The 57671-nt window shown below is 55.4% G+C and carries 53 protein-coding genes and 1 tRNA gene (2 of these 54 running past the window's edge); 31 read left to right on the forward strand and 23 right to left on the reverse strand.

Translation table 11 applies throughout. The features are described from left to right. The 3 genes in view from ACWWD9_RS03250 to ACWWD9_RS03260 are tightly spaced (at most 2 nt apart) and all read right to left on the reverse strand, a layout consistent with a single transcriptional unit that may run on beyond the window. On the reverse strand, nt 1-338 hold the 5' end (the start) of the coding sequence (locus ACWWD9_RS03250; RefSeq protein WP_455867713.1) for a hypothetical protein. It extends 421 nt beyond the left edge of the window; the window shows 338 of its 759 coding nt (coding positions 1-338); it begins with the start codon at nt 336-338; its stop codon lies beyond the left edge, outside the window. 2 nt (nt 339-340) lie between these two features. Then, nucleotides 341-754: a protoporphyrinogen oxidase HemJ gene (gene hemJ / locus ACWWD9_RS03255; protein WP_455867714.1), complete on the reverse strand. Its 414-nt coding sequence runs from the start codon at nt 752-754 to the stop codon at nt 341-343. Nucleotides 755-756: 2 nt separating this feature from the next. Then, nucleotides 757-1272, reverse strand: a complete 516-nt coding sequence (locus ACWWD9_RS03260; RefSeq protein ID WP_013442986.1) for a peroxiredoxin family protein — start codon at nt 1270-1272, stop codon at nt 757-759. Nucleotides 1273-1471: 199 nt separating this feature from the next. Between ACWWD9_RS03260 and ACWWD9_RS03265 the strand changes: the two genes are divergently transcribed. Next, entirely contained in the window at nt 1472-5284 is a 3813-nt protein-coding gene (locus ACWWD9_RS03265) for a DUF3683 domain-containing protein (RefSeq protein WP_455867715.1), read from the forward strand. Nucleotides 5285-5424: 140 nt separating this feature from the next. After that, nucleotides 5425-5805, forward strand: a complete 381-nt coding sequence (locus tag ACWWD9_RS03270) for a hypothetical protein (RefSeq protein WP_455867716.1) — start codon at nt 5425-5427, stop codon at nt 5803-5805. A 33-nt stretch (nt 5806-5838) separates the two neighbouring features. Here the strand turns inward: ACWWD9_RS03270 and phoR are convergent, their stop codons facing one another. After that, on the reverse strand, nt 5839-7173 hold the full coding sequence (gene phoR, locus ACWWD9_RS03275; RefSeq protein ID WP_455867717.1) for a phosphate regulon sensor histidine kinase PhoR: 1335 nt from the start codon (nt 7171-7173) through the stop codon (nt 5839-5841). An 88-nt stretch (nt 7174-7261) separates the two neighbouring features. Next, the gene (gene phoB, locus ACWWD9_RS03280; RefSeq protein WP_013442982.1) at nt 7262-7948 is read right to left on the reverse strand and encodes a phosphate regulon transcriptional regulator PhoB; all 687 of its coding nucleotides are present in this window, start codon (nt 7946-7948) and stop codon (nt 7262-7264) included. Between the two features lie 184 nt (nt 7949-8132). Here phoB and ACWWD9_RS03285 point away from each other — a divergent pair, with 184 nt between their 5' ends. From ACWWD9_RS03285 to ACWWD9_RS03300, 4 genes are all read left to right on the forward strand, one after another. Then, nucleotides 8133-9800, forward strand: a complete 1668-nt coding sequence (locus ACWWD9_RS03285; RefSeq protein ID WP_455867718.1) for an OFA family MFS transporter — start codon at nt 8133-8135, stop codon at nt 9798-9800. Between the two features lie 213 nt (nt 9801-10013). Beyond that, entirely contained in the window at nt 10014-10463 is a 450-nt protein-coding gene (gene ribH, locus ACWWD9_RS03290; protein WP_013442980.1) for a 6,7-dimethyl-8-ribityllumazine synthase, read from the forward strand. Then, complete coding sequence (nusB, locus tag ACWWD9_RS03295) at nt 10460-10936, forward strand: transcription antitermination factor NusB (protein ID WP_455867719.1); 477 nt, start codon at nt 10460-10462, stop codon at nt 10934-10936. The genes ribH and nusB overlap by 4 nt, the downstream gene beginning before the upstream one ends. A 166-nt stretch (nt 10937-11102) precedes the next feature. Further along, nucleotides 11103-11801 (forward strand): FHA domain-containing protein, encoded by a 699-nt coding sequence (locus ACWWD9_RS03300; protein ID WP_455867720.1) that lies wholly within the window; start codon nt 11103-11105, stop codon nt 11799-11801. Nucleotides 11802-11825: 24 nt separating this feature from the next. On the opposite strand, the gene ACWWD9_RS03305 is transcribed toward ACWWD9_RS03300, so the two are convergent. The 5 genes from ACWWD9_RS03305 to ACWWD9_RS03325 are packed head-to-tail and all read right to left on the reverse strand — an operon-like array spanning nt 11826 to nt 16212. Then, nucleotides 11826-12581 carry a UDP-2,3-diacylglucosamine diphosphatase gene (locus ACWWD9_RS03305; RefSeq protein WP_455867721.1) on the reverse strand — a complete coding sequence of 252 codons (756 nt, stop codon included), beginning with the start codon at nt 12579-12581 and terminating at the stop codon, nt 11826-11828. A gap of 18 nt (nt 12582-12599) precedes the next feature. Beyond that, the gene (locus ACWWD9_RS03310) at nt 12600-13091 is read right to left on the reverse strand and encodes a peptidylprolyl isomerase (protein WP_013442976.1); all 492 of its coding nucleotides are present in this window, start codon (nt 13089-13091) and stop codon (nt 12600-12602) included. Continuing rightward, entirely contained in the window at nt 13084-13752 is a 669-nt protein-coding gene (locus tag ACWWD9_RS03315; protein ID WP_455867722.1) for a peptidylprolyl isomerase, read from the reverse strand. The genes ACWWD9_RS03310 and ACWWD9_RS03315 overlap by 8 nt, the downstream gene beginning before the upstream one ends. A gap of 22 nt (nt 13753-13774) precedes the next feature. After that, complete coding sequence (locus tag ACWWD9_RS03320; RefSeq protein ID WP_455867723.1) at nt 13775-14989, reverse strand: L,D-transpeptidase Cds6 family protein; 1215 nt, start codon at nt 14987-14989, stop codon at nt 13775-13777. A 20-nt stretch (nt 14990-15009) separates the two neighbouring features. Then, the gene (locus ACWWD9_RS03325; protein ID WP_455867724.1) at nt 15010-16212 is read right to left on the reverse strand and encodes a tetratricopeptide repeat protein; all 1203 of its coding nucleotides are present in this window, start codon (nt 16210-16212) and stop codon (nt 15010-15012) included. A 142-nt stretch (nt 16213-16354) separates the two neighbouring features. Here ACWWD9_RS03325 and cysS point away from each other — a divergent pair, with 142 nt between their 5' ends. The 11 genes from cysS to ACWWD9_RS03380 all read left to right on the forward strand — a co-directional run bounded on the left by cysS (nt 16355) and on the right by ACWWD9_RS03380 (nt 29847). Next, nucleotides 16355-17725 carry a cysteine--tRNA ligase gene (cysS, locus tag ACWWD9_RS03330; RefSeq protein ID WP_455867725.1) on the forward strand — a complete coding sequence of 457 codons (1371 nt, stop codon included), beginning with the start codon at nt 16355-16357 and terminating at the stop codon, nt 17723-17725. A gap of 42 nt (nt 17726-17767) precedes the next feature. Further along, complete coding sequence (locus ACWWD9_RS03335) at nt 17768-18055, forward strand: hypothetical protein (RefSeq protein WP_013442971.1); 288 nt, start codon at nt 17768-17770, stop codon at nt 18053-18055. A gap of 232 nt (nt 18056-18287) precedes the next feature. Further along, nucleotides 18288-19541 carry a TolC family protein gene (locus tag ACWWD9_RS03340; RefSeq protein WP_083801084.1) on the forward strand — a complete coding sequence of 418 codons (1254 nt, stop codon included), beginning with the start codon at nt 18288-18290 and terminating at the stop codon, nt 19539-19541. Next, nucleotides 19541-20710, forward strand: coding sequence for an efflux RND transporter periplasmic adaptor subunit (locus ACWWD9_RS03345; RefSeq protein ID WP_455867726.1), 1170 nt, complete (start codon nt 19541-19543; stop codon nt 20708-20710). The genes ACWWD9_RS03340 and ACWWD9_RS03345 overlap by 1 nt, the downstream gene beginning before the upstream one ends. A 3-nt stretch (nt 20711-20713) precedes the next feature. Further along, nucleotides 20714-23809 (forward strand): efflux RND transporter permease subunit, encoded by a 3096-nt coding sequence (locus ACWWD9_RS03350; RefSeq protein ID WP_455867727.1) that lies wholly within the window; start codon nt 20714-20716, stop codon nt 23807-23809. Between the two features lie 10 nt (nt 23810-23819). Next, nucleotides 23820-24152 (forward strand): P-II family nitrogen regulator, encoded by a 333-nt coding sequence (locus ACWWD9_RS03355; RefSeq protein WP_013442967.1) that lies wholly within the window; start codon nt 23820-23822, stop codon nt 24150-24152. 182 nt (nt 24153-24334) lie between these two features. Beyond that, nucleotides 24335-27436 carry an efflux RND transporter permease subunit gene (locus tag ACWWD9_RS03360; RefSeq protein ID WP_159355146.1) on the forward strand — a complete coding sequence of 1034 codons (3102 nt, stop codon included), beginning with the start codon at nt 24335-24337 and terminating at the stop codon, nt 27434-27436. A 35-nt stretch (nt 27437-27471) separates the two neighbouring features. Further along, nucleotides 27472-27807: a P-II family nitrogen regulator gene (locus tag ACWWD9_RS03365; protein WP_013442965.1), complete on the forward strand. Its 336-nt coding sequence runs from the start codon at nt 27472-27474 to the stop codon at nt 27805-27807. Between the two features lie 163 nt (nt 27808-27970). Beyond that, nucleotides 27971-28990 (forward strand): quinone-dependent dihydroorotate dehydrogenase, encoded by a 1020-nt coding sequence (locus ACWWD9_RS03370; RefSeq protein WP_455867728.1) that lies wholly within the window; start codon nt 27971-27973, stop codon nt 28988-28990. A gap of 15 nt (nt 28991-29005) precedes the next feature. Next, nucleotides 29006-29209 (forward strand): YgaP family membrane protein, encoded by a 204-nt coding sequence (locus tag ACWWD9_RS03375; RefSeq protein WP_013442963.1) that lies wholly within the window; start codon nt 29006-29008, stop codon nt 29207-29209. Further along, complete coding sequence (locus tag ACWWD9_RS03380) at nt 29209-29847, forward strand: glutathione S-transferase (protein ID WP_455867729.1); 639 nt, start codon at nt 29209-29211, stop codon at nt 29845-29847. The genes ACWWD9_RS03375 and ACWWD9_RS03380 overlap by 1 nt, the downstream gene beginning before the upstream one ends. Nucleotides 29848-29949: 102 nt before the next feature. Here ACWWD9_RS03380 and clpA read toward each other — a convergent pair whose 3' ends face one another. From clpA to tgt, 7 genes are all read right to left on the reverse strand, one after another. Next, nucleotides 29950-32235, reverse strand: coding sequence for an ATP-dependent Clp protease ATP-binding subunit ClpA (gene clpA / locus ACWWD9_RS03385; RefSeq protein ID WP_455867730.1), 2286 nt, complete (start codon nt 32233-32235; stop codon nt 29950-29952). An 11-nt stretch (nt 32236-32246) separates the two neighbouring features. Further along, nucleotides 32247-32558 carry an ATP-dependent Clp protease adapter ClpS gene (gene clpS / locus ACWWD9_RS03390; RefSeq protein ID WP_015830794.1) on the reverse strand — a complete coding sequence of 104 codons (312 nt, stop codon included), beginning with the start codon at nt 32556-32558 and terminating at the stop codon, nt 32247-32249. Between the two features lie 140 nt (nt 32559-32698). Next, entirely contained in the window at nt 32699-33937 is a 1239-nt protein-coding gene (locus ACWWD9_RS03395) for an HlyC/CorC family transporter (RefSeq protein WP_015830793.1), read from the reverse strand. Nucleotides 33938-34055: 118 nt separating this feature from the next. Next, nucleotides 34056-34994, reverse strand: a complete 939-nt coding sequence (gene secF, locus ACWWD9_RS03400) for a protein translocase subunit SecF (protein WP_455867731.1) — start codon at nt 34992-34994, stop codon at nt 34056-34058. 38 nt (nt 34995-35032) lie between these two features. Next, nucleotides 35033-36862 (reverse strand): protein translocase subunit SecD, encoded by a 1830-nt coding sequence (gene secD, locus ACWWD9_RS03405; RefSeq protein ID WP_015830791.1) that lies wholly within the window; start codon nt 36860-36862, stop codon nt 35033-35035. Between the two features lie 110 nt (nt 36863-36972). Continuing rightward, nucleotides 36973-37290 carry a preprotein translocase subunit YajC gene (gene yajC / locus ACWWD9_RS03410; protein WP_013442956.1) on the reverse strand — a complete coding sequence of 106 codons (318 nt, stop codon included), beginning with the start codon at nt 37288-37290 and terminating at the stop codon, nt 36973-36975. 142 nt (nt 37291-37432) lie between these two features. Next, nucleotides 37433-38563 carry a tRNA guanosine(34) transglycosylase Tgt gene (tgt, locus tag ACWWD9_RS03415; protein WP_455868129.1) on the reverse strand — a complete coding sequence of 377 codons (1131 nt, stop codon included), beginning with the start codon at nt 38561-38563 and terminating at the stop codon, nt 37433-37435. 96 nt (nt 38564-38659) lie between these two features. Between tgt and pssA the strand changes: the two genes are divergently transcribed. After that, complete coding sequence (gene pssA / locus ACWWD9_RS03420; RefSeq protein WP_013442954.1) at nt 38660-39460, forward strand: CDP-diacylglycerol--serine O-phosphatidyltransferase; 801 nt, start codon at nt 38660-38662, stop codon at nt 39458-39460. A gap of 74 nt (nt 39461-39534) precedes the next feature. Then, nucleotides 39535-41088, forward strand: a complete 1554-nt coding sequence (locus ACWWD9_RS03425; RefSeq protein WP_015830788.1) for a 2-isopropylmalate synthase — start codon at nt 39535-39537, stop codon at nt 41086-41088. A 71-nt stretch (nt 41089-41159) separates the two neighbouring features. Here ACWWD9_RS03425 and ACWWD9_RS03430 read toward each other — a convergent pair whose 3' ends face one another. Then, nucleotides 41160-41825 carry an energy-coupling factor ABC transporter permease gene (locus tag ACWWD9_RS03430; protein WP_013442952.1) on the reverse strand — a complete coding sequence of 222 codons (666 nt, stop codon included), beginning with the start codon at nt 41823-41825 and terminating at the stop codon, nt 41160-41162. Between the two features lie 111 nt (nt 41826-41936). Between ACWWD9_RS03430 and ACWWD9_RS03435 the strand changes: the two genes are divergently transcribed. Continuing rightward, nucleotides 41937-42605 (forward strand): histidinol-phosphatase, encoded by a 669-nt coding sequence (locus ACWWD9_RS03435; protein ID WP_455867732.1) that lies wholly within the window; start codon nt 41937-41939, stop codon nt 42603-42605. Between the two features lie 54 nt (nt 42606-42659). Here the strand turns inward: ACWWD9_RS03435 and ACWWD9_RS03440 are convergent, their stop codons facing one another. Then, entirely contained in the window at nt 42660-43466 is an 807-nt protein-coding gene (locus ACWWD9_RS03440) for a cytochrome C assembly family protein (protein ID WP_015830786.1), read from the reverse strand. Nucleotides 43467-43569: 103 nt separating this feature from the next. On the opposite strand from ACWWD9_RS03440, the gene ffh reads away from it, so the two are divergent. The 7 genes from ffh (at nt 43570) to ACWWD9_RS03475 (ending at nt 49252) form a co-directional block, all read left to right on the forward strand. After that, nucleotides 43570-44922, forward strand: coding sequence for a signal recognition particle protein (gene ffh / locus ACWWD9_RS03445; protein ID WP_455867733.1), 1353 nt, complete (start codon nt 43570-43572; stop codon nt 44920-44922). Nucleotides 44923-45048: 126 nt separating this feature from the next. Continuing rightward, nucleotides 45049-45124 (forward strand) — tRNA-Lys (locus ACWWD9_RS03450). 219 nt (nt 45125-45343) lie between these two features. Beyond that, nucleotides 45344-45880, forward strand: coding sequence for a YaeQ family protein (locus tag ACWWD9_RS03455; RefSeq protein WP_013442947.1), 537 nt, complete (start codon nt 45344-45346; stop codon nt 45878-45880). A 126-nt stretch (nt 45881-46006) separates the two neighbouring features. Continuing rightward, a complete protein-coding gene (locus ACWWD9_RS03460; RefSeq protein ID WP_013442946.1) occupies nt 46007-46315 on the forward strand; it encodes a BON domain-containing protein in 309 nt (102 codons plus the stop codon). A 210-nt stretch (nt 46316-46525) separates the two neighbouring features. After that, nucleotides 46526-47158, forward strand: a complete 633-nt coding sequence (locus ACWWD9_RS03465; protein WP_455867734.1) for a phosphatase PAP2 family protein — start codon at nt 46526-46528, stop codon at nt 47156-47158. A gap of 57 nt (nt 47159-47215) precedes the next feature. After that, nucleotides 47216-47995, forward strand: a complete 780-nt coding sequence (locus ACWWD9_RS03470; RefSeq protein WP_455867735.1) for a TIGR01458 family HAD-type hydrolase — start codon at nt 47216-47218, stop codon at nt 47993-47995. Between the two features lie 222 nt (nt 47996-48217). After that, on the forward strand, nt 48218-49252 hold the full coding sequence (locus tag ACWWD9_RS03475) for a DUF481 domain-containing protein (protein ID WP_013442943.1): 1035 nt from the start codon (nt 48218-48220) through the stop codon (nt 49250-49252). A gap of 3 nt (nt 49253-49255) precedes the next feature. Here ACWWD9_RS03475 and ACWWD9_RS03480 read toward each other — a convergent pair whose 3' ends face one another. Next, nucleotides 49256-49492, reverse strand: a complete 237-nt coding sequence (locus ACWWD9_RS03480; protein WP_013442942.1) for a hypothetical protein — start codon at nt 49490-49492, stop codon at nt 49256-49258. 567 nt (nt 49493-50059) lie between these two features. Here ACWWD9_RS03480 and ppsA point away from each other — a divergent pair. Further along, the gene (gene ppsA, locus ACWWD9_RS03485; RefSeq protein ID WP_013442941.1) at nt 50060-52429 is read left to right on the forward strand and encodes a phosphoenolpyruvate synthase; all 2370 of its coding nucleotides are present in this window, start codon (nt 50060-50062) and stop codon (nt 52427-52429) included. Between the two features lie 133 nt (nt 52430-52562). Continuing rightward, on the forward strand, nt 52563-53384 hold the full coding sequence (gene ppsR / locus ACWWD9_RS03490) for a posphoenolpyruvate synthetase regulatory kinase/phosphorylase PpsR (protein ID WP_013442940.1): 822 nt from the start codon (nt 52563-52565) through the stop codon (nt 53382-53384). Between the two features lie 102 nt (nt 53385-53486). Here ppsR and ACWWD9_RS03495 read toward each other — a convergent pair whose 3' ends face one another. After that, nucleotides 53487-54215, reverse strand: coding sequence for a nitroreductase family protein (locus ACWWD9_RS03495; RefSeq protein ID WP_455867736.1), 729 nt, complete (start codon nt 54213-54215; stop codon nt 53487-53489). Nucleotides 54216-54296: 81 nt separating this feature from the next. On the opposite strand from ACWWD9_RS03495, the gene ACWWD9_RS03500 reads away from it, so the two are divergent. Beyond that, on the forward strand, nt 54297-54917 hold the full coding sequence (locus ACWWD9_RS03500; RefSeq protein WP_455867737.1) for a TetR family transcriptional regulator: 621 nt from the start codon (nt 54297-54299) through the stop codon (nt 54915-54917). Nucleotides 54918-55000: 83 nt separating this feature from the next. On the opposite strand, the gene ACWWD9_RS03505 is transcribed toward ACWWD9_RS03500, so the two are convergent. Together ACWWD9_RS03505 and ACWWD9_RS03510 are read right to left on the reverse strand one after the other, a co-directional pair. Further along, a complete protein-coding gene (locus ACWWD9_RS03505) occupies nt 55001-55825 on the reverse strand; it encodes a ferritin-like domain-containing protein (RefSeq protein ID WP_455867738.1) in 825 nt (274 codons plus the stop codon). A gap of 78 nt (nt 55826-55903) precedes the next feature. Beyond that, nucleotides 55904-57079, reverse strand: a complete 1176-nt coding sequence (locus ACWWD9_RS03510; RefSeq protein ID WP_455868130.1) for an HPP family protein — start codon at nt 57077-57079, stop codon at nt 55904-55906. Nucleotides 57080-57253: 174 nt separating this feature from the next. Between ACWWD9_RS03510 and ACWWD9_RS03515 the strand changes: the two genes are divergently transcribed. Then, on the forward strand, nt 57254-57671 hold the start of the coding sequence (locus ACWWD9_RS03515; RefSeq protein WP_455867739.1) for a PQQ-dependent sugar dehydrogenase. The gene runs 815 nt beyond the window's last position; the window shows 418 of its 1233 coding nt (coding positions 1-418); its start codon is at nt 57254-57256; its stop codon lies beyond the right edge, outside the window.

Genomic DNA, 57671 nt, shown 5'->3' on the forward strand with positions numbered 1-57671 from the left:
TGAGCTTGTAACATGGCATCGGCTGCAATACGGGCGTGGTGCAACGCGCGTGAGGTGGGGGAGGCCAATTCCGTTTCAAGTGCTTGCTGCATCATGAAGTAAAGTTGCTGCGCCAGCAGGTCCGGCATTTCTATCGCCATGGCTTGCGTCTGGATTTGCATGAAGCGCAGCATGGCGCTATCTGCGGCAATGTCTGCTTCGCCAGGCAGTGTTATCGGATTGCTGACGGCTTCTGCCAGAAGATCAAACGCATTCAGCAGGCGCTGGCCAGGGTTGCTCGAGGATTTTTGTATCCTGGCGATGAGCAGCTCCGAGTTGAATAATGGATGGGCTGACATGGCTAGAAGGGTTTCACCTCAACCAGGATGACAATGGCAATTAGCGCCAGCACCGGAGCTTCGTTAAGCCAGCGGTAAAACACATGGCCGTGCTGATTGCGGTCGTGGGCGAAGTCACGCACGAGCTTGCCGCAATACAGGTGGTAGAGCACCAGCAATACCACCAGCGATACCTTGGCATGCAGCCAGCCGCCACTGAATCCATAGCCCAGCCACAGCCACAGTCCAAAGGCGATGGTCAGCACCGCGCCGGGGGTCATGATGCCGTAAAACAGCTTGCGCTCCATGATTTTGAAACGGGCGTTGCTGGTCTCGTCGCTGGACATGGCGTGATAAACGAACAGCCGTGGCAAATAAAACAGCCCTGCGAACCAGGTCACCATGAATATGATGTGCCACGCCTTGATCCAGAGCATGGCTAGCCTTTTGTACCCAGTTGTTGATCCAGCAGTTGATGCAGGGATTTGAAATCAAGCTCGCCTATGGCTTTGCGGATGATTTTGCCGTCTTTGTCCAGCACGAAGGTGGTAGGCGTGACGCGTACTTCGTTGAATTGCATGCTCATGTCACCGCTGTCGTCATGGGTGACTTTAAATGGCAGAGAGTTTTTGGCGGTGTAATTTTTGACCTGATCGATAGGATCATAGGGCATGGCGATCGCCACGACCTCAAAGCCACGCTCATGATATTGATGCCAGGTCTGTATCAGTGCTGGCATTTCCGCAATACAGCCGGGGCAATCCGTCGCCCAGAAATTGACCAGCACCACTTTGCCACGCAGATCCTGCATGCTGGAGGTTTTGCCATCCAGGGTGGTAAAGCTGATATTCGGCGCAGTGGGCTTGCTGGCCAGCGTATAGGCAAGAAAGCCCAGCAGCAGGACCAGCAACAAGGGAAATAGCAGTTTGCGAGGGGAGTTAAATAAGGATTTCATCTTTAAATATGAGCGATCTGCGATGCACGCGTTATTGTCGTGGGTTTGCTGGAGCTTGTCATCAGGAATCTGCGCCTGTAAATGGACGACTGTATGAATTTTGCATCACGCATAAGCTTAATACCTGACAAATTCAGTCTGCTAATAAACTGCAATGTTGCCCATGGTATAATTGCGCTTTTGGTTACCTTCCAAATTCATGACCACCCGCTTACGCGAAATCCCGTATAACTACACCTCGTTTTCAGACCGCGAAATCGTTATCAGATTCCTCGGTGAAGATATCTGGAACGTTCTCAACGAATTGCGCGGCGAACGGAAAACCGGCCGCTCCGCACGCATGCTGTTTGAGGTGCTGGGCGACCTCTGGGTTGTTTCCCGCAATCCTTATCTGCAGGATGATCTGCTTGCGAACAAAAAACGTCGCCAAGCCCTGATCAGCGCATTGCATCACCGCATCAAGGCCATTGACGAGCGTAGCCAGGGCAATCCCCTGGTGTTGCGTCTGATTGCCGCGGCGCGCAAAGCGGTGGATGTGTTTGAGCAGGATTTCAAGCAAACTGAAAGTCTGCGTAAAAAAGCCTTGTCCCGACTGGGCAAGATCACGCGCAAGGACAATATCCAGTTTGACGGGCTGGCACGCGTTTCGCACGTGACCGATGCTACCGACTGGCGTGTTGAATACCCGTTTGTGGTGCTGACACCTGACACCGAGCAAGAAATGGCAGCGCTGGTGCGTGCCTGTATCGAACTCGGCCTGACGATCATCCCGCGTGGCGGTGGTACTGGTTATACCGGCGGCGCTGTGCCGCTGACACCATTGTCGGCCGTGATCAATACCGAAAAACTGGATACCTTGGGTGCCGTTGAAATGCGCACCCTGCCAGGCGTAGGTCGCCAGGTGCCGACCATCCATTGCGGCGCTGGTGTTGTGACGCGCCGCGTGATGGAGGCCGCTACGGCCGCCGGGCTTGAATTTGCCTGCGATCCTACCTCGGCTGATGCGTCTTGTATCGGCGGTAACGTTGCCATGAATGCCGGTGGCAAGAAAGCCGTGCTCTGGGGCACGGCGCTGGATAACCTCGCCTCATGGCGCATGGTGACGCCCGATGCCAACTGGCTCGAGGTGGAGCGTCTGGACCATAACCTGGGCAAGATTCATGACATTCCGGTCGCGCGTTTCCGCATTACGCGCTTTGCCGAGGATGGCAAAACCATGCTCGCCGAACCGGAAATTCTGGAAATTCCTGGCCCCAGCTTCCGCAAGACCGGACTGGGCAAGGACGTGACGGACAAATTCCTCTCCGGCTTGCCTGGCATACAGAAAGAAGGCTGCGATGGTCTGATTACCTCGGCTACCTTCATTCTGCATCGCATGCCCAAGCATGTGCGCACCATCTGCCTCGAGTTCTTCGGCCATGTGGCGCTCGGTGTGCCTGCGATTGTCGAGATCAAGGATTACCTGGATGCGCACCCCAATACCCTGCTGGCAGGTCTGGAGCATCTGGACGAACGTTATCTCAAGGCCGTGGGCTATGCCACCAAGGCGACCCGCAATGAGCGCCCCAAGATGGTGTTGCTGGCTGATATTGCCAGTGACGATGAAAATGGCGTAGGTGAAGCCGCATCGCATATCGTGCGGCTGGCCAATGCGCGCGGCGGTGAGGGCTTTATCGCAGTCTCGGGTGAAGCGCGCAAGAAATTCTGGCTGGATCGCGGTCGTACGGCGGCGATTGCCAAACATACTAATGCCTTCAAGATCAATGAAGATGTGGTGATTCCATTGCCACGCCTGGGCGATTATTCGGACGGCATCGAGCGCATCAATATCGAGTTGTCGATCAAGAACAAGCTCAAACTGGCCGATGCACTGGAAACCTTCCTGCAAGGCGATCTGCCCTTGTATCAGGACGACGATACGCAGGCCGATCCTGAAATGCTGGTTGCCAAGCGTGCCCAGTCTCTGGCGCTGGTGGACAAGGTGCGTACGCACTGGCGCACTATCCTGGAAAACCTGGATGCGCCGGTCAGCATTCTGGGTAGCGAATACGCGGACATTGCCACTGAAAACGTCTTCCGCGCCGTGCAGGAGCATCAGGTACGCGTCTCCTGGAAGCGCGAACTGAAGAAGCCGCTGCACCAGATATTCACCGGCCGTGAATATCAGAAGATCCTGGAGCGGGCGGATGAAATCCACAAGCAGGTGCTCAAGGGCCGCGTGTTCGTGGCGCTGCACATGCATGCGGGCGACGGCAACGTCCATACCAATATTCCAGTCAATTCCGACGACTATGAAATGATGCATGCCGCGCACGAAGCCGTGGCGCGCATCATGAAGCTGGCCGAAAGCCTGGATGGCGTGATTTCCGGCGAGCACGGCATTGGCATTACCAAGATGGCGTTCCTGGACCAGAAAACCATTTCGACCTTTGCTGATTACAAGCAGAAGGTGGATCCGGAAGGGCGCTTTAACAAAGGCAAGCTGATGGCAGGCTCTGGCCTGGATGGGGCTTACACGCCATCGTTTGGGTTGCTGGAGCAGGAATCCATCATCATGGAGCAATCGGCGATCGGCGATATTGCCGACTCGATCAGCGATTGCTTGCGTTGCGGCAAGTGCAAACCGGTATGTACCACACACGTGCCCCGCGCCAATTTGCTGTATTCGCCACGCAACAAGATCCTCGGTACCTCGTTGCTGATTGAGGCGTTCCTCTATGAGGAGCAGACGCGCCGTGGTATTTCGATCAAGCACTTTGACGAGTTCAACGATGTGGCCGACCATTGCACGGTATGCCATAAATGCCTGAACCCTTGCCCGGTCGATATCGATTTTGGCGATGTGTCGATTGCAATGCGCAACTTCCTGCGCGAGCAGGGCAAGAAGCATTTCAATGCCGGCACTACCGTGTCCATGGCCTTCCTTAACGTCAAGGATCCGGCCACCATCAAGCTGATGCGCACGGCCATGATAGGCTGGGGTTACAAGCTGCAGCGGCTGGGACATCAGGTGTTCAAGAAGCTGGGGCTGATTGGCAACATCAAGAAGAAACCACCCGCTACCCTGGGTAAGCCCGAGATCAAGGCGCAGGTGATTCACTTCATCAATCGCCCCATGCCCAAGGCCATGCCGACCAAGACATCGCGTGCCTTGCTGGGTCTGGAAGATGATACGATAGTGCCGATCATCCGCAATCCGCAGAAGACGACTGAAGAATCGGATGCCGTGTTCTACTTCCCGGGTTGTGGTTCGGAGCGCTTGTTCTCACAGGTCGGTCTTGCTACCCAGGCCATGCTGTATGAAACCGGTGCTACCACCGTGCTGCCGCCTGGCTATCTGTGCTGCGGATACCCGCAGACATCCAGCGGCAACCACGACAAGGGGCAGCAAATCACGGCAGAAAACCGCGTGCAGTTCCATCGCATTGCCAATACGCTGAACTATCTGGATATCAAGACCGTGATCGTCTCGTGCGGCACGTGTATGGATCAGCTGCAGAAATACGAGTTCGAGAAGATATTCCCGGGCTGCCGCTTGCTGGATATTCACGAATATCTGATGGAAAAAGGCCTGAAGCTGGAAGGCGTGACGGGTACGCGCTATATGTACCATGATCCTTGCCATAGCCCGATGAAGACCTATCAGCCGCTCAAGGTGACCAATGCTCTGATGGGGCAAGATGTCGCGCTGAATGATCGCTGCTGCGGCGAGTCTGGCACCTTTGCCGTGTCGCGTCCTGATATCGCGACCCAGGTCAAAATGCGCAAGCAGGAAGAGCTGGAAAAAGGCATGGCCAAGCTGGGCTTGACCCCTGGTGCGCCCGAGCAGGATGTGAAGATACTGACTTCATGCCCATCGTGCCTGCAAGGTCTCGCGCGTTATGGCGAAGATACCGGGGTGCAGGCGGATTACATCGTGGTGGAAATGGCCAAGCACTTGCTGGGCGAAAACTGGATGCAGGATTTCGTGCATAAGGCCAATAATGGCGGGATTGAAAAAGTCCTGCTGTAACAAGGTCTGCGGTCGTTGATATGAAAAGCGCAAGGCTATGCCTTGCGCTTTTTTATTGTAGTTATGCGGGAAAGTTTAGGGTTTACAGGGCGCTTTGCCAGCGTATAGTAGCTTGAACTGATACAGGTGAAGGAGTTGCAATGACCAGGTTTGCCCCATTTTTACTGGCCAGCATGGTGTTCATCCCTGTTGGTCAATCGATGGCGGAAGAGAGCACGCTGGGTGCTATTCCTGCATTATCCAATAGTAATAATGCATCCTCCGGTGTGGCTGTCAGCCCGCCTGCCCAACTGAATACCCGCTCGCGCCTGTCACCTGTGATTGTGTTGCCACCCGAGAGTCTGGAGCCACGTACACTGGTGGTGCCATTGCCAAGTGAGGGTGGCCCGCCGGTTGTGATGCGCAAGAACAGTATTGAGGTGGTGCCGAGTTTGCAGCCTGCCTTGCCCAAGTCCAAGGCCAGTCCGGATGCAGGGAATGTCACCGGCAACAGAAAACCTTTGCCGCCTGTCGTGGATTAAGCTGCGCTCGGGCGATGCCCGTTTTGGAGCAGGTCAGGCGGTGCGGGCTGCTTGATTTGATGGGGTGCTGGTTTTGTGCACCAGGCGTGCCTTGGGGAATACGGCGCTGAAGGTACTGCCTTTGCCGAATTCGCTTTCGATATCCAATCTGGCCTGATGGCGCGTCAGGATATGCTTGACGATGGAAAGTCCCAGGCCCGTGCCCCCGGTCTCGCGTGAGCGGCTGCGGTCTACCCGGTAAAAGCGTTCAGTCAGCCGGTCGATGTGCTGTTGTTCAATCCCCAGCCCGGTGTCCTTGACGCTGAATACGCCATCGGTGCCACGCGTCTTCCAGCTGATATGAATGCTGCCCCCCGTTGGCGTATAGCGAATGGCATTGCTCACCAGATTGCCCAGAGCACTGTGCAGCTCTTCCAGCGCACCTGTCAGGTTCAGCGTAGTGTCCGCCTCCAGCGTGATGGTATGGCGATCATTGCTGAGCCCACGCGCTTCGTTCATCACCATGCTTAGCAGGGCATTGATATCAATTTCGGTGTCTTGCGGGATGGTGGGGCTATTTTCCAGTTGCGACAAGGTCAGCAGGTCTTCCACCAGCCTGCGCATGCGGCCTGTCTGCTCCTGCATCATGTCAAAGTAGCTGCGCGTGCTATCGGGTACCGCGCCATCCATGTCGCTCAGTGTTTCCAGAAAGCCGCCTACTACCGTCAAAGGTGTGCGCAACTCATGGGAGACATTCGCAATAAAATCGCGCCGCATGTGCTCGACCTTTTCCAGCTGGCTGATATCGCGACTGATCAACAGTTTCTGGTTAATGCCGAAGGGGATGATCTGCAATTCAAGGGTGGTATCGGCGAGTCGCCAGGACTTGAGTTTGATCGGGTCGGTGTAGTTGTGTGAATCGAGGTAGCTGATGAAGTCACTGCTACGCACCAGATAACTGATAGGCTGGCCTACGTCCTGCTTCATGGACAGGCCAAGGTGCCGTTCCGCAGGCGGGTTACACCACTCGATCAGGTCGTGGCCATTCAACAGCACCACGCCATCTGGCAGGGCGCTGGCGGCATGACGAAAGCGATCAAGCGCCGAGCTCAGCTGGGTCTGGCTGCGGCTGTAACGACGCTGCTGATGGTAGATGGCGGCGAATACATCTTCCCAGATGCCAGTGCCCAGCGGCATGGTGGCGAGATCGGGTTTGTTGAACCACTGCAGGAGTTTGTGTATCCAGTAAAGGTGGGTGGCGAGGTAAAGCACGACGCCCACGCCAAATACCAGTAATGCTGCAATTTCATCGACGACAGCCCACACCACCAGGCTGACGGTCACTAACAAAAAGCCGAGCCAGAAAGCTCTCCAACGAATATCGTGCACGCGGCTACCATTCCACAAATTAATAAATCACTTGCTGGAGCATTCGGCAGCCCCGACAAGTGCGACGTTGGCAAAGCGTTATTATGAGCTAGTGCGCCGAGAAACGATAGCCAACACCGCGCACGGTCTGGATCAGGTCTTCGTGGCCGGAGTCGGCCAGTGCCAGGCGCAGACGGCGGATATGTACGTCTACGGTGCGGTCTTCGACAAATACGCGATCACCCCAAACGCGGTCCAGTACCTGGCTGCGCGAGTGCACGCGCTCAGGGTTGGACATGAGGTAATGCAGCAGGCGGAATTCCGTCGGGCCAAGGTCCAGCGTGGTGCCGTTGCCGGTGACGCGGTGCGTTACCGGGTCCAGACGCAAGCCGCCAACTTCGATCGGGTCATCCGTCATCTGCGGTGCACGGCGACGTAACACGGCCTTGATACGGGCATTCAGCTCACGCGGGCTGAAGGGCTTGGTAACATAGTCATCAGCGCCCACTTCCAGGCCTTTTACCTTGTCGGCTTCTTCGCCGCGTGCCGTCAGCATGATGATGGGGATAGCCTTGGTGAATTCATCCGACTTTAACTTGCGTGCAAACTCAATGCCGCTCATGCCCGGTAGCATCCAGTCCAGTATGATCAGATCAGGCAGTGCTTCGCGAATCAGCATTTGGGCTTGCTCAACGCTGAGCGCGCGAATCGGGTTGTGACCGGCCTGGGTCAGATTAAGGGCAAGAAGCTCCTGAATGGCAGGTTCATCTTCAACAATCAATATGTTAGCGGGCATTTCATTTATCCTTGGCTTTTGCAGTGCTGCTTACTATATGACGTTAATATGACAGATTGATGACACTTGATAAACCCGAATTTTAATGCAGATTGCCAACCCTGTTTTTTTATATGATGATCTTGGCTGTCAGGTATTTGTTACTCATTAATCTTTGAAATAATAAAAAATCAGGGAGTCGGAGATGGCTGGATTTCTTTCTAAGGAACGTATTATTACCGGCGGTAATTTTAACCGCTGGCTTATTCCACCCGCGGCGCTGGCGGTACATCTATGTATCGGCATGGCCTATGGTTTTTCCGTTTTCTGGAAGCCATTGGGCAATGCCCTGGTAGGTGAAGATGGCAAACCGCTGGCTGCCTGTGCTGCCGGCGCTGTGACGGTAGCGGACAAGCTGAGCGGCACATGGCGCGCGCTGTTTGCCACGGATTGTAATTGGACCCAGTTTGACCTGGGCTGGATGTATACGCTGTTCTTTGTGCTGCTGGGCTGTTCCGCTGCCTTGTGGGGCGGCTGGCTTGAGCGGGCAGGTCCACGCAAGGCGGGCCTGGTAGCCACTGTCTGCTGGTGTGGCGGCTTGTTAATCTCCGCTCTCGGTGTCTATACCCACCAGTTATGGATGATGTGGCTGGGCTCGGGGGTGATCGGTGGCATCGGGCTGGGGCTTGGCTACATTTCGCCGGTGTCGACCCTGATCAAGTGGTTCCCTGATCGTCGTGGCATGGCAACCGGCATGGCCATCATGGGCTTTGGCGGCGGCGCCATGATCGGTTCGCCGTTGGCTACCAAGCTGATGAGCTATTTTGCCACGCCAACAGCGCCCGGCGTTTGGCAAACCTTTGTGGTGCTCGCGCTGATCTATACCGTCTTCATGCTGTGTGGTTCACTGGGATATCGCGTCCCCGCCTCGGACTGGAAGCCTGCCAACTGGGTGCCACCCGTCAAGAACGCAAGCTCAGGCATGATCGCCACGCGCCATGTTCATATCAATCAAGCACACAAGACGCCACAGTTCTGGTTGTTGTGGCTGATCCTGTGCATGAATGTGTCTGCCAGTATTGGCATTATCGGGGCTGCGGCGCCCATGCTGCAGGAGACCTTTGGTGGCGCTTTGATTGACCAGGGTTCCTTGAGCTTTGCCGATATCAAGAAGGACGAAGTCCTGATTGCCAGTCTGGCCGCAGTAGGTGCCGGCTTTGTCGGCCTGGTGTCCTTGTTCAATATTTTCGGGCGCTTTGCCTGGGCGACATCTTCGGACAAACTGGGACGCAAAACCACCTATTCCATTTTCTTCATCCTCGGTGCGCTGATGTACATGGCGGCGGCATGGGCGGCCGGTGCCAAGTCCCTGGCGGTATTCGTGGGCGCGTTCTGCATTATCGCCTCCATGTACGGCGGCGGCTTTGCCACCATTCCGGCCTATCTTGCCGATATGTTTGGCACGCAATTCGTGGGCGCGATACATGGCCGTCTGCTGACCGCTTGGTCTACAGCCGGTATCGTCGGGCCAGTTATCGTCAACTACATGCACGATATGCGTCTTGAAGCGCAAGTGCCGTTTGATCAGGTGTATGGCCCTATCTTCTATGTGCTCGCCGGCATGCTGGTGATTGGCTTTGTGGCGAATTTGCTGGTGCGCCCTGTTGCCAGCAAGCACTTCATGACCGATGCCGAACTGGCAGAGGAGAAGAGGCTGGCACATGAAAAAGTGCTGCCAGGTAACGAGTCGCAAGCGAAAGCTGCCAGCGGCGGTTCACGCGTATTGGCAGTATTTGCCTGGCTCGCAGTGGGGATTCCGGTCAGTTATGGCATCTGGAGTACCTTGCAAAAAGCCTGGGCACTGTTCCACTAAGTCACGGTTTTCACCTCATGTCTCTGGCAGTCCCGGGCATATGCCCGGGCTGCCGTTTCCCAAGCGTATGCGGCTAGGCTATAATTCAGCCTTAATTTTCCCGTTTGACGCATGTGCTTGTCTTTAAAGTGCAATGGCATAGCGTCATCCAGCATTGGACATCACGTAATTCTCGGCCTTGGCCTTTCTAAATTTAAAGTATGTGGAGTAAATGTGAGAGAACTCGCGATTGATTTAAACGGTTCCGGTTTGCAAATCGGCATTGTCCTGTCTCGCTTCAACAGCGATGTGGGTCAGGGCCTGCTGGCAGCCTGCAAGGCCGAACTGCTGAAGCGTGGCGTGGCGGAAGATGCCATTACCCTGGCAACCGTGCCAGGCGCGCTGGAAACCCCATTGGTATTGCACCATATGGCAGATAGCCAGAAATACGATGCCCTGATCGCCCTGGGTGCGATTATTCGTGGCGAGACCTATCACTTTGAAGTGGTTTCAAATGAATCCGCGCGCGGTATTTCCGAGGTTCAGCTGAATACTGGCGTTCCTGTCGCCAACGCCATCCTCACTACCGAGAATGACGAGCAGGCGCTGGAGCGTGTGGCTGTCAAGGGTGCTGAAGCTGCAGCGGTTGCGATTGAGATGGTTAACCTGTTGAAGGCTTTATGAGCGATACCGATCAAAAGCCTGGCGATGCCAAGCCGGTAAAAGCCTCGAGAAATCGTCGCAAGTCGCGCGAACTGGCCCTGAAAGGCATTTATCGCAACCTGCTGAATCAGGCCGATTTTCGCGCCATTCTGCGTGAGCTGGCGGACGAGCCGGAATTTGACAAAGCCGACCAGGAATACCTGCGCAAATTGCTGGACGGTGTGCTGGCGGAGCGCGAAGAGCTGGATCGCCGGATTGCCGTGTTTGTGGATAGACCCATGCAGGAACTCAGCCCGATCGAACATGGCATTCTCTGCCTGTCGGCCTATGAGCTGATTTTTGACCTGAGCATTCCCTATCGCGTCGCGATCAATGAAGGCGTCGAACTTGCCAAGATTTATGGCGGCACCGATGGCCATAAATACGTTAATGGCGTGCTCGATAAGCTGGCTGCCGAAGCCCGTCCGGGCGAAGTCAGCCGTCACACCCGCTAGTTATCATCCGCATGGCAGGACGTGTCACATCTCGTCCTGCCATGCTTCAATTTCCCCTGTCTCCCATGTAAGATCAAGCGCCTGGTCAGACCTCTGCTGACCAGTAAAAGGGTGCTGCTGCATTTCCCATCCTTAATTCCTGGCCCGAAGATTTGGAAAATTTCACATGGCAAAGCTGCTCTTCTCTCTGGATGGCAATCTGCTCGGCGAATATCCCCTGGACAAACCGTTGCTGCGGATTGGCCGCCGTCGGGACAACGACATTGCCATCGATAATCTCATGATCAGTGGCGAGCATGCTCAAGTCATGTCGATCGGCCGGAATGCCTTGTTGCAGGATCTGGATAGTACAAACGGCACCATGATTAATGGGGTACGCGTGAAGCAGCAAGTATTGCAGCATGGCGACATCATCATGCTGGGGCACTACCAATTGCGCTATTGGGACGAGGCAGCCACCTCCGGCAATCCTGTTCCCGTTGATGCCCCAGCGGTTGCGCCTGAGGCAGATGAATCTCATCCATTTTCTCGTGTATGGCCGTCCGGGGAGAGGGCCGCGTCGGCAGGCACCTGGGCGGGTCGGCTCTATGTCATTAGTGGCCCGGATTTCGGCAAGGATATTTTGCTGAACCAGGCTGTCACCCACCTGGGTAGCTCCGATATGCCCGTGGCGATGATCTTGCAGGATGGAGCTGATTACCGGATTCAGCCTGTGGAAGGTGGCGAGTCGCTGACGGTGAATGGTCGCCCGCTGGCGGGCAATATGGCGGGCGAGCCAACCCTGCAACTGCAGGATCACGATCTGATCGCCTACGATGGCGTAAAAATGGAGTTTTATCTGGCTGCGGATGAAACCGCGCTTTAAGCCTGCAAGCCCGGCGGTTGTTAGTTAGAGCAGGCTGCTGTTGCAGCCTGTGGCGTCCAGGCGCAGATAGCTGCCCTGTTCATACCAGTCGCCCAGTACCCAGCGCTGACAACTATGTCCATGCAGCGTGAGCTTATGGCAAGCAGGGCGATGGGTATGGCCATGAATCAGTAATTCGGGATATGCCCAATCAGAGAATAAAGCAGCAACGGCCTCATCATTGACATCCATGATGTCGGCCTGCTTGATGGATTTTTCGGATTCGCTGCGCATGCGTATGGCTTCAATCTGCATTTTGCGTGTTGCCAGGGGCTGTTGCAGAAAAACCTGCTGCCAGTCCAGTTTGCGCACCAGCTGACGAAACTCCTGATAAGCCACATCGTCGGTACACAGCAGATCACCATGGCTCAGCAAGACGCGCTTGCCATAAAGTTCATGCAGCACGGGATCTGCTAACAGCGTCACGCCAGACGCTTCAGCAAAGCGCTCGCCGATCAGAAAGTCACGATTGCCATGCATGAAGTAGCATGCGGTGCCGGATTGCGTGAGTGCGCGCAGTCCGTGGATGATGGTCTGGTGATGCGGGTCGTTGACCTCATCATCGCCCGCCCAGTATTCGAACAGATCGCCCAGAATATAAAGCCGCTCGGCATGGCGGGCTTCGCCTTGCAGCAGATGCAAAAATGCCCGGCTGATTTCCGGCCGGGCATCGCATAGATGCAGATCGGAAATGAACAGGCTATACGGCAGGGTAGCGCTCAATGCATTTCCATCTGACATCAGGGTGGGGCGCTTGAATTAAACGACTTCGGCGCGCTCGATAATGACGCTTTCCACGGGCACATCCTGGTGACCATTGCGGCTACCGGTCTTTACCTTTTTGATCTTGTCGATCACCTCAGTACCTGCCGTTACCTTGCCAAATACACAGTAACCCCAGCCTTGGGCGGTTGGCGAGGTGAAGTTCAGGAAGTCATTGTCTGCCACGTTGATGAAGAACTGGCTGCTTGCCGAATCTGGGTTCGGGGTGCGGGCCATGGCAATGGTATAGGCCTTGTTGACCAGGCCATTGTTGGCTTCGTTCTTGATCGGGGCATTGGTTGGCTTCTGGCTCATGCTGGGCTCAAAGCCGCCACCCTGAATCATGAAACCATCAATCACGCGATGGAAAATGGTGTTGTTGTAAAAGCCGCTTTCAACGTATTCCAGAAAGTTGGCAACGGTTGCTGGTGCTTTTTCCGCATCCAGTTCCAGAGTGATTTCACCAAAGTTGGTATGAAGTTTAACCACGTTTTTTTCCTTTAAGTGCAGGTTTTGAAGAGGGGGTAGTGGGCACTGCGCGCACGGGCTGTTCAGGCTCCACAGGGGTATCCAGGGTGGTGACTTTTTCAATCACCACGTTTTCAACCGGAACATTGTCAAACTTGCCTACGCTTCTGGTGGGGATTTTGGCCATCTTTTCCACGATGGACATGCCGCGAATGACTTTGCCAAACACGCAGTAACCAAAATAAGCCGGATCAGGTTTGTAGAAGTTGAGGAATTTATTGTCCGAAAGATTGATGAAAAACTGGGAACGCGCTGAATTCGGGTCAAATGCACGGGCCATGGCCAAGGTGCCGGGCTCGTTTTTCAGACCATTGTTGGCTTCGTTCTCAATCGGGTTGTAGGTGCTTTTCTCCTGAAAATCCACGGCGAAACCTCCGCCTTGCACCATAAAGCGGTCAATGATGCGATGGAACATGGTGCCCGTATAAAAGCCGCTCTGCACGTATTGCATGAAGTTGGCGACGGTCTTGGGCGCGCGGTCAGGATACAGCTCAACAATAAAGCTGCCCAGATTGGTTTGAAACTCCAGTTGCGGTTTTTGGCTGTGAACGCCGTCGGCCATGGCGGCAGGCGTCAGCATTAATAGAAAAAGGAATAGCCACGCTTCCCATCGTGTATGCATTGATCAGGCTCCTCTGAAAGGGTCAAGCTGCCCCTTCGTATAATATTTTCCAGCGCTGTCCTTCGTAGATCCAGTACTGGCGTTTCCGCATGCGGCTGTCTAGGAATTCACTTTTGAATTCCTGATCAAAACTGACTACTGCCATTGGAATTTGGCTATTAGGATAGCGGATCATGCTGATATTGGATAGCACGATGCTGACGGGCTTCTTGTCAGACTGGATGCGGCGCTTCTCGCGTGACCAGCCATTGATGTCGGTGGTCTGGCTGAAAAACCGATCCGAATAATGGCTGAGATAGCGGTCGGTATCTTGTGCTTGCCAGTCCTGGCGCCATTGGTCCAGCGCCTTTTGCAGCTGCGGTTGTTCAGGCGCTGCCTGGGTAACCCATTTCAGCTGGGAGACGATGATAAATGGCGTACCTCCTTGCTGCAATATCGGCCCCAGGGTTTCCAGGTCAGGATTGGAAATCACGACGCAGCCATCGCTGGCGCGGGGCGGACGGCTGTAGGTGTTGCTGGGCGTGCCATGCAGCCAGATGCCGTGACCCTTTTTGCCTTGCTGCCTGTCCCATTCATTTGGATAGCTGAGGGGATAAGCGGCTCTGCCGTAAAAATCAGGCAGTTTGCTGGTCAGTTTGCTGCTGGCGGTATAAACGCCCAGGGGGGTGCGTTTGTCACCCTCGCTGGATTTCTCGCTGCCATTACGGCCGATGGTCACGTAATAGTCCGCGACGTATGTCGGTTTGCCGCCAATATTCTGATAGAGATAAAGTCGTGATTTATCGGCATCCACCACGATGACGTATTTTTGCGTGGGGTCGATTTGCCACAACGGTTCGGGAATGCCCTGGGGAGCATGGCTTTCCAGATAGCGCTCAATACGCATGCGTGCTTCGGCTTTAAAGTCTTCAACAGAGGGCGAATTATTTTGTGGCGTGTTGCCAAAGCCTTCCAGTTGCTGGGACTTGGCCATCAACAGGTCGCCGCGTATCAGATAGGCCAGTTTGAAGTTGGGCGCAATCGAGATGAGCTCATCCACCGTGTTCAAGGCCTGCTGCAACTGACCACGCGTGATCTGCAACAAGCCCTTCACGACCAGGCTTTCCGGATAATTCGGGCCGAAACTGCTATTGCTGAGTGTGCCTGTGTAGTCCAGTCTATCCAGCGCAGGCACATTCCAGGGCACCATGATGGAGGCCATGAGCAGTATCTGTAAAAAGGTTTTGATCGTATTCATGCAGTATCAGTCACCGGCGGCTAGCGGTCGGTCAGCTCCTGTTCGATCAGCCAGCGATTGCCGCCCTTTTTCAGAACCAGCGTTTTGCTGGTGCGCATGGCCGTGCCACCTGCGCGGTAGCTTTGCTTGAAGCTGGCGCGTACCAGGTCACCATCCTGCTTGAAGCGCAGGTTGCTGACTTCCACTGAAATACTGGCGGGTGCGCTGATGCGTTGCTTGCGGGTTTTTTCCCACTCCTGGCGCGATTGTCCATCCGGAGTCTTGAAGCTCGCGCCATAACTCGCCAGATAAGCCGGCACATTTTTATCGGACCAGGCTTTTGCCCACTGACGCACGGCTTGCTCTATGGCTTGCTCATCCAGATTGCCAACTGATTTATTGCTACCGGATTTAGCCTGATCCTGAGGTTTGGCTGGCTCGGCGGCTGGCTTGCTGGTTTCCGCAGTCTTGGGCGGCACGGGCGTTGGTTTGGGCGGAGTCTCGACTGGAATCTCAGGCTTGGGAGCTGCTGGCTTGGCATCGGGTATCTTGATCTCCGTCACCACGGAGGCAGGTCTGGAGGTGGTGTCCGGTTTTGCCGGTATTTCGTATTTCACCACTGGCTTGGTCTGTTCCAGCGCCCGTACTTGGCCGTTGCCCAGATTGACCAATGGAGCCGGTGCTAATGTAAAGCTGGTTGCCGAATTGGATTGACTTGCCAACTGGGTGGGAGGCGCTGATGTGGACAGTGACTTGATCAGGGCCAGTTTGCTCTGTGGGCGGGCATTGCCATTATCCAGTTGCAAAGCCTTGTCATATGCCTGTGAGGCCATGCGTGCGTAGATGTCACCCAGATTTTCATGGGCAGTGGCATAGCTGGGATGCGTTTTGATCGCGCTTTCAAGGGCCTGGCGTGCCTTGTCATATTCTCCGCGCTCGGCGTACAGCACTGCCAGGTTGTTATAAGGCTCTGGCAATGCAGGATATTTTTCCGTCATCTCGGTAAAGGCCTTCATGGCCTCGTCGCGTTTTCCGGTATCGGTGAGAATGACACCCCGCAAAAAGAGCGCGTCCACACTCTTGGGATTCTTGGCGATGTAGGCATTGAGCTTGGTCAAGGCCTGAGGGGCCTGGCCTTGCTGCGCCAGCTGGCTGATGTCTTTGAGTTCGTCGGCCTGAGCGGCGACAGGAAGGATCAATGCCAGTACAACAAACAGGGGGGGTAAAGTGCGCAGGGCAGGCATTGTGTTATACTTTTCGCGATTTCTTTTCAGTGCAACAATTCTATCAATAGCAGGTTCAACCTCCAATAGCTCGCCATGCAGACCGTTGATTTACCTCAGTATGCTGCCTGATGATGACCTTGGATTCGAGCGCCATCATACCATGTTAAAAATCTACAATTCCCTGGCTCGTGAAAAACAGACATTTGTGCCTATTGTCGCTGGCAAAGTGAGCATGTATGTATGTGGCATGACGGTCTACGATTATTGCCATCTGGGGCATGCCCGCGTGATGGTGGTGTTTGATATGGTGAACCGCTGGCTGCGCACATCGGGGTATGACGTTACCTATGTGCGCAATATTACGGATATCGATGACAAGATCATCAAGCGTGCCAAGGAGAATGGCGAATCCATCCAGGCCCTCACCAGCCGTTTTATTACCGCCATGGATGAGGATGCCGCGCGCCTGGGCGTGATGCGCCCGGATCTGGAGCCCAAGGCCACAGAACATATTACCGGCATGCTGGATATGATTGCCGCCCTGATTGAAAAAGGCTTTGCCTATCCTGCGGACAATGGCGATGTGTTTTATTCCGTCTCCAGCTTTGCGGGCTATGGCAAGCTCTCGGGGAAGTCACTCGAAGACCTGCGTGCGGGCGAGCGCGTCGAGATTGACCAATACAAGCGTGACCCCATGGACTTTGTGCTGTGGAAAGCGGCCAAACCCGGCGAGCCCAGCTGGGACTCGCCCTGGGGCAAGGGTAGGCCAGGCTGGCATATCGAGTGCTCCGCCATGGGCGCCTGTCATCTGGGCCCGCATTTTGACATCCACGGCGGCGGGCAGGATCTGCAATTCCCGCACCATGAAAATGAAATTGCCCAGTCAGAGGCGGCCAATGGCTGCACCTTTGTCAATTACTGGATGCATAACGGCTTCATCCGCGTGGACGATGAAAAAATGTCCAAATCACTGGGCAATTTCTTCACGATACGCCAGGTCCTGGAAAAATATGATGCCGAGGTCGTGCGCTTTTTCATTCTGCGCGCGCAATACCGTAGCCCGCTGAATTATTCCGACCATCATTTGGATGATGCGCGCCAGGCCCTGACCCGCCTTTATACCGCCCTGCGCGGGCTGGCATTGCCGACATTCACCATTGATTGGCAGCAGCCACAGGCGGCTCGTTTCAAGGCAGCCATGGACGATGACTTCAATACTTCAGAAGCCTTTGCCGTGCTGTTTGAGCTGGCGAGCGAGGTTAACCGGACAGCGTCACTGGCTGACGCTGCGCTGCTCAAGGCGCTTGCCGGTTTATTGGGATTATTGGAACGCGATCCTGAAACTTTTCTGCAGGGAGGCGAGTCTGCACAAGGACGCTCTGCGGATGAGATTGAGCAATTCATACAATTGCGCCTCCAAGCCCGGCAATCAAAAAACTTTGCCGAGGCGGATCGCATACGCAAGCAACTGGCCGATGAGGGCATCCTGCTGGAAGATAGTCCACAGGGCACCACCTGGCGTCGTGGCTGATCCATTGGCAAGTTTACGGAAAAATAGAGATATAATCGCAGCATGACCTTACGCAAGTCCATTCTGGTAATCCTGAGCCTCGTGCTCTGTTTCAGCCTGTTTTCACAACAGGCTGATTACGCCTATGAAATGGACTATGACGATGTGGCTGTGGTGTTCAACGATGCTCCTCAAGTCGGCAGTGACGACAAACTGGATTTCAATGATCCTGTCGTGATTCCCTTGCAGCCCACCGCTCTTTATGTGGCAGTGACGGCAACCAGCGCCGCCCTGAGCAACCTCTACATTTCTCCCCCCATCACCCGCTTCCTCCGACCCCCTCTGCTTTAAATCCCCAACCTTTTAAAGGTTGGCGTAACCTTTGCTAACCAATTAAGGGTTTGCAAACCGTTACGCCTGTCTCGAGTGTGTTGATATCAACACCACTGCTTATTGCGGCCGCATTTTTGTATTACTTTGTATTACTGTTGCAGTTGTCATCAGCCTCAGTAATGAAGACACGGAAGCTATGAATACACAAAACATGAGTATCAAGCACCATCATGGTGCAGGGGGTTCGTCGATGGCGAATATAAAAAACAAGAGTCTGATCATTAGCCTGACGTTGGCGATGGCCCTATATGGCAGCATTGCCCAAGCACAAACCGAACTGGGATTGCGTGATGTTCTGGACAATGCCATGGCGCAAAACCCGGTCATGGCCATGTCTCAGGCACAGCAAGATGCTGCTAACGCCGCAGTGACCACCGCCACGGCTTACATCAATCCCGAGTTTGAAGTGGCTGCGGGCCCTACGCGTAGCCGCAGTGGCTCTAATGAAGTGAGCACCAAGTGGGATGTCGGCATTTCGCAGCCGCTGGAGTTTCCTGGTGTGAGAGGTGCCCGTCGTGAAATGGCCGAGTCCAATGTCCGGGCCGCTGGCGTTAGCCGCACCTTGACAGGCATTGAGCTGCGGACGCGTGTGAAATCTGCCTTTTACGACGTGCTGCAGCGCCAAGCTGTGCTGCGACTGGTAGAAGGTGATCGCAATCTGCTGCAACAAATCCGCGAGCGGGTGAAGTTGCGTGTCGATACCGGCGAAGCGGCCAAGTATGAGCTGATCAAGGCCGATACTGAAGCACTCGCCGCAGAGCGCGATTATCAGGCTGCCCTGGTGCGTATATCCGAAGCCAAAGCCTATTTGCGAGGTCTGGTGGGCCCCGGCATGCCCATGGAGTTTGATGTGAAGGGCGAGCTGCCGCTGGCCGATACCCTGCCTACGCTCCAGCAACTCCGCCAGAAAATCGATGAAAGCCCCCAACTGGCGCAGATTCGTGCCATACGTGAAGCTGCCGAGGCACGCCTTCGCCTGGAAGAAAAGCTGCGTAATCCTGGCCTGACCCTGAAAGGTGGCTTTGAGCAGGATCCCGATTACTCCACCGTTCGTCTTGGTGTGGCGATTCCCTTGCCTGTGTGGAATCAGCGGCAAGGCCCGATCGCCGAAGCTGCTGCGGGTGTGCGCCAGGTAACGGCAGCACTGAGTGAGCGCGAGCTTTCTTTGCAGCGCGATGTGGATTCCGCTTACCAGCGCTACCTGATTGCACAAGGGCAGGTGAATTCCTTTGAGAGCGGCCTCTTGAACCAGGCCGAGTCGGCACTCAAGGTGGCCGAATCCGCCTACCGCTTTGGCGAGCGCGGCATTCTGGATTACCTGGATGCACAGCGCACCTATCGCGCCGTGCGCAAGGATTATCTGGCCGCACGCTACGATTACGTTAACTCGATGCTTGAGATTGAGCGTCTGCTTGGCACTGAACTTCTGGAGGTTAAGTCTTAATGGTTTCTTATTCCGCAGTACAAAAAACAACCCGTGCCAGCATTCTGGTATTAAGCCTTTTAATGGGCATGAGCCTCGTCGGCTGTAAACCCGCCGAAGAGGAAAAACCGGCTGCCGAAGCGGTCGACCCCAATATTGTCGAGCTCACGCCATCGCTGCAACAACAGGTCAAGCTCGAAACCGTAGGCATGTCTGATATCCGCGAAACATTGCGCATACCGGGCAGTGTGCAGGTGGACGAGCAGCGCATGGCGCGTATCGGCGCCTCGGTGACCGGCCGTATCACGGATATTGACGTCGTGCTGGGCCAGGATGTGAAACAGGGGCAGGTGCTGGCCACGGTGAACAGTACCGAGCTCGCGCAGAATCAACTGCTTTATATCAAGGCCATGCAGCAGATTTCCCTGCAAACCAAGGCCGTGGAGCGCGCCCGCCTGTTGCTGAATGCCGATGTGATCAGCGCAGCTGAAGTACAGCGCCGCGAAGCCGAATTGAGCGCTGCGCAGGCAGAGCTCAATGCTGCGCGCGATCAGCTGATGATTCTGGGCATGAGCTCTTCCGCCATTGCCCAGTTGTCGAAGTCGGGTCAGATTCACTCGTTCAGCAGCGTATCGGCACGTCTTGCCGGCACCATCATCAGCCGCAAGGTCAATCTTGGTCAGGTGGTGCAGCCAGCCGAAGAGCTGTTTATCGTGGCCGACTTGTCGCATGTCTGGGCGGTGGCTGAAGTGCCTGAACAGCAAGTGGGTCTGATTCAGGAGGGGGAGGAAGTCATGATTGAAATCCCCGCGCTGAACAACCGCCAGTTCAAGGGCAAGCTGATTTATGTCGGCGATATCGTCAATCCGCAAACCCGGACCGTGACCGTGCGTACCGATCTGGAAAACGCGGACGAGACCATCAAGCCCGACATGCTGGTTTCCATGGTCGTGCAGTCGTTGCCTACGCCCAAGCTGGCTGTGCCCATGCAAGGCATCGTGCGTGAAAACGACCGTGACCACGTATTCGTGCAGATCGCGCCTAACAAATTCCGCTTGCGTGAAGTCGTGCTGGGCCCTGAGTTTCAGGGCATGGCCACTGTCGAAAGTGGCGTTGTTGCCGGTGATGTCGTGGTGGCAGACGGTGCTTTCCACGTGAACAACGAGCGCAAGCGCAAAGAACTGGAGTAAACCATGATTGAGTCGTTAATACGCTCTGCGCTGCAACAGCGCATCGTGGTGGTGGTGCTCGCCCTCGCCATGATGGTGGCTGGTCTTTTTGCAGTGAACAAACTGTCGGTGGATGCCTTCCCCGACGTGACCAATGTGCAGGTGCAAATCGCTACCCAGGCCACTGGTCGCTCGCCAGAAGAAGTCGAGCGCTTCATTACCGTGCCGCTGGAAATGTCGATGACCGGCTTGCCCGGCCTGACCGAAATGCGCTCCCTCAACAAGAACGGCTTGTCGCTGATCACCCTGGTGTTCACGGACGACACCGATGTCTTCTTCTCGCGCCAGCTGGTCATGGAGCGCCTGATGGAGGTGATGGAACGCATGCCGGAAGGCGTGACGCCTGTGCTGGGGCCGGTGTCTACCGGTCTGGGCGAGGTGTACCAGTACACGCTGGATAAACCCGCGGATGGCAAGCAGGAGCTTTCCGTTTCCGAGCTGATGGAGCGTCGCGCCGTGCAGGACTGGGTGGTGCGGCCTCTGCTGCGCGGTATCCCCGGTGTGGCAGAAATCAATTCACAAGGCGGTTACGTCAAGCAATACCAGGCGCTGGTGAACCCGGACCGCATGAATCACTACGGCGTGAAGCTGCACGATGTGTATCAGGCGCTGGCACGCAACAATGCCAATAGCGGCGGCGGCATTCTCCCGCATTACGCCGAGCAGTACCTGATCCGCGGTGTGGGTCTGGTGAAAAGCCTGGAAGACATCCGCCGTATCGTGATCAAGGAGCAGAATGGCACGCCGGTTTACATGCGCGATGTGGCCGAAGTGCAACTGGGCCATGAGGTACGGGTCGGTGCGCTGCTGAAGAATGGCGAGACCGAGTCGGTAGGCGGTATTGTCATGATGATGCGTGGCGGCAATGCGAAAGAAGTTGTCAGCCGCATCAAGGAACGCGTCAAGGAAATCAACGACAAAGGCATGCTGCCCGGTGGTTTGCAGATCGTGCCTTTTTACGACCGTAGCGAGCTGGTCGATGCCGCATTAAGCACGGTGACCAAGGTGCTGATCGAAGGTATTTTCCTGGTGATCATCGTGCTGTTCCTGTTCCTGGGTGATGTGCGCTCCAGCCTGATTGTGGTGGGGACGCTGATCCTGACGCCGCTGATTACCTTCATGGCGATGAATTACTACGGCATTTCCGCCAACCTGATGTCGCTAGGGGGCCTGGCGATCGCCATTGGTTTGATGGTCGATGGTTCGGTGGTAGTGGTGGAGAATACTTTCCACCATCTGGGTCACCGCAAGGATGAAAGCAAGATCCGCGTGGTATTCGAAGCGGCGGCTGAAGTCGCGACCCCGGTGCTGTTTGGCGTGGGCATCATCATCCTGGTATTCCTGCCGCTGATGACCTTGCAGGGCATGGAGGGCAAGATGTTTGCGCCGCTGGCCTACACCATTGCGATCGCGCTGTTTGTGTCGCTGGTGCTGTCGCTGACGCTGACGCCGGCCATGTGCTCGTTCATCCTCAAGGGCGGTAGCGGCGAAGATACGCGCATGATCCAGGCCATGAAGCGGCCTTATCTGCGGCTGCTGGATGCTTCCGTCAGCAACCCCAAGAAGACCGTCGGCATCGCCGGGGCTGTGTTCGTTGGCACCCTGATGTTGTTCCCCTTGTTGGGCACGGCGTTTATTCCCGAGATGAAGGAGGGCTCGATCGTGCCTAGCATCATCCGTACCCCGAATATTTCGCTGGAAGAATCGATCAAGCTGGAACAGGAGGCATTGGCGAGCATTGCCAAGGTCGATGGTGTGCGTGGAGTGGTGTCTGGTGTGGGGCGTGGCGAGAGCCCGGCAGACCCGCAGGGGCAGAATGAATCCACGCCGATTGTCAGCCTGAAACCACGTGATGAATGGCCCGAAGGCTGGAATCAGGACAGCATTGCCGATGCCATCCGCGAGAAGATCAAGCACATTCCTGGCATCCAGGTGGTGATGTCGCAGCCGATTGCCGCGCGGGTAGCCGAGCTGGTGACGGGCGTGCGTTCCGATGTCGCCGTCAAGGTGTTTGGTTCGGATATCAGCGTGCTGAAAGCCAAGGCCGATGAAATCGCCCGCGTTGCCGGCACTATCCCCGGCGCGCAGGATATGCGGGTGGAGAAGATGACCGGCCAGCAATACTTGACCATTGATATTGACCGCGAAGCCATTGCCCGTCACGGCATCAATGTGGCGGATATCCATGATGTGATTGAAACCGCGATTGGCGGCAAGGTGGCGACCGAGGTATTTGAGGGCGAGCGCCGCTTTGAAGCTGCGGTGCGTTTCCCCGAGTCCTTCCGGAACAATGTGGATGCTATCAACCACATCATGGTGACCTCAGCCAACGGTTCGCGCGTGGCGCTGAAAGATCTGGCGGATATTACCGTACGTGATGGCCCGACCCAGATAGCCCGCGAGTCTGCCAAGCGCCGTATTGTGGTGGGCGTTAACGTGAAAGACCGTGACCTGGGTGGCTTTGTCGCCGAGTTGCAGCAAAAGGTGGAAGCCAAGGTCAAGTTGCCCGAAGGCTATTACATTGTCTGGGGCGGTCAGTTCCAGAACATGGAGCGGGCGATGAGCCATCTGATGGTGATTATTCCGATTACCATCGGCGCGATTTTCTTCCTGCTGTTCCTGCTGTTCAAGTCAGTACGGTTTGCCACGCTGATTATTCTGGTGCTGCCATTTGCCTCCATCGGCGGGGTGATTGCCCTGTTTGTGACGGGCGAATACCTGTCGGTCCCTGCCTCGGTGGGCTTTATCGCCCTGTGGGGTATCGCGGTGCTGAACGGGGTGGTGCTGGTGTCCTACATACGCAGTTTGCGTGATGAGGGAAAATCACAGCTGGAAGCCATCAAACAGGGCTGCGCCCAGCGGTTCCGTCCGGTCATGATGACCGCCACGGTCGCCATGCTGGGTCTGGTGCCTTTCCTGTTTGCCACCGGGCCTGGCTCGGAAGTCCAGCGGCCGCTGGCAATTGTGGTGATCGGCGGTTTGATCACCTCCACCGTGCTGACGCTGGTGGTATTGCCAACGCTGTATCGCTGGTTTGAAGAACCCCGTGTTGAAGCATGAGGAGTGAACCATGAAAGAGATTAAAGCTGTAGTGCAGCCACACCGCTTGCCCAAGATTCGCTCCGCCCTGCGCAATATCAAGGGTTTCCCCGGCATGACGGTCAGCAAGGCGGATGGTTGCGGTCACCATCTGTCCAACACGCACAATGTGCGCGAAGAGCTGACCGATTACAGCCCCAAGGTGCGCATTGAGCTGGTGGCGCCGGACGAGCTGGTCGAGGGCATCCTGCAGGTGCTGGTGGAAGTGGGGCATACCGGTCAGCATGGCGATGGCATCGTCTGGGTGACTCCGGTTGAGCGCATGATACGCCTCTCGGAAAAGATCATCGTCCATGATTGCTGAGTAAGCGTTTCCCGTTGTAACACCATGCAAAAGGCCCCGTTGTGGGCCTTTTGCATGTCTGCCGCATGATGATTGCTAAGCCGACGGCTTATCCTGTACTCTTTGGGGCACATCAACTCGCAGAGGGATGAAGCATGCATGTTGCCGTGCCTGAATTCCTTGCATGAATCATGAGGTAAGTTTTGATCGAATCTCTCATCCGTGGTGCCTTGCGGCAGCGTATTGTCGTGGTTGTTATCGCTGTAGCTCTCCTGATTGCCGGCTTGTTTGCCGTAAAAAAACTGTCAGTGGATGCTTTCCCGGATGTGACCAATGTGCAGGTGCTGATTGCCACCCAAGCTACAGGCCGCTCGCCGGAGGAGGTAGAGCGCTTCATCACCGTGCCGCTCGAAATCGCCATGACCGGTCTGCCTGGCCTGACCGAAATGCGCTCCCTCAACAAGAATGCCCTGTCGCTGATCACCCTGGTGTTTACCGACGATACCGATGTCTATTTCTCTCGCCAGCTGGTGATGGAGCGCCTGATGGAGGTGATGGACCGCATGCCGGAAGGCGTGACGCCAGTGCTGGGGCCGGTGTCCACCGGTCTGGGCGAGGTGTATCAGTACACGCTGGATAAACCTACCGACGGTAAAAAAGAGCTCTCGGTGAACGAGTTGACCGAGCGTCGCGCGGTGCAGGACTGGGTGGTGCGGCCTCTGCTGCGCGGTATCCCCGGTGTGGCAGAAATCAATTCGCAAGGCGGTTACGTCAAGCAGTATCAGGCGCTGGTGAACCCGGACCGCATGAATCACTACGGCGTGAAGCTGCATGATGTGTATCAGGCGCTGGCGCGCAACAACGCCAATAGCGGCGGCGGTGTGCTGCCCCATTACGCCGAGCAATACCTCATTCGCGGCATCAGCCTGATCCAGAATCTGGACGATATCCGCAACATCATTCTCAAAGAGCAGAACGGCACGCCGGTGTATATGCGCGACGTGGCTGAGGTCAAGCTGGGATATGAGGTGCGAGTAGGCGCGATTCTCAAGAATGGCGATACCGAATCCGTGGGCGGTGTGGTGATGATGATGCGCGGCGGTAACGCCAAGGAAGTCGTCAGCCGCATCAAGGCCCGGGTAAAGGAAATTAATGAAAAAGGCATGCTGCCAGGTGGTTTGCAGATCGTGCCGTATTACGACCGCAGTGAGTTGGTAGATGCCGCGCTGCATACGGTGACCAAGGTGTTGATCGAAGGCATCGTGCTGGTGATCGTTATTCTCTTCCTGTTCCTGGGCGATGTGCGCTCCAGCCTGATTGTGGTGGGGACGCTGATCCTGACACCTTTGATTACCTTCATGGCGATGAATTACTACGGCATCTCGGCCAACCTGATGTCGCTAGGGGGCTTGGCGATCGCCATTGGTTTGATGGTCGATGGTTCGGTGGTAGTGGTGGAGAATACTTTCCACCATCTGGGCCACCGCAAGGATGAAAGCAAGATCCGCGTGGTATTCGAAGCGGCGGCTGAAGTCGCGACCCCGGTGCTGTTTGGCGTGGGCATTATCATTCTGGTGTTCCTGCCACTGATGACCTTGCAGGGCATGGAAGGCAAGATGTTTGCGCCGCTGGCCTATACCATTGCGATCGCGCTGTTTGTGTCGCTGGTGCTGTCGCTGACGCTGACGCCGGCCATGTGCTCGTTCATCCTCAAGGGCGGCAGTGGTGAAGATACCCGCATGATCCAGCTGATCAAGCGCCCGTATGTCAGCATGCTGAGTTGGGCACTGTCCAACGAGAAGAAAACCATCATGCTGGCGGTGCTGGTGTTTATTGGCACCCTGGCGATTGTGCCGCTGCTGGGCAACTCGTTTATCCCGGAGATGAAGGAAGGCTCGATTGTGCCCGGCATCAACCGCGTGCCGAATATCTCGCTGGAAGAATCCATCAAGATGGAAAGCGAAGCCATGCGCCTGATCATGGAAAAGGTGCCCGGCGTGAAATCGGCGGTGTCGGGCGTGGGGCGTGGCGAAAGTCCGGCGGATCCGCAGGCGCAGAATGAGTCCACGCCTATCATCAGCCTCAAGCCCCGCAACGAATGGCCGGAAGGCTGGACGCAGGATGATATTGCCGAAAAAATGCGCAGTGTGCTGGCTGAGCATTTGCCAGGCGTGCAGATCATCATGGCGCAGCCGATTTCCGACCGCGTGGATGAGTTGCTGACTGGCGTGCGGGCGGATGTCGCGGTCAAAATCTTCGGTGAAGACATGGTGGTGCTGAAAGCCAAGGCCGATGAAATATCGCGCATTGCCTCGACCGTGCGCGGCGCCACTGAAATCAAGGTGGAAAAAGTCTCCGGCCAGCAATACCTGAATATCCGGATTGATCGGCAGGCGATTGCCCGGCATGGCATTAACGCGTCGGATATTCACGATGTGATTGAAACGGCGATTGGCGGCAAGGTGGCGACTGAAATTTATGAGGGTCAGCGCCGTTTTAGTGCCGCCGTACGTTTTCCCGAAAGCTTCCGCGATAATGTGGATGCCATCGGCAATATCCTGATCACTTCCCCCAATGGTTCACGCGTGGCACTGCGCGACCTTGCGCACATCGAAGTGCGTGATGGCCCGGCCCAGATCAGTCGTGAGCTGGCCAAGCGCCGCATTGTGGTTGGCGTGAATGTGAAGGATCGCGATCTGGGCGGCTTTGTAGCCGAGTTACAGAAGACGCTGGACAAGCAGCTCAAGCTGCCTGATGGCTACTATATCGAATACGGTGGGCAGTTCCAGAACATGCAGCGTGCCATGAGCCATTTGATGGTGATTATTCCGGTCACCATCGGCGCCATCTTCTTCCTGTTATTTTTGTTATTCAACTCATTGCGCTACGCCACCATGATTATCATGGTGCTACCATTTGCTTCCATAGGCGGGATTATTGCTTTGTTTGTCACAGGCGAATATCTGTCCGTACCGGCATCGGTCGGCTTTATTGCGCTGTGGGGCATTGCCGTACTGAATGGCGTGGTACTCGTATCTTACATACGCAGCCTGCGCGACGAAGGTTTGCCCCAGATGGAAGCGATTATGCAGGGCTGCAAGCAGCGTTTCCGCCCGGTGATGATGACGGCTACCGTGGCCATGCTTGGCCTGGTGCCGTTCCTGTTTGCAACCGGCCCGGGTTCCGAGATTCAGCGGCCGCTGGCGATTGTGGTGATCGGCGGTCTGATCACCTCCACCTTGCTGACCCTGGTGGTGGTGCCTACGCTGTATCGCAAATTTGAAGAGAAAAAAATAGAAGCCTGAGCATATTCAGGCATGACCAGAATAGAGGTTAAGGGATGAAAGAAATTAAAGCCGTGGTGCAACCCAACCGGTTGCCCAAAATTCGCTCCGCCTTGCGCAATATCAAGGGGTTTCCGGGCATGACGGTGAGCAAGGTGGATGGTTGCGGCCATTTTCTTGCCAAGCCTTCAGGCGGGATACGAGAAGAACTGACCGATTACAGCCCCAAGGTGCGCATTGAGCTCGTCACCCCCGATGAGCTGGTGGAGGGTGTGTTGCAGGTATTGGTGGAAGTTGGTCATACCGGTCAGGTGGGCGACGGCATCGTCTGGGTCACCCCGGTAGAGCGCATGATCCGCCTGTCGGAACAGATCACCGTGCTGGAGTGCTGAGTCCGGCAGTTTGGACTCTTTATGCATGAGTACCCAAGGCCCCCAGCGGGGCCTTTGTGCTGCGTTTTGCGTGCATGATCATGCTGGCTATCCGCTTTGGCTGGCGCGAGTCTGCGCCTATATTTCCTCCGGAATCTCCGGGATTTTGCAGTAGAATTGCGCCATGAATCTTTACTCCCTGGCTAAACCCCTGCTGTTCACGCTGGATGCCGAGCGTGCCCATGACCTGACTTTGCAAGCGCTGCGCACTGGCGAGCGCTATGGCCTAAATCGCATATTGGGGCAGGGCGCATTGCCCGCCACGCCGCGGCGTGTCATGGGCCTGGATTTTCCCAATCCGGTGGGCCTGGCAGCGGGCCTGGATAAAAATGGCGCATGCATTGATGGCCTGGCCCGCTTGGGCTTCGGCTTTATTGAGGTAGGAACGGTCACGCCGCGCGCGCAGCCTGGCAACCCCAAGCCCCGCATGTTTCGCTTGCCAGCGGCGAATGCCATCATTAACCGCTTTGGTTTCAATAACCATGGCGTGGATCAGTTGCTGGAAAATGTGCAACAAGCGCAATATCGCGGCATTCTCGGTATCAATATCGGCAAGAATTTCGATACCCCGAATGAGCGTGCGGTAGATGACTATCTGATCTGCATGCGTAAAGTCTACGCGCATGCCAGTTATATCACGGTGAATATTTCTTCACCCAATACCAAGAATCTGCGTCAGTTGCAGGAAAAAGAAGCCCTCTCACAACTGCTGGCTGCCTTGAAGCGCGAGCAGCAAGTGCTGGCCGATCAGCATGGCCGCTATGTGCCAGTGGCCCTGAAAATTGCGCCGGATTTGCAGGATGAGCAGATCAGCGAAATTGCCCGCTTGTTGATGCAGCATCAGATGGATGCGGTGATTGCGACTAACACTACCTTGTCGCGTACCGCCGTGGAGGGCATGCCACATGCCAGCGAGACCGGCGGCTTGTCCGGAGCTCCCGTGCGTAATCTTTCCACGCGGGTTATTCATGCATTGGCGACGCAGCTGGCGGGCGCATTGCCTGTTATCGGCGTCGGCGGTATTTTGTCGGGGGAGGATGCCCGCGAAAAGATCGAGGCGGGTGCCAGCCTGGTTCAACTCTACAGCGGGCTGGTCTATCGCGGTCCAGCGCTGGTCAAGGAGGCATGTACCGCGATCGGTTAATGTCGGGAGAACGTCATGCGCAAAAATGTGGGTTCCAATGATAGCGTGATGCGAATATTGTCCGGTGCGGCATTGCTGGGGGCGATGTACTGGGTCGAGTCGCCCTGGCGCTGGCTGGGCTTGTTGGGCATTGCTTACCTCATTACCGGCATATTGCGCTGGTGTCCGGCCTATGCCTTGTTCGGCGTCAGTACCTGTACGCCACCTGTCGACGAGTGATGCTGCTGCCTGTTCTGTATTCCTATCGTCGTTGCCCTTATGCCATGCGCGCTCGCATGGCCTTGCGCTATGCGGGCATTGACGTTGAGATTCGTGAAATTTCGCTGCGTGATAAACCGCAGCACTTACGCCAAGTCTCTCCCAAGGCTACTGTTCCGGTCCTGATATTGCCCGACGGCCAGGTGATTGATCAAAGCCTGGATATCATGCAATGGGCGCTGGCGCAGCATGATCCCGAACAATGGCTGGGGCAGAGTGACGCTGCCATGCATGCGCTGGTGAAACAGAACGACGAAGAATTCAAGCGAGTTCTGGATCGCTATAAATACCCTGATCGTTATCCAGAACATCCACAAAGCACTTACCGCGCGGATGGCGAGCGCTTTCTGCAGCTGCTGGAATCCAGTTTGCATCTGCATGGATGCCTGTTTGGTACCAGCCCGACGTATGCTGACATCGCCATATTCCCGTTTATACGGCAGTTTTCCATGGTGGAACCGGACTGGTTTGTGGTCGCGCCTTACCCTCGGTTGAAGACGTGGTTGGCGCAGCGGATACAAAGCCCGCTGTTTGAGTCCATCATGGAAAAATATCCTACCTGGCAAGAGCTGACGGCCGAGTCCTCAGGTATCACCTGAGCTTCCTCCAGTTCCGGGGCTGACGCCTCTGTAAATCATCGCGGCCATATAAAAAAGCCCCCGTCCATCGCTGGAGCGGGGGCTTTTTTGTGTGGATCGAACTCAGTCTGCCGTATGCGTTTCCAGGGCAGGGCTATTGTTGGTATCCCCATCCTCAAAATGCAGCTGGATGGCATCGTTCTCGTCGATATCCACTTCGACGCGACCACCATTGGCCAGGCGACCAAACAGCAACTCGTCGGCCAGACCACGGCGTATGGTGTCCTGAATCAGGCGTGCCATCGGACGTGCGCCCATCAGTGGGTCGAAGCCCTTCTTGCCGAGATAAGCCTTGAGTGCATCGGTAAAGGTGACTTCGACCTTCTTCTCGTGCAGCTGATCTTCCAGTTGCATGAGGAACTTGTCGACCACACGCATGATAATTTCCTGCGACAGTGGTGCAAACGATACCGTGGCATCCAGACGATTGCGGAACTCGGGGCTGAACAGGCGCTTGATTTCAGCCAGATCGTCACCCGCTGTTTTACCCAGCGTAAAGCCGATGCCGGTCTTGGAGATGGCTTCTGCTCCGGCATTGGTGGTCATGATGATGGTGACATTGCGGAAATCCGCCTTGCGGCCGTTGTTGTCGGTCAGCGTGCCATGGTCCATCACCTGCAGCAGGATGTTGAAAATATCCGGATGGGCTTTTTCAATTTCATCGAGCAGCAGTACGCAATACGGATGCTTGTTGATAGCCTCGGTCATCAGGCCGCCCTGCTCAAAGCCCACGTAGCCAGGAGGCGCACCAATCAGTCGCGATACCGCATGACGCTCCATGTATTCGGACATGTCAAAGCGTATCAGCTCTATGCCCAGAGTGTAGGCCAGCTGGCGTGCCACTTCGGTCTTGCCGACGCCAGTGGGGCCGGAGAACAGGAAGGAACCGATAGGCTTGTTGGTGCTACCCAGGCCGCTACGCGCCATCTTGATGGCAGCAGACAATGCCTCAATGGCCTTGTCCTGACCAAATACGGTCGCCTTGAGATCACGTTCCAGCGTTTTCAGCGCATTGCGGTCATCGCTGGAGATATTCTTGGGCGGAATGCGCGCTACCTTGGCAATAATGTCTTCGATTTCCTTGTTGCCAATGACTTTCTTCTGCTTGGACTTCGGCAGGATGCGCTGCGCAGCACCGGCTTCATCAATCACGTCAATCGCCTTGTCTGGCAGGTGACGGTCATTGATGTACTTGGCGGCAAGCTCCGCTGCAGTGCTCAAGGCAGCCATGGTGTATTTCACGCTGTGGTGCTGTTCAAAGCGCGACTTCAGGCCTTTGAGGATTTCCACGGTTTCAGCCACGGTAGGCTCAACCACATCCACCTTCTGGAAGCGGCGGGAAAGCGCGTGATCTTTTTCAAAAATGCCGCGGTACTCCTGATAGGTGGTCGCACCTATGCATTTGAGCGAGCCATTGGACAGCGCAGGCTTCAGCAGGTTGGATGCATCCAGGGTGCCGCCACTGGCAGCACCTGCGCCAATCAGTGTATGGATCTCGTCAATGAACAAGACGGCATCGGGCTGCTCAGCCAGTTTTTTCATCACGGCTTTGAGGCGTTGCTCAAAATCGCCGCGGTATTTGGTACCGGCCAGCAGCGCACCCATGTCCAGTGAGTAGATGACGGCATTGGCCAGCACTTCTGGCACATTGCCTTCGACAATGCGGCGTGCCAGACCTTCGGCAATGGCGGTTTTACCCACACCAGCTTCGCCTACCAAGAGCGGGTTGTTCTTGCGACGGCGGCACAGGGTTTGAATGACGCGTTCGATTTCATTGCCACGCCCGATCAGTGGGTCGATCTTGCCTGCCAGTACTTGCTGGTTGAGATTGAGTGTAAAGCTTTCCAGCGCGCTACCAGGCGCAGCTTCGGCTTCAGCCTCCTGCTCGGTTTCTGCGCGTTTGCTGGTGTTGTCGGTGACCTTGGCAACGCCATGGGCGATGAAATTCACTACATCCAGGCGGGTAATGCCTTGCTGATGCAGGAAGAAAACGGCGTGCGAATCCTTTTCGCCATAGATGGCGACCAGCACATTGGCACCGGTGACTTCTTTCTTGCCGGAAGACTGCACGTGCAGAATGGCGCGCTGAATCACGCGCTGGAAGCCGAGGGTAGGCTGGGTATCGACTTCGTCCGAGCCCTCTACAATCGGGGTGTGTTCTTCGATGTAGTGCACCAGTTCGGAACGCAAAGTGTCGAGATTGGCACCGCAGGAGCGCAACACGTCCGCCGCTGTCGGGTTGTCTATCATGGCCAGCAGCAGGTGCTCCACCGTGATTAGCTCATGGCGTTTTTGCCTGGCGTCCATAAAGGCCATATGTAGTGAGACTTCAAGTTCCTGGGCGATCATTTTGCACTTCCTCAGACTTCTTCCATTGCGCATTGCAGCGGATGTTGATATTCACGGGCATAGCCCAATACCTGATTTACTTTGGTTTCGGCGATGTCGTGCGGATAAACGCCACAGATACCTGCGCCTTCCGTATGAACTTTGAGCATGATTTGCGTCGCCTGTTCACGGCTTTTGTTAAAAAAACGCTGAATCACTTCTACAACAAATTCCATGGGGGTGTAGTCGTCGTTCAACAGAATCACTTTATACATGGACGGCGGTTTGGGCCGAGCCGTTTGCTTTTCTGTGACGATTCCCTCTTGATGCTTCGTACTTGCCATAGTGATGCCTATTTTGAGCCGAATCAGAAATAATTCAAGCCTGAATTAAGTGTGGGTAATCCGGCCAGTTCGACTGTTTGATGATATGAATGCAAATTTCGCGCCCGCCTTAGCCTCCCAAGGCGAAGCAGGCCGGGGTGCTAGGGGTAAATGCGGACGCTTTTGACGATACGGTCATGGGTTTGCACGATTTCAAGCGCGTGCGTGCCAATCTTGAAGCTGGTGCTAGGCTCCGGAATATCCTCAAAATGCTCAAGTACCAATCCATTTAATGTTTTGGGGCCATCCAGCGGTAAATTCAAGCCCAACTTGCGATTTAAATCGCGCAGGCTGCTGGAACCATCCACCAGCCAGCTGCCATCTTCTTCGTGTATGTACTTGCTGGTGCGCAATGGCGACTGGGTGGTGAAGTCGCCAATGATCTCTTCCAGTATGTCTTCGAGCGTGACCAGGCCTTTCAGTTCACCGTATTCGTCCACCACCAGCCCCATGCGTTGCTGCTGCTCCTGAAATTGCTGCATCTGGGTGTATAGCGGGGTGCCGGAAGGCACAAAGTAGGGTTCGGCGATAATCTCCTGCAAGGCTTCCTTGTCTAGCTCGCCACCGCGCAGCTGGTTGATGACACGCCGCACATGGATAAAGCCAATAATTTCTTCCCCGGGACCCTGTTTGACCGGGAGCTGGGTGTGATGGCTGCTGGAGATATGCTGCAATATGTCATCCATTGGAGCATCCATGTCGATGGTATCGATCAGGGTATGCGCGGTCATCACGTCATCCACCGTGATCTTTTCCAGCTCAAACAGGTTCAGCAGGATGGTGCGGTGCTTTTTTGGAATATAGCTGGCCGAATCGCTGACGATGGTACGTAGCTCCTCCATGGAGATGGCATGGCTGTGGTCGGCAAAGTTGACGCGTATTCCCAGCAATCGCAAGAGGCCGCTGACAAAGAGATTCACGAACCAGACGGCCGGGTATAACACCTTCAACAAGGGGTAAAGGATATAGCTGACAGCAAACGCCAGTTTTTCCGGGTAGGCCGCTGCAATGACTTTGGGGGAGATTTCCCCGAACACGAGAATGAAGAAGGTGACGCTCAGGGTGCCTATCATCAGCACCCACTCGCCTTCGCCCAGCAGCTGCACGCTAATGACGGTTACCAGGGTGGCCGAGGCGGCGTTGGCAAAATTGTTGCCGAGCAGTATCACGCCTAGCAGTTTGTCCGTCTTGCTCAGCAGGTGGCTGGCGAGGCGGGCGCCGCGGTGGCCGCCTTTTGCCAGATGGCGCAACCGGTAGCGGTTGAGCGACATCAGGCTGGTTTCAGCGATGGAAAAAAAGGCGGAAATCAAAAGCAGCACGGCAAGAGCGCCGAGCTGCATGGGTAAGGGAATGGTGTCCAAGGGGGAACTGGCGTTAAGCGATACCGCTAGTTTCCCTTTGATGGAGCGCTATTGTCAAGGCAGCCAGGAAAGGCTGCGCCTGACAATGTCAGTTTGCTCAAGGTTGAGCGTCGGCTGTGGCTGGCTTCTTTTCAGCGCTGGTCATCAGATTTTCGCGCGATACACCCAGGTACATGGCAATCGGGCTGGCGACCAGTACGGATGAGTAAATGCCGAACAGAATGCCAATGGTCAGTGCCAATGAGAAGTTATGCAGCACTTCGCCACCAAAAAACAGCATGGACAGCACCATCAGCTGGGTCGAGAAGTGGGTGATGACGGTACGGGACATGGTACGGGTGATGGCGTTGTTGATCACCTCGGGCACACTGGCCTTGCGCATCTTGCGGAAGTTTTCACGCACACGGTCAAACACCACCACGGATTCATTCACCGAGTAACCGAGCACGGCCAATACGGCGGCCAGCACAGTGAGGTTGAATTCCCACTGGAAGAAGGCAAAAAAGCCCAGAATGATCACCACGTCATGCATGTTGGCGATAACGGCGGCTACCGCAAAGCGCCATTCAAAGCGCAGGGCGAGATAGGCCATGATGCCGATCGACACCAGCAACAGGGCCAGCGCGCCATTTTCATACAGTTCTTGCCCGACCTGTGCGCCAACGGATTCAACGCGATTCATTTTGACGTTGGGGTCGGCTTTTTGCAGCGCGGTCAGCACTTGTTCGGACAACGCCGAGATCGAAAGCTCAGGCTTGAGCGGCAAGCGGATCAGCACATCGCGGCTGGTGCCAAAGTTTTGCACGGTGGCATCCTTCAGACCCCCGCTGTCGACGGCTTCACGGATTTTTCCGATATCAGCGGCTTGTGGATAGCTGACTTCCATCATGGTGCCGCCAGTGAAGTCGACGCCGAGGTTAAGGCCGCGGTGTGCCAGGAAGAACACCGACAGCAGGAAGGTAATGAGCGAAATCGCGGTCGTCAGGCGACCATAGCTCATAAACGGTATGTCTTTTTTAATCTTGAAAATTTCCATGATCTTTACTCGTATCTAGTCGTTTACGTGAGGTCGCATCAGCCGATGGACAGCTTGCTGATCTTGCGGCGGTAACCGTAAATCAGGTTAACCAGCGCGCGCGAAACCACCACGGCGCTGAACATGGAAGTCAAAATGCCCAGCACGTGCACCACGGCAAAGCCCTTGACCGGGCCGGAGCCGAACATGAACAGGGCGAGGCCGGCGATCATGGTGGTGACGTTGGAGTCCAGAATGGTATCGAAGGCACGGTCATAGCCTGCGTGAATGGCGGCCTGAGGCGTGTTGCCATTGCGCAGCTCTTCACGAATACGCTCATTGATCAGCACGTTGGCGTCAATCGCCATCCCCAGCGTCAGCGCAATCGCCGCCAGACCGGGCAGTGTGAGCGTGGCCTGCAGCAGCGACAGCACCGCGGTCAGCAGCAGCAGGTTGACGCCCAGCGCCAGCACCGACACGCTACCGAACAGCATGTAGTAGATGATCATGAACACGGCAATCGCAGCGAAGCCCCACAGGGTGGAGTGCCAGCCGCGCTTGATGTTTTCTTCACCCATGCTTGGGCCGACGGTACGTTCTTCGATGATGTCCATTGGCGCAGCCAGCGCGCCAGCGCGCAGCAGCAATGAAACATCGGTAGCTTCCTGCACGTTCGCCATGCCGGAAATCTGCACGCGGCCGCCGCCAATTTCTTCGCGGATAACAGGTGCGGTAATGACTTCTGCCTGGCCTTTTTCAATCAGCAGAATCGCCATGCGCTTGCCGACGTTTTCCTTGGTGGCCTGTTTGAAGATACGGGCGCCGCGACCATCCAGTGTGACATGCACAACGGATTCGCCGTTTTGCTGATCCAGGCCAGGGCCGGCGTCGGTGATGTAGTCACCGGTCAGCACGACGTTTTTCTTGACCAGAATAGGCTGGCCGTTACGTTCCACATAATACTCGTCACCAAATGGCACCTGACCCTTGCTGGCTTTGTCCAGCGTGGTCATGTCGCTCTTCTCTTCGTCCACCATGCGGATTTCAAGCGTCGCGGTACGGCCGAGAATTTCCTTCGCCTTGGCCGTGTCCTGCACGCCTGGCAACTGGATCACGATGCGATCCAGGCCTTGCTGCTGAATGATCGGTTCGGCAACGCCGAGTTCGTTCACGCGATTGTGCAGGGTTTGAATGTTCTGCTTGAGAGCAAATTCCTGAATGCGTTTTTGTGCCTGAAGATTCAGTGTGGCGATCAGCAGTTTGTCGTTACCGCTATCCAGGGTGCGGAAGGTGAGGTCAGGGTATTCCTTGTTCAGGATTTTCTGGGCTTTTGCCAGTTCGGCTGCGCTGCTGAAGCGCACCTGCACGGCCTGGCCTTCACGGCTGACGCCCATGTAAGCCACGCGCTCCTTGCGCAATGCACTGCGGAAATCGCCGACATAACGCTCAGCGGCCTTATCCAGCGCGGCTTTCATGTCAACTTGCAGCAGGAAGTGAACGCCGCCGCGCAAGTCCAGACCCAGATACATGGGCAGCGCGCCGATGCTGCGCAGCCAGGAAGGTGAACGCGAGATCAGATTGAGTGCAACGACGTAATCCTTGCCCAGCTTGCCTTGCAGCACATCCTTGGCATTGATTTGCGTGTCCGCATTTTCAAATCGTACCTTGACGCCATTCGTGTCAAGAAACACCGCTTCATAGGTGATTTTTTCCTGCTTCAGGATATCTTCCACCTGGCCCAGCAATGCCGGGTCGAGTTTAGCGGAGCTCTTGGCGGTGGATACCTGGACGGCTGGTGACTCACCAAACAGATTGGGCAGCGAATACACCACGCCGAGCACCAGGGTGATCAGCACGAGTATGTATTTCCATAAGGGGTAACGATTCATAATGCGGCTCGAAAAAAACGCATTCCGTCCTCAGGCTCGGTCATACATGAAAGTGTTGCAATGTATGGATTGGTGCGGAGCATGGGACGGAATGGCGGGATGGTTTAAATTCAGATGGACTTGATGGTGCCCTTGGGCAGCAGGGTCTGGACGGTTTGCTTTTGCACGTTGATGTTAACTTCAGGTGCGATCTCAATCGTGACATAAGCATCACCAACTTTGGTGACCTTGCCGACGATACCGCCAGCGGTGATGACTTCATCGCCTTTTTGCAGGGCTTCCAGCATGCGGCGCTGTTCTTTGGCCTGCTTCATTTGCGGACGAATCAGCATGAACCAGAACAGGACGAAGATCACGACCAGAGGAAGAAAACTGGTCCATTCCGGAGCCGGGGAGGCCGATGCGGCATAAGCTGAGCTGATTAACACGGAAGCTACCTTTCTATTACTTTAAATAAAATTGATACTGTTGATACTAAAGCCAAAAATTCTAGCATAGAGCGCCTTGTGGTGTTCTCACTAAATTTATCAGCCATCTTGTGGCGGCCTCGCTATGTGATTGCGGTCACCTCTAATTTGAAGCCGTTGCCAGGCTTTCGGCTTTAAGCTGCTGGCGCTTGGCCTTGAACTCCGCAACGAAACTGCTGAATGTGCCGTTTTCAATAGCCTTGCGCATGCCTGCCATCAGTTGCTGGTAATAGTGCAGGTTGTGCAGGGTGTTGAGGCGGGCGCCCAGAATCTCGCCGGTACGATGCAAATGGTGCAGATAGGCGCGGCTGAAATGGCGGCAGGTGTAGCAGCTGCAGTCGGCATCCAGAGGGCCGGTATCCAGTTTGTAGCGGGCGTTCTTGAGCTTGATGTCACCATACTGGGTGAACAGCCAGCCATTGCGTGCATTGCGGGTAGGCATCACACAGTCAAACATGTCCACGCCATGGCTTACCGCATCCACCAGGTCTTCTGGCGTACCAACACCCATCAGGTAGCGGGGTTTGTCCTGTGGCATCTGCGGCGTGGTGTGAGCCAGAATGCGCAGCATGTCTTCCTTTGGTTCACCTACCGACAAGCCGCCTATGGCGTAGCCATCAAATTCAATGTCAGTTAGCCCCGCCAGCGAGATGTCGCGCAGGTCTTCATACATGCCGCCCTGAATAATGCCAAACAGCGCGTTCGGATTGCCGGCATGGGCATCCTTGCTGCGCCGTGCCCAGCGCAGGCTGAGCTGCATGGATGTCATGGCTTGCTCGTGAGTGGCAGGGTAAGGTGTGCATTCGTCAAAAATCATGACGATGTCGGAATTGAGCACGCGCTGGATGCGCATGGATTCCTCGGGGGTCAGGAAACAGCTGTCGCCATTGATCGGAGAGCGAAATTTGACGCCTTCTTCGCTGATCTTGCGCAGGTCGCCGAGGCTCCAGACCTGAAAGCCGCCGGAATCAGTGAGGATAGGGCCATCCCAGCTCATGAAGCCATGCAGGCCGCCATGGGCCTCAATGACATCGAGGCCGGGCCGCAGCCATAAGTGAAAGGTATTGCCGAGCAGAATGTGCGCGCCAATGTCGTGAACCTCTTGCGGGGAGAGCGTCTTGACGGAACCATAAGTGCCGACTGGCATGAAGGCGGGTGTTTGTACCTCGCCGTGGGCCAGGCTGACGGTGCCGCGGCGGGCGGCGCCATCCTGTTTGTGCAGAGTGAATTGCATGGTGCTAAGCGTGTTGAAATCAATACGCGAGTCTAACATAGTCAATCCATGCGGCTTTGATATACTAGCCGAAGTTTAATTTCAGGAAGTTTCGCAATGGCTGATGCCAAACCCCGTCTGCGCCGCACCAAACCACTGGTTGAACAGAGTCTGCGCGAGCGCAGCATCTATCTGCTGCCCAACCTGTTTACGACGGCGGCACTGTTTGCCGGGTTTTATGCCATCGTGCAGGCGATGAGTGGTCGCTTTGAGCATGCAGCGGTCGCCATTTTCATTGCGATGATACTGGACGGCCTCGATGGGCGTGTCGCCCGCATGACCAATACCCAAAGTGCCTTTGGCGCCGAATACGACAGCCTTTCCGATATGGTGTCGTTTGGCGTGGCCCCGGCGCTGGTGCTGTATGTGTGGGCTTTGCAGCCCATGGGCAAGCTGGGCTGGATTGCGGCTTTTATCTATTGCGCCAGTGCCGCCTTGCGCCTGGCTCGCTTCAATACCAAGCTGGATGAAAGCGACAAACGCTATTTCCAAGGCTTGCCCAGTCCGGCTGCGGCCGCATTGCTGGCCGGCTTGGTGTGGATTTCCTTTGATAATGGCATTGCCGGGGACGAGATTTTCTTTGGCTGGGTCAAGATGAAATGGCTGGCCTGGAGCATCACCGTATTTGCCGGTATTTCCATGGTGAGCGACCTGCGCTTTTACAGCGGCAAGGACATCAATCTGCGCAGCAGCGTACCGTTTGTGGTGATTCTGCTCATCGTGCTGGCTTTTGTGCTCATTTCATACAGTCCTGCTGAAGTCCTGTTTGCAGTTTCCCTGCTATACGGCTTGTCAGGGTATGTCTTGTGGGCATACCGCAAGCTGAAGCGCCCGCCTGCGTCGCCTTCCGCCAACTGAATTTAGTTATCTCCGCAAATGCATTTCGCTGCCACAAATAATGCAGCGATCACCAAGTTTATGGACCAGACACCATGTCAGATACGATAAAAGACAAGCAGTTAATCATTTTTGATACCACCTTGCGCGATGGCGAGCAGAGCCCGGGCGCTGCCATGACCAAGGAAGAAAAGATCCGTATCGCCCGTCAGCTGGAAAAGCTGGGCGTGAATGTGATTGAAGCCGGGTTTGCCGCAGCGAGTCCAGGGGATTTTGATGCGATTCATGCGATCGCCGAGATTATCAAGGAGTCCACCGTCTGCTCGCTGGCGCGTGCCAATGAAAACGATATCCGCCGCGCGGGCGAAGCCATCAAGCCAGCGGCCAAAGGCCGTATCCATACCTTTATTGCCACCAGCCCCATCCACATGCAGAACAAACTGCGCATGACGCCGGAGCAGGTGCTGGAACGGGCGGTGCAGGCCGTGAAATGGGCGCTGGAATATACCGACGATGTGGAATTCTCCGCGGAAGACGCGGTGCGTTCGGACATGGATTTCCTGGTGCAGGTGTTTACCGCCGTGATTGATGCGGGGGCCAAGACCATCAATGTGCCGGATACCGTGGGCTATTCGATACCCGCGCTGTGGGGCGAGCGCATGCAGCAGTTGATTGCCCGCGTGCCCAATTCATCCCGCGTGGTGTGGTCTACCCATTGCCACAATGACCTTGGCATGGCGGTGGCGAATTCACTGGCGGCTGTCATGGGCGGCGCGCGGCAGGTGGAATGCACCATCAACGGCCTGGGCGAGCGCGCAGGCAATGCCAGTCTGGAAGAAATCGTCATGGCAGTGCGCACGCGCCGCGATGTATTCAACCTCGACACCAGTATTGATACCACGCAGATCGTGCCTACCTCCAAGCTGGTTTCCACCATTACCGGTTATCCGGTGCAACCGAACAAGGCGGTGGTTGGCGCCAATGCCTTTGCACACGAATCCGGCATTCATCAGGATGGCGTGCTGAAGCACCGCGAGACTTACGAGATCATGCGTGCCGAAGATGTGGGCTGGGGTGCCAACAAGCTCACGCTGGGCAAGCTGTCTGGCCGCAATGCCTTCCGCACCCGCCTGAATGAGCTGGGTATCCAGCTCGATAGCGAAGAGGCCTTGAATGCCGCCTTTGCCCGCTTCAAGGAGTTGGCAGACAAGAAGTCCGAGATTTTTGATGAAGACCTGCATGCCCTGGTCAGCGATGACGTGATGGGCGAAGCCAGTGAGTGCTACAAGCTGGTGTATCTGCAGGTATGTTCGCAGACGGGCGAAATCCCGCATGCAATTGTCACTGTTACCGAGCATGGCGTGGAAAAACGGGCGGAGTCGAATGGCGGCGGCCCAGTGGATGCGGCGTTCAAAGCCATTGAAAGCATCGTCAACAGTGGTTCCGAGTTGCAGCTCTACTCGGTCAACAACATTACCAGTGGTACCGATGCGCAAGGCGAAGTGACCGTACGCCTGTCCAAGGGTGGCCGCATTGTGAACGGCCAAGGGGCGGATACCGATATCGTGATTGCCTCGGCCAAAGCTTACTTGAATGGCTTGAACAAGCTGCAATCCAACGCCGAACGGGCGCATCCGCAGCCCTTGTAATTTCAGCCTGGCGCTTCCAGATATTGTAGGTAGCGCCTTGTTGATGGGGTTGGGCCAGTATGCAGGCAGGTCTATTTGGTTTTGAGATAACGTTTGTCGTTGAAGGTAGATAGCCAGCTTGGCCTGAAAGCCGCCATCAGCGTTACCGCCATCCCTGTGAGCATAGCTTCGGACCAGGCCATGAAAATGTAGTAGGGCAAGTAATGCTCGCCCAGATATTCACGCTTGTAGATAGCACTTTCGGTCAGCACAAAGCTGCTGGCGAGTCCGCACAGGGTAATGGCGACACCTGCACAGAAAAAGCCGACCACAAAAATATACACAAACAAATGGTTGGGCAGTTTGCGGTCTACCCAGCGGAATACGCCCCAACTGAACATGGCGGGAATCACTACCATGAGCATGAGATTGAGCCCGTAACTGAGCCAGCCAGCCATGCCAAAGGCGGTAATGCCGAGCAGTACCAAGGCAAGCGCGATAATCGCGAGTTGGGGCCCAAACATCAGGCTGAGCAGCGTAGCGCCCAGCAGATGAAAATTCAGACCAGGCTTGATCCCGGCGTTAACTGCCCATACCAGCATGAGCCCGACGATGCCGGCCATGAACACATTCAACAGGCTGGTGTCTTTCAGATGACGCCAAGGTGCGCTTTTCACGCAGGCCAGGATAATCGCCAGGCTTAATGCATTGGCGGCCCAGCACAGCTCGGTGGGTAGTAAATGATCGGGGAAGTTCATATCGTAATGACCTTGATGGGGGCAGCGAGTTCTTGCCGCATCAAGCTCTCCGCAATGCGATGCACAAGTCTTGTACTTTACCTATTTTTGAAACGCCGTAACAGAACGGAGATGATTTTGCAGCTTGCACTTTTTGATTTGGATAACACCCTGTTGGCCGGGGATAGTGATTTTCAATGGGGCCAGTTTCTGATCGAACAGGGATTGCTCAACCGCGAGGAGCACCTGGAAAAAAACCTGCAGTTTTACGAAGACTATAAAGCCGGGAAGCTGGATATCTATGCGTTTCTCGAGTTTCAGCTCAAGCCATTAAGCCAGCATCCGCGCAGTTTTCTGGATGAATTGCACACGCGCTACATGCAGGAAAAAATCGCCCCCATGATCACCGACAAAGCGCGGGCGCTGGTAGAAAAGCATAGAGCCAACGGCGATTTGCTCATGATCATCACCGCGACCAACAGCTTTGTTACCGGCCCGATTGCCAAGGCATTTGGTATTGAAAACCTGATTGGGACGCTGCCGGAGGAAATTGACGGCCAATTCACCGGGCGTAGCACCGGTGTGCCGAGTTTTCAGGAAGGCAAGATTACGCGCCTGAACAGTTGGCTGGAGGCACGCGGGCAAACGCTCCAGGATTTTGAGCAGAGCTGGTTCTACAGCGATTCGCACAATGATTTGCCACTGATGAAGCTGGTGGACAAGCCCGTGGCAGTCGATCCGGACTCTACGCTGAAAGCTTATGCCGAAGGGGAAGGCTGGCCTGTGATCAGCCTGCGCTAGTATTTATTTAAGTGTTGAGCAGGCCAGGCTTGTCCTGCAGGCCGCCTGCGTAGGTTAACGATTCAGCAGGACTTCCAGCACGAATTTGGTCCCTGCGTAAGCGAGCAGCAAAATCACAAAGCCGCTGAGTGTCCAGCGGATAGCGGTCTTGCCCCGCCAGCCATAGGCTTGGCGGCCAAGCAGCAGGCCGCCATAAACCAGCCACGAGATAATGGCGAACAGGTTCTTGTGATTGAACTTCAAGGCCTGGCCAAAAATCTGTTCGGAAAACAGCGCGCCGCTCAGGAGGGTGAGCGTGAGCAGGAAAAAGCCCAGTGCAATGACGCGGAACAGCAGCTTTTCCATGACGATAATCGGCGGAAACTCTGGAAGGCGGCTCAGACTGGATTTTTGATGCAGCTTGCGCTCGGCAAACGCCATCAGGCCCGCATGCAAGGCGGCAAAGGTGAACAGGCTGTAAGCCAGAATCGCGATGACCAGATGCGTCATGAACAATGGATTACCCAGATAAGGCAGCACGTGGTTTTCATGCATGCCGTATTGCAAGAGCACGAAAAACGCCGCAGGTGGCAGCACAAAAGCCTGCAGGCTTTGCAGCGGATAGCGCAGGTTGTTGACCCAATAGATCAGCACCGTGAGCCAGGCAATCGCCGACAGGGCATTGTCAAAACTCAGGTTCAGGCCTTCGGTAAACATGGCGTTATATAGCAGGCCCGCATGCAGCAAGAGGCCGATGGCCAGCACCCGGCTATGCAGCTTGCGGCGTGAGGCAGGGTCTGAGGTTTTTACGCTACGCCAGAAGTCGATGGCGACCAGGCTGTAAATCAGGGCTGTGAGCAGAAAAGGAATAAGGGCAACCATTTAGCTGTCTTGTGTCTTCAGGTCTTGGGTTAGAATTAAGTAAATACTATAACACGCGGTTTCAGCCCCTAAACGCTGGCCCGCATTACATTCGGCACGGATTATGTTTGAAAATTTAAGCGGTAGATTACAACAGGTGGTCAAGACGCTGCGCGGCCAGGCCCGTCTCAGCGAAGAAAATATCAGTGACGCCATGCGTGAAGTGCGCATGGCGCTGCTGGAAGCTGACGTCGCCCTGCCCGTGGTCAAGGAATTCATCGCTCAGGTGAAGGAGCGGGCGGTAGGTCGTGATGTGCTGCAGAGCCTGACGCCCGGACAGGCAGTCATTCAGGTGGTGCATGAAGAGCTTACGCGCCTCATGGGCGAACAGAATGTAGGGCTCAATCTGGCAGCAGTCCCTCCGGCGATTATCCTGATGGCAGGTTTGCAGGGCTCAGGTAAAACCACCACCTCAGCCAAGCTGGCGCGGCTGCTTAAAGAACAAAAGAAGAAGGTATTGCTGGCCAGTGCTGACGTATATCGCCCCGCCGCCATTGAGCAGTTGAAAACCCTGGCCAAGGGTCTGGAAGTCGACTGTTTTGACTCGAACGCCAGCCAGAAACCGCAGGACATTGCGGCCAATGTACTCGATTTTGCCAAGCGTCATTTTTACGATGTGGTGATTTTCGATACTGCCGGTCGCTTGGGGATTGATGAAGCCATGATGGCTGAAATCCAGCAATTGCATGCCTTGCTGAACCCGGTGGAAACCCTGTTTGTGGTCGATGCCATGCAAGGTCAGGATGCCGTGAATACGGCACGCGCCTTTGGCGAGACCTTGCCCCTGACGGGCGTTATCCTCACCAAGCTGGATGGCGATGCGCGTGGCGGTGCCGCCTTGTCGGTACGCCACATCACGGGCAAGCCGATCAAATTCGTCGGTGTTAGCGAGAAAGTGGACGGGCTGGAAGTATTCCATCCGGAGCGCATGGCCTCCCGCGTGCTGGGCATGGGCGATGTGCTATCGCTCATTGAGCAGGCACAAAAGAATGTCGACATGGCTGAGGCGCAAAAAGTCGCCGACAAGCTCAAGTCCGGCAAAAGCTTTGACCTCGAAGACTTCAAGTCGCAAATGCTGCAAATGCGCAAAATGGGTGGTATGGGCGCCCTCATGGACAAAATGCCCGCGCAGTTGGCGGGCATGGCCGGCCAGATCAATAGTGAGACTGGCGATAAAGCCATGCGTCGCATGGAAGGCATTATCAATTCCATGACGGCCGAAGAGCGCCGCAAGCCCGAGATCATCAAGGCGACCCGCAAACGCCGTATTGCCGCTGGCGCCGGTGTGCAGGTGCAGGAAGTCAATCGCCTGCTCAACCAGTTTGAAGAAATTCAGAAGATGATGAAAATGTTCTCCAAAGGCGGCATGAGCAAGATGATGCGCGCCATGCAAGGTCGGTTCCCCGGCATGCGCTAAGGCGCAGTGTCTACGCTAAATGAATGCTGCATAAACTTTCCCTGATTTCTGGTTGACGCGCTACGCCCTTTTCTGGATAATTGCGCGCTTTCCAAAGCAACGGAAAACATCGGGACGAAAGTCTCCGGGCTGTTAGCTCAGCTGGTAGAGCAGCGGACTTTTAATCCGTTTGTCGTGGGTTCGATCCCCGCACAGCCCACCAACACCAAAAAGGGGTTACGAGAAATCGTAACCCCTTTTTTTATTTACACCGTTACCCTTCCTCCATCCCATGGCCAGGCTTGGCAATCTGGGCTTGGCAATCGCCAGGCCTGGATGAAAAATCGGATGCTGCAGATTTTTTATTGCGCAGTCTGGTCCTGCCGACGCTGTTCTGTTGTATAAACCTAGCACTTCATTTTCACGTCTTATCAGGATTTCTATGGCCCTTAAATCCACTGTATTCAAAGCCAATCTGCAGATTGCCGACATGGAGCGGCATTATTATCAGGATCATGCATTGACCCTGGCGCGGCATCCGTCGGAGACGGATGAGCGCATGATGGTGCGCCTGCTGGCGTTTGCCCTGCATGCGGATGAGCAGCTGGCGTTTGGTCAGGGTATGACAGATGATGAAGAGGCGGATCTTTGGCGGCGCGATTTGACTGGCCGCATTGAGCAGTGGATCGATGTCGGCCTGCCGGACGAGAAGCTGATACGCAAGGCATGTGGCCGTGCCGATGAGGTGGTGGTGTATGCCTATGGCGGGCGCACGGCAGAGATGTGGTTTGCGCAGAATGCCTCCGGTTTTGCCCGGCTCAGCAATCTGCGGGTTTACAGTCTGCCGCAGGAAACAACCCAGGCGCTGGCCGCATTGGCGCAACGCAGCATGAATCTGCAATGCACCATCCAGGATGGTCAGGTGTGGTTGAGCGATGGGGAGGCGAGCGTGGAAGTCACCCGCGCCACCCTAAAGTAGGGCGCTACGCCTACACTCCGGTAAGCGTTCTCTGACACGAGAATCAGCGACCAACTTATTCGCCATCATGCCGGTTTCTTTCACAATGGATTCGTCTTCAACAACAACCCATTATAAGGAAACGATATGAAAACGAATTTTAAAGCTCTGCTGTTGGTAAGTGCTCTGGCAATGCCTTTGAGTGGCTTTGCTGCAGACGGTGATGCCGTTTCCACCAAGTTGAGCGATACCGTGATCACAACGAAGGTGAAGGCTGCGTTTGCCAAGGATAAACTGGTAAGTGCCAGTGATATCAAGGTTGAAACTGACAGTAATGGCCTGGTCGAATTGTCCGGCACTGCAAAAACCAAGAAAGAAGCTGAAAAAGCAGTGTTGCTCGCCAAGGGCGTCAAAGGCGTGACCGCCGTCAAGAATGAAATTGTTGTCGCTGAGTAATTTCTCGCGATAACGGGTTGCCGGTTTTACCGGCCACCGGAAAAAGGCTGACAGCAATGTCGGCCTTTTTTCATGGCCGTCTGCGCGCGAGATAAAAGCAAATCTGGTCCCGTCGGCGCTGGATCATCGACGCGTGGGTGTCGCTAGTCTAAACTTCAGGCATGGTCAGGATATTTTTTGAGTGCTTGGTGGCAGATGAGGTCAGGATATATGGCGTGGCGATCTATGCGTAGCCTGGGCCTCATGCTGCTGGTAACCGTATTGAGCCTGCTGGCGATTTTTTTTGTGGATGCGCCAGCGGCCTTGTGGATCAAGGCGCATTTGCTGAGCTATGCCCCGTTTCATGACTATACCAATAACCTTCCCAGCCATCTGTTCTGGGTGGTGCTGATCGGCTCTACTTTCAGTCTTTCCTTCTATTTCTACTTGCGCAGGCTGGGCGAGCGTAGCCCAAGGCGTGACTTTTTTCTTTTGATCGGTGTGGTGCTGCCGATGGCGTTCCTCGCCAAGCATGTGCTCAAGCTCATGTTTGGTCGTATCGGAGTTCGCTTTTGGTTGTCCAATCCCGAGGCTCATCAGGCGCACTGGTTTCAGGTGGGCAAGCGTTGGTACGACGCTTTTCCGTCAGGTCACATGGTGGTGTTCATGACGGTGTTCATGGCGCTGTGGCAGTTTTATCCACGCTGGCGCCGGTGGTATCTGGCTGGCATGACACTCCTGGCAGTGGCGCTGGTGGCTACCAACTATCATTATGTGAGCGATGTAATCGCCGGTACTTATATCGGCATGCTGGTGTATTGGGCTACCCGCTGGGCCGTGTTGAAGGAACGTAAACGTGGATAGAGTTGGCATCGTTGATGCTTGCATGCAAGTGTTATCCGTATGCAGAAAGGAGTCATCATGGAGCCGCTAAATGCCATCAAGGGCGTGCTGTTTGATCTCGACGGTGTGCTCTATATCGGCGGCAAGCCGGTAGAGGGCGCGATTGATGCAGTAGACCGCATCCGCAATGCCGGTTTGCCGTGCCGGTTCGTTACCAATACCAGCACGCTGTCGCTGGCTTCATTGCAGGCAAAATTGGGCAGTCTGGGCTTTGCGGTGGAAACAGAGGAAATCATCAGTGCCACCCAGGCCGCGCGTTTATATCTGATGCGGCAAGGTGACCCGGTCTGCCGGTTCCTGCTGGCGGAAGACGTGATGCAGGATTTTGCCGATTTTCGCCAGTCAGATACCGATGCCGAATTCATTGTGATTGGCGATATTGGCGATGCCTGGTCATACCGGCTGCTGAATGAGGTGTTCAACTGTCTGATGCGTGGCGCCAAGCTGATTGCCATCCACAAGAACCGCTACTGGCAAACCGAGCATGGCTTGCAAATGGATATTGGCGCTTTTATCACCGGTCTGGAGTATGCAAGTGGCGCGCAGACCACGCTGATGGGCAAGCCCTCGGCGGATTTTTTTGCCATGGCGCTGATCAGTATGAGTGTGGCGGCATGCGATGCCGTGCTGATCGGCGATGACATTGATGCCGACATTGGCGGTGCCCAGCAGGCAGGTCTGCATGGGGTGCTGGTGCAGACCGGCAAGTATCGTCAGGCATACTGTGATGCCTCCACTATTCACCCGGATCGGGTGATTCCATCCATACGCGAGTTTCCCGATTTGCTGGGGATTTAGTGGCACGATTGTCGCCATTTGCCGACCCCGCATGCCGGGGTCAGCGAATTTTTTCAGCCTTATGCAGTCATCTTGAATAAGAAGCCCGGCAAGCGTGCCGTTCTGCTAACTCACTAATCAATGTCGGTTTCAAGGCTCCCCGTGTGGGCGCGCGAGCGAACTTTAATAAAGTCACTGCCTGCAGGCATGTCGACATCAAGCAATAACATCAGGAGGAACTACATGCAGGTAACTGCTTATGCAAAAGCCATGGTGGCGGCGTCTCTCATCGGGCTGTCATGCCATGCGGCGGCGGATCAGTTGCGCCTCAAAAATGGCGATATATTGACCGGCGAGGTGCTGAAAAAAGAAGGCGATGCCGTCGAGTTCAGAACCGCCTATGCAGGGGTGATCAAAGTCGTGTGGGCGGAAATTGCCAGCCTGGACTCTGCCAAAGCGCTGGATATCGTGCTGAATGACAAAGAGCGCGTGGAAGGCGCGTTTGTAAGTCTGGATGACGTGGAAGACGGCCGTGCCTGGATCAAGCTTGAGAATGAGCAATACCGCGATATTGAGCTGGCAGAGCTGCGCTACATCAACCCTTCGCCCGAACTGGTGCGCGGCGGCTACAAATGGACCGGGCGTATCAATGTTGGCGGCACCTGGACGCAGGGCAACTCCGAAACCCAGGCCTTGCGGCTGGATACGGAAACCATCATTCGTACGCTGCAGAATCGGTATACCGCCGGGGCCATCTTCAACCGGGCAGAGGATAGAGGCAACAGCACGCAATTCAATAGCCGTGGCTACGCCAAGTACGACCATTTCTGGAGTCGGCGCTGGTATGCCTACGGCGTGACGTCACTGGAGCAGGACAGGTTTCGTGACCTGCAATTGCTGACGACCATTGGCGGCGGATCGGGTTACCAGATGTATGAATCGCCCAACCTCAATCTGTCGCTTGAAGGCGGTTTGGCCTATGTGAGCGAGCGTCATTACACCGACCCTGACAAAAACTATGCGGCATTGCGCTGGGCGGTGAAATACGACCAGAAACTGCTGAATGGATTTACCCAGTTTTTCCATGAGCACGAGGCGCTCATGAGCCTGGAAGATACGCGCGATATGCTGATTTATGCCAAAACCGGCTTCCGGTTCCCGCTTACCGAGCGCTTGAATGCCTCCACCCAGTGGAATGTCACCTGGGATGGAAGCCCGACACCAGGCCGCAAGGAGATTGATTCCACCCTGTTGTTCAGCGCGGGCTACGCCTGGTAAGGCTTAGTTGGATGGTGTTTTCTTTTGCTGGGCGCGCGCCTGCTTGCGTAGCTTGCGCGCCTCGCGCCATTCGCGGATACGGCGGCGGCGCAGGAGAATGATGATGATCATGATGGCCCAGCCGAAGGCGAGCAGGTGCGCCAGCCCACTGTATATGCTCACGACCACCAGATGGGGAAACGAGGTGGTGAGTACCAGCGGCAACAGGGCGAGCAGTAGGACCAGAAATATCAGTATCATGAGCGTCCTTCGCGCTAATCAACATCAAGGGGCAAGTTTGGATGCACCCGGCCGCTGGAGGTTCCTCCAGGGAAGGGCGGCAAATTATAGCAGCACAATTTTCCGGCCGCAGAGCCGTCTGTCACACCGTGTGCTCCGGCTTTCTGCTGCTATTTGCAAGCAGCTGTCGCCAACCCCAGACAATGCTTGCGAATGGATTAGTCCTTTCGGCCTAAATACGTTTTAGGCTGGTGAACTCAGCCGTTTTTACTGTATTATTTCAATCTGAATCAGCATGGTTTTGCTGCACTTGTGTAGCTGGCGTCTGCCGTCAAGAATAGATAAGGACTATGGCAGGACAAATGATTTAGTCGAATGTGGGAATGAGCTGGGGAGCGGCTCGTCACACGTCGCCTGCTCAAGGCAATATTCTCGCGGTTGTGCGTTCAGTGCACTCAATAGTGATATCAATTAATTTAAGCCCAGTTTTAACAAGCCTGTCAGCAGTGTTTATGCATTTGCTAACTCAACCTTGAAATTATGAAATTCATACGCGCCTTAAAAACGCTATGAACGCATGAGGAAAATATGTCGGAATACGTCATTGCTTTTGAAAAGTTGCGAAATACGGATGTGCCTGAAGTTGGGGGCAAGAATGCTTCGCTGGGGGAAATGATCAGCCAGCTGACTTCAAAAGGGGTTCGCGTGCCTACTGGTTTCGCGACTACGGCCCATGCCTATCGCGAGTTTCTGGCGCAAGATGGTCTGGCAGATCGCATCAATGCCGAGCTCGACAAGCTGGATGTGGAAGATGTGACCGCACTGGCAGCCTGTGGCAGCAAGATCCGCGAATGGATCATGCAGGCCTCTTTCCCGAAAGCCTTGAACGACGCCATTGCCGAGCATTACGCCACATTAACCGCTTCCTCCGGTGAGAATGTTACTTTCGCTGTGCGTTCTTCGGCTACCGCGGAAGACTTGCCTGACGCCTCCTTTGCCGGTCAGCAAGAAACTTTCCTCAATATTCAAGGCCTGGACAATATCCTCCACGCCATCAAGGAAGTATTCGCTTCCCTGTATAACGACCGTGCGATTTCCTACCGCGTACACAAGGGCTTCCTGCACGCTGATGTAGCCTTGTCCGCAGGTATCCAGCGCATGGTGCGCAGTGACATCGGCGCCGCTGGCGTGATGTTCACCATTGATACCGAATCCGGCTTCAAGGATGTCGCCTTCATTACCGCTTCTTACGGCCTGGGTGAAACCGTGGTGCAAGGTGCGGTGAATCCTGACGAATTCTATGTACACAAGCCATTGCTGGCCCAAGGTCGTCCCGCCATCGTGCGTCGCACGCTGGGTTCCAAGGCCATCAAGATGGTGTTTGGCGATGTGCAGCAGGCTGGCAAAAGCACGGTCACCAAGGATGTAGACCCTGCCCTCAGCATCAAGTACTGCCTGACCGACGAAGACGTGCTGGAGCTGGCACGCTATGCCGTGATCATTGAGCAACACTACGGTCGCCCGATGGATATCGAATGGGGCAAGGACGGCGTGGATGGCAAGATGTACATCCTGCAGGCCCGCCCTGAAACCGTGAAGTCGCAAACCGGCAATGTGATCGAGACCTTCCAGATCAAGCATGGCAGCACACCAATCGTGACTGGCCGTGCCGTGACGCAAAAAGTGGGCGTAGGCCCTGTGCGTATCGTGCGCGACCCGGCTGAAATGAACAGCGTGCAGCCCGGCGACGTGCTGGTGGCTGACATGACAGACCCGAACTGGGAACCGGTGATGAAGCGTGCTTCTGCCCTGGTGACCAACCGTGGAGGCCGTACCTGCCACGCCGCGATCATCGCGCGTGAACTGGGTATCCCCGCGATTGTGGGTTCCGTGGATGCAACCGATGTGCTGAAAGATGGCGACATCGTCACCGTCTCCTGTGCTGAAGGCGAAACCGGTTATGTATATGCCGGCGCGCTGGACTATGAAGTTTCCAGCCAGGAAGCCGCTGCACTGGGCAAGGCTCCGGTCAAGATCATGATGAACGTGGGCAACCCTGACATGGCGTTCAGCTTTGCGCAGACACCTAATGACGGTGTTGGCCTGGCCCGTCTTGAGTTCGTGATCAACAACATGATCGGCATTCACCCCAAGGCCATTCTGAATATCGACACCCTGCCAGCCGACATGAAGGCAGAAGTACAGCGCCGTGCCAATGGCTATGCCAGCCCACGCGACTTCTACATTGAGAAGGTCGTGGAAGGTGTGGCTACCATCGCCTCTGCGTTCTACCCCAAGCCCGTGATCGTGCGTTTGTCGGACTTCAAGTCCAACGAATACAAGAAGCTGGTCGGTGGTGATATCTACGAGCCCGATGAAGAAAACCCGATGATCGGTTTCCGTGGCGCGTCGCGTTACATCGATGGCGATTTCCGCAAGTCGTTCGATCTGGAATGTATCGCCATGCGCAAGGTGCGCGAAGAAATCGGCCTGACCAACGTCGAGCTGATGGTGCCATTCGTGCGTACGCTGGATGAAGCCCGTGCCGTGATCGAAATCCTGGAAAGCCATGGCCTCAAGCGTGGTGTGAATGGCCTGCGCCTCATCATGATGTGCGAAATCCCATCCAACGCCTTGCTGGCCGAGCAGTTCCTGGAGTTGTTTGATGGCTTCTCCATCGGCTCCAACGACCTGACCCAGCTCACCCTGGGCATGGACCGCGATTCCGGCTTCTTCTCTGCCGGTTTCGACGAGCGTAACGATGCCGTCAAGGTACTGTTGAAGATGGCAATTTCCACCGCCAACCGCCTCAACAAGTATGTCGGTATCTGCGGCCAAGGCCCATCGGACCATCCAGACTTCGCTGAATGGCTGGTCAAGGAAGGCATCCAGTCGGTATCGCTCAACCCCGATACCGTCGTGACCACCTGGCAGCGCCTGGCCGCCGCCAACAAATAGTAATTAGTGTTATAGTCCAAGGGCTGCCGAGAGGCAGCCCTTTTTGTTGATATTCCTGCTGCCGCGGCAGCCCTTTACTGTTGGCTAGCGCTATACTGGCCTTTTACTTGACCATCTACAGAGCGCCCTGATCATGACCCATGACCGTTCCGTTTTTTTTGTTTCGGACAACACCGGTATTACGGCTGAATCCATAGGCCATTTGCTGGCGCACTTTCCTACCGTCAAACTGCGTCAGCTCCGCTTCCCCTTCATTGATACGCTGGACAAGCTTCAGGTCGCCATTGACCGCATCAAGGAAGCCAGTGTGGAAGACGGCGTGCGCCCGATTGTCGTCATGACGCTGGTGAAGCCTGAGTTTCGCGCCAAGCTGAAACAAGTGGACGCCATGTTCCTCGACTTGTTTGGTACCTTTATTGATCCGCTGGCGAGCGAGCTGGGGCTGGAGCCTTCTCAAGGCGTCGGTATTACCCACGGTGCAGCGAGCCAGGGCTATAACAACCGTATTGATGCCATCAATTTCTCGCTGGGCCATGACGACGGCATGACCAACTCCGGTCTGGAAGAAGCCGAAGTTATACTGGTGGGCGTTTCACGCTGTGGCAAAACTCCTACCAGCCTCTATCTCGCCATGCAGTTTGGCATCAAGGCCGCCAACTACCCGCTGATTCCGGAAGACTTTGACCGCATGCGCCTGCCAGCCGTGCTGGAAAACTATCCGGAAAAACTCTACGGCCTCAGCATCAGCCCTGAGCGTTTGCACTCCGTGCGTAGCGAGCGCCGCCCCAACAGCTTCTACGCCTCGCTGGACAACTGCCGGGATGAAGTTGCCAAGGCAGAAGACCTGATGAAGCGTGCCGGCGTCACCTGGATCGACTCCACACATCGCTCGATTGAAGAGCTTGCCACGGTGATTCTGCAGAAGATCCGCGTGCCGATTCGTCAGTACGGTTAAAAGCCTGGCATGCCATGCATGCCACGGTTGCGGAAAATATAAAACCCCAGGCTTCTGTGCTTGGGTTTTTGCATTAAGGCACGTGCTAGAACCTTTCCACATTTAATGCGTGATCAAGGTTTCATTGAATTGACGTCGCCACTGCATTTCAATGCGCGCATCTTCTGCCCGATAGCCCAAGGCAATCACAATCGGAATAACGCTGCCTTTGGGCAGATTTAATTTCTGGGCGATCTTGACGGCAGAAAACCCTTCCATGGGGCAAGAGTCGATCCCTTTTGCAGCTGCCGCCAGCAGGATGGTTTGTGCCGCAAAAATCGCATTTCTGGCTGCCCAGTGTCGACTGCCCATGTTCCCTATCGGTAACAAAGCCAGACAAGGACGAAGTAACGTGGCTGCATACACCAATGGTGTCCACCATGCAGAAGCACCTATGCCCAAAATCCTATTGAACATCTTCATTTGTTTTCGGTAATACGTTTTTGATTTTGCGCTGAATTTACTCGATAGCTCCACATGACTGAGTTGTTTACTGGCGGTATCCCTGGCGATGGCGGCACTAGCGGAAATGACGATAATGTCTGCTGCGGTAGCTGCCGCTTGCTGCTGATTGCAAGCCAATGCGATTTCGGCTTTCAGCGCGGGACTACGAATCCAATGCAATTGATAAGGCTGCAAATTTCCACTCGAAGGAGCGAGCGCCGCCTCAGCTAGCAATTCCTGAACATCTTGTTCGGGAATTGATAATCCGCTGAATTTTCGAATGGCTCTTCGCTGCCGGTTGATGAACTGGAAAGCTGACCAATTGGTTGGGGTAGCGGTTGTTGTCACAATCGTGTCTCTGTGTTTGAATGAATCAAAATAGTAAGTTATTACTTTAATTATTCATACTCACATTCTTTGAGGACTGCCATGGTCAAATCCCAACGCATTACAAAGCCCAGAAAGCAGCCGCTACAAGCGCGCTCCCGTGCGACGGTGGATGCCATCATGCAAGCTTCAACTTACATTTTGAATGAATCTGGTTGGGGTGGATTGAATACCAATGCCATTGCCGCGCGAGCGGGGGTGAATATTGCTTCGCTCTATCAGTTTTTTCCTAACAAGCAGGCAGTGATCGCCGAGTTGCAGCGTCGGCATGCCGCCTCCATGCATGAGGATGTGCGCAATGCCATGTTGCTCATGAGCCAGCAGTCTACGCTCAGGGCAGCGTTAGAAATCGTGGTAGACATGGTGGTAAAGGAGCACCGCAAGGCTCCTGATGTGCATAAGGCGATAGCAGAAGAGTTGCCCTTATCCCAATGCGACCCGGACAATGGCAATAATGAAATGCTGAAAAACATGATCAATGCCTTGCAGCCGTTTATGAAAAACGTGCCTGATCCCGAGCTGGCTACGTATATGGTGGGCATCAGTATTCAGGCGATTGTGCATCAGGTTACGAATGAACAACCGGCATTGCTGGATAAGGCAGATTTTGTCACCGAGCTGGTGACCTTGGCGGAAGGGTTTTTAGTCAGGCAGGAGAAATAGCACGGATACTTCAGGTGGCTTGCAATAGAGGTTACTCATTGCCGAATGCAGTATGAAGGCGGGTTAGCCTGAAGCCATCCCGCTTATTCAGCAGCTTGCCCTACCAGAGATTCCAGCTCGGCATCGCTAAAGCCTGCGGCGCGTCGGGCTTCCATATTGAAGGGACCGCGCAGCGTCGGGGCGCTGTAACGGGCGGCCAATTCGGCATAGGTTGCCAGAGGCTCGAGATTGCTTTGTTCGCATAACCAGCCGAACCAGCGGTTGCCTATGGCGACATGGCCAATTTCATCGCGCAGGATAATATCCAGAATGGCGGCGGCGGCCATATCGCCAGCCTGGGCGAGTTTGGCGCGCAGGGGCGGTGAGGCATCCAGGCCGCGGGCTTCCATGGTGCGCGGGACCAGCGCGATGCGTGCCAGGATGTCGTGTTCGGTGCGGGTAGCCATTTCCCACAGGCTGTTGTGGGCGGTGAAATCACCATAACAGTAGCCAAGTGTCACCAGATGCTGTTGCAACAGCCTGAAGTGCAGGGCTTCCTCCTGCGCCACCTGCAGCCAGTCGGCATAAAAGGCATCCGGCATGCCGGGAAAGCGCCAGATCACATCCAGTGCCAGGTTGATGGCGTTGAATTCAATATGGGCCAGCGCGTGTATCAGCGCGGCGCGGCCTTCCACGGTGCGCATATTGCGGCGCTTGACGGCCAGCGGCGACACCAGCTCGGGTTGCTGTGGGCGGCCGGGAATCGACAGCCCGGATGAGGGCGTAGCCGTCCTCAGGTCTACCGTGCCATCCAGCAAAACCTCCCCGCATTGATATGCCCTATGCAAGTCGGTGACGCCTGCGACTTTGCGGCTGGGGTCGGGTTCGGCCAGCCAGACGAGGGCGGCTTGTCGGAGTTCAGTTTGCATAGCGATCTGGGCTTGATGTAGCGGGCAGTGTAAACCATCCCTCAGCAGCTGGGAAACCATGCAAGTCTGCAGCTTGCATCATCCGCTCGCCATGCTGTTAAGGCGGCCGCGATAGAGACCGGCGATCAGGTCAGACTGGCTGATCATGCCAGCCAGGCGGCGTTCCTGATCCACCACGGGGATATGGTGCAGATTATGTTCGGATACCAGCGGGATCAGCTCCACGATATGCATATCGGTGCTGGCGGTGATCACGCGATTGGTCATGATCTGGCCGACCACTTCCGGTTTGTCGGTATGCGTAAAGGGAATGCGTTGCACCACCTGTTTCAGCTTGCTGGCAATGCCTTGATAGCCAGCCAGGTCCGCCTGCCGCATGAAGTCGCCCTGGGTAATAATCCCACTCACGCGCCGTGCCTTGTCGAGCACCGGCAAGGCTTTCAGGTGATGGCGCAGCAGCAGTTGCCAGGCTTCTTCCAGCGTGGTGCCAAACTCAACGGTGATCAGCGAGCGCGACATGATGTCCTGGCAGCGTATTTCGCCAAAGCGGCGCCGGTACGCGTGCATTTCGGTCTGCAGGAATAACGATTCCAGATCATCGCGGCTGATATCCAGCACCTGGTTGTAATCCTTGAGCACGGCATCCATGTCGGCGTGCGTAAAGCCCATGCGTGCCAGTGGCGGAATATCCTGGGTTTCATGCAGCGAACGTTCCGGCTCCAGCTGCTGGGCATGCGGGTAAGGGCGCCGGGTGGCATTGTTGTAGATTAGCGCGACGATCAGCAACAGCAATGAATTCAAGCCCACTGGCATCAGCACATAACCCCAGCCCAGCTGGTGGATGGCCGGGCCGCCGATGACCGCCGTCAAGGCAACGGCGCCGCCGGGAGGATGCAAACAGCGCATGGCAAACATCAGCCCTATCGCCAGAAAAATCGCCGCCGCGGCTGCCAGCAATGGCGAGGGTATCCAGCTGGCACATAGAACACCGGCGATGGCCGAAAGCATATTGCCGCCCATGATGGACCATGGTTGCGCCAGCGGGCTGGCGGGGGCGGCATAAAGCAAGACGGCCGATGCGCCTATAGGCGCCATGAGGAAGGGCAGGCTGGCATTATCAACCAGCAGCGCGCTGACGCTGGCGGTGATCAATATCCCTAGCAGGGCGCCGCCGCAGGCCCGCAAGCGCTCGCTGTGGCTGACAATATTGGTTTGCGGGCGAAAGCGCCGCATGAACTGCATCAAGGCATTCATGAAATCAGGCAAGGCCAAAAGCGGAAGCCGTATTTTAACCGTAGCGGCACTAGAATGGTGCATGACACCGGTAAAATCCGGCCATTGAGGAAACTAAGCCGGCAGTGGGTGGTCGGTAATAACAACAATAAATAAAGCCACAGGCAGCGCTGGCTGCGCATGGCGATTGAAAGCATGCATATCAACCGAAAAAAAATTATTAAAGTTCTGCTCTTTATCCTGATGGTGGTCGGCCTCTTCATGCTGGGCGCCAATCAATACCGCATGAAGTGGTGGCCATTTGAAGATGGCTTTGAAAGCCTCAGCATTGATGAAATCCTGCCGGACCAGAATGCCAAAATAGGCTCGGTGTTCGGCACCGAAAACCTCCGCGTGTATAACCTGCCAATTGACGACGAGTTTCCCTCCGGGCCATTCGAGATTCTGGGCAACAAGCGCTTTCTGTTTATCAGCAAATGTGGCGAGGCCTACTTTACCGCGCTGGATGACAATGACATCGAGCGCACGCAATCGCCGCAGCGCCTGAGCAAATCCGATGACGACGACGATGACGCCAAGCCGCTGGTGTATTGCCAGGGCTCATCCGGCGTCA

It is taken from the genome of Methylovorus sp. SPW-M1, from assembly GCF_053848825.1.

Coding starts and splice junctions, on each gene's coding strand:
- ACWWD9_RS03320 (WP_455867723.1), bottom strand. CDS start 14,989: ATGAATACGATCAAAACCTTTTTACAGATACTGCTCATGGCCTCCATC.
- secD (WP_015830791.1), bottom strand. CDS start 36,862: ATGAATCGTTACCCCTTATGGAAATACATACTCGTGCTGATCACCCTG.
- ACWWD9_RS03300 (WP_455867720.1), top strand. CDS start 11,103: ATGGCAAAGCTGCTCTTCTCTCTGGATGGCAATCTGCTCGGCGAATAT.
- ACWWD9_RS03260 (WP_013442986.1), bottom strand. CDS start 1,272: ATGAAATCCTTATTTAACTCCCCTCGCAAACTGCTATTTCCCTTGTTG.
- ACWWD9_RS03370 (WP_455867728.1), top strand. CDS start 27,971: ATGAATCTTTACTCCCTGGCTAAACCCCTGCTGTTCACGCTGGATGCC.
- ppsR (WP_013442940.1), top strand. CDS start 52,563: ATGACCCATGACCGTTCCGTTTTTTTTGTTTCGGACAACACCGGTATT.
- hemJ (WP_455867714.1), bottom strand. CDS start 754: ATGCTCTGGATCAAGGCGTGGCACATCATATTCATGGTGACCTGGTTC.
- ACWWD9_RS03305 (WP_455867721.1), bottom strand. CDS start 12,581: ATGTCAGATGGAAATGCATTGAGCGCTACCCTGCCGTATAGCCTGTTC.
- ACWWD9_RS03375 (WP_013442963.1), top strand. CDS start 29,006: ATGCGCAAAAATGTGGGTTCCAATGATAGCGTGATGCGAATATTGTCC.
- ACWWD9_RS03380 (WP_455867729.1), top strand. CDS start 29,209: ATGCTGCTGCCTGTTCTGTATTCCTATCGTCGTTGCCCTTATGCCATG.
- ffh (WP_455867733.1), top strand. CDS start 43,570: ATGTTTGAAAATTTAAGCGGTAGATTACAACAGGTGGTCAAGACGCTG.
- nusB (WP_455867719.1), top strand. CDS start 10,460: ATGAGCGATACCGATCAAAAGCCTGGCGATGCCAAGCCGGTAAAAGCC.
- ACWWD9_RS03350 (WP_455867727.1), top strand. CDS start 20,714: ATGATTGAGTCGTTAATACGCTCTGCGCTGCAACAGCGCATCGTGGTG.
- ACWWD9_RS03345 (WP_455867726.1), top strand. CDS start 19,541: ATGGTTTCTTATTCCGCAGTACAAAAAACAACCCGTGCCAGCATTCTG.
- ACWWD9_RS03325 (WP_455867724.1), bottom strand. CDS start 16,212: ATGCCTGCCCTGCGCACTTTACCCCCCCTGTTTGTTGTACTGGCATTG.
- clpS (WP_015830794.1), bottom strand. CDS start 32,558: ATGGCAAGTACGAAGCATCAAGAGGGAATCGTCACAGAAAAGCAAACG.
- ACWWD9_RS03425 (WP_015830788.1), top strand. CDS start 39,535: ATGTCAGATACGATAAAAGACAAGCAGTTAATCATTTTTGATACCACC.
- ACWWD9_RS03315 (WP_455867722.1), bottom strand. CDS start 13,752: ATGCATACACGATGGGAAGCGTGGCTATTCCTTTTTCTATTAATGCTG.
- ACWWD9_RS03365 (WP_013442965.1), top strand. CDS start 27,472: ATGAAAGAAATTAAAGCCGTGGTGCAACCCAACCGGTTGCCCAAAATT.
- ACWWD9_RS03505 (WP_455867738.1), bottom strand. CDS start 55,825: ATGCAAACTGAACTCCGACAAGCCGCCCTCGTCTGGCTGGCCGAACCC.
- ppsA (WP_013442941.1), top strand. CDS start 50,060: ATGTCGGAATACGTCATTGCTTTTGAAAAGTTGCGAAATACGGATGTG.
- ACWWD9_RS03270 (WP_455867716.1), top strand. CDS start 5,425: ATGACCAGGTTTGCCCCATTTTTACTGGCCAGCATGGTGTTCATCCCT.
- clpA (WP_455867730.1), bottom strand. CDS start 32,235: ATGATCGCCCAGGAACTTGAAGTCTCACTACATATGGCCTTTATGGAC.
- ACWWD9_RS03510 (WP_455868130.1), bottom strand. CDS start 57,079: ATGAATGCCTTGATGCAGTTCATGCGGCGCTTTCGCCCGCAAACCAAT.
- ACWWD9_RS03460 (WP_013442946.1), top strand. CDS start 46,007: ATGAAAACGAATTTTAAAGCTCTGCTGTTGGTAAGTGCTCTGGCAATG.
- ACWWD9_RS03285 (WP_455867718.1), top strand. CDS start 8,133: ATGGCTGGATTTCTTTCTAAGGAACGTATTATTACCGGCGGTAATTTT.
- ACWWD9_RS03430 (WP_013442952.1), bottom strand. CDS start 41,825: ATGAACTTCCCCGATCATTTACTACCCACCGAGCTGTGCTGGGCCGCC.
- ACWWD9_RS03500 (WP_455867737.1), top strand. CDS start 54,297: ATGGTCAAATCCCAACGCATTACAAAGCCCAGAAAGCAGCCGCTACAA.
- secF (WP_455867731.1), bottom strand. CDS start 34,994: ATGGAAATTTTCAAGATTAAAAAAGACATACCGTTTATGAGCTATGGT.
- ACWWD9_RS03395 (WP_015830793.1), bottom strand. CDS start 33,937: ATGCAGCTCGGCGCTCTTGCCGTGCTGCTTTTGATTTCCGCCTTTTTT.
- ACWWD9_RS03355 (WP_013442967.1), top strand. CDS start 23,820: ATGAAAGAGATTAAAGCTGTAGTGCAGCCACACCGCTTGCCCAAGATT.
- ACWWD9_RS03440 (WP_015830786.1), bottom strand. CDS start 43,466: ATGGTTGCCCTTATTCCTTTTCTGCTCACAGCCCTGATTTACAGCCTG.
- ACWWD9_RS03475 (WP_013442943.1), top strand. CDS start 48,218: ATGCAGGTAACTGCTTATGCAAAAGCCATGGTGGCGGCGTCTCTCATC.
- ACWWD9_RS03435 (WP_455867732.1), top strand. CDS start 41,937: ATGATTTTGCAGCTTGCACTTTTTGATTTGGATAACACCCTGTTGGCC.
- phoB (WP_013442982.1), bottom strand. CDS start 7,948: ATGCCCGCTAACATATTGATTGTTGAAGATGAACCTGCCATTCAGGAG.
- ACWWD9_RS03335 (WP_013442971.1), top strand. CDS start 17,768: ATGACCTTACGCAAGTCCATTCTGGTAATCCTGAGCCTCGTGCTCTGT.
- ACWWD9_RS03340 (WP_083801084.1), top strand. CDS start 18,288: ATGGCGAATATAAAAAACAAGAGTCTGATCATTAGCCTGACGTTGGCG.
- ACWWD9_RS03480 (WP_013442942.1), bottom strand. CDS start 49,492: ATGATACTGATATTTCTGGTCCTACTGCTCGCCCTGTTGCCGCTGGTA.
- tgt (WP_455868129.1), bottom strand. CDS start 38,563: ATGCAATTCACTCTGCACAAACAGGATGGCGCCGCCCGCCGCGGCACC.
- ACWWD9_RS03265 (WP_455867715.1), top strand. CDS start 1,472: ATGACCACCCGCTTACGCGAAATCCCGTATAACTACACCTCGTTTTCA.
- cysS (WP_455867725.1), top strand. CDS start 16,355: ATGTTAAAAATCTACAATTCCCTGGCTCGTGAAAAACAGACATTTGTG.
- pssA (WP_013442954.1), top strand. CDS start 38,660: ATGGCTGATGCCAAACCCCGTCTGCGCCGCACCAAACCACTGGTTGAA.
- ACWWD9_RS03455 (WP_013442947.1), top strand. CDS start 45,344: ATGGCCCTTAAATCCACTGTATTCAAAGCCAATCTGCAGATTGCCGAC.
- ACWWD9_RS03465 (WP_455867734.1), top strand. CDS start 46,526: ATGGCGTGGCGATCTATGCGTAGCCTGGGCCTCATGCTGCTGGTAACC.
- ACWWD9_RS03470 (WP_455867735.1), top strand. CDS start 47,216: ATGGAGCCGCTAAATGCCATCAAGGGCGTGCTGTTTGATCTCGACGGT.